Here is a 57,671-nt window from a genome sequence, read left to right as displayed (position 1 = left end):
CGAACGTTGTATTGATCGCCACAGCAAAAAAATAGTTTCAAAGTATATAGAACTATTGCTGGATTACTGTGTACGTTTCTACGAACGCCAATTTATTACACGTAACGAAGTGAATAAAACGATTATCAAACAATTTGATAAAATCATAAATAACCATTTCGAAACGAAGCTGGTGCCGGCTGTCGATGTGCTTTCAAATGAATATTGTGCTAACGTGCTTCATTTATCTCCTGAATATTTCAACGACTTGCTGAAGCACGAAACGGGTAAATCGTTCAAAGAATACATTGAGTTCAAACGCTTCGAGATTGCTAAAAATTGGTTGCTGAATACTGATAAAACAGTTAATCAGATAACACAAGAACTGGGTTTTCAGAATCCGCAATATTTCAGCCGGCTATTCAAGAAAGTTACCGGTTGCTCTCCGAATGATTTCAGAGTACCTAACTAGAAATGAAATCCAAAAGGATTGGAGGACGATAAAGCAACAAAAAAGTCTTAATAAAATTTGAATTGAAATATCCAATTCTTAATCTATGTTATGAAACATACTTTTTTGCTTGGATAATTTGCTAATTTCCCAATAGTCCGTATCTTTGCAATGTGTTTTTCATAGTATTAGATTTAAGGTTAACAAAGGTTGGAGCAAGGCGTTGCTCCTTTTTTTATGTCTATACGTAAGCTCTCCTCTTTAACTTCCTAAGATGCCATTTCCCAAACAGTTGTTCTTTCTTATGAATGACGGTATTGGAATTACGCTATTTTTCAGTAACTTTGCAAAGAGAGACGTATCAATTATGTCCCGGTAAAGCAAATCAAAAAGTTTTCTTTTTACGTTATGTATAAAAAGAAAATTTAATCCTTGTAGAATAATGGAAGCAATGCAACAATATTATCGTCTGATGAAATCAATCCTCTTCGTATTATTTCTTTCTTTCGGCATGATTTCGTGCGAGAAAGAAGATCCGGTTTCTACATCTCCCAACACAAGGCAGACGGACAACACTGATCCGACAAATCCTGATCCTACCGACCCGGTGGTTCGTTCGGATAATGAACAAACTGTATTTATGTATCTGCCTTGGTCGACTGACCTGACTTCCTTTTTCTATCAAAATATTGCTGATCTGAAAAGTATTATCGGACAGAATATATTAAAAAACGAGCGGGTTCTCGTATTTATGTGTACAACAGCCACTAAAGCCACTCTCTATGAGCTTTCCTACGAAAAAGGCGCAGCCGTACAGAAGGCTTTAAAAAACTACAATTATCCGGATCCCAGCTATACAACGGCCGAAGGTATCACTTCTATCCTGAATGATGTACAGACCTACTCTCCCGCCAAACGATATGCAATGATTATCGGATGCCACGGGATGGGATGGATCCCCGTATCAAAAACGCAATCACGCAGTAGTCTGCAAACAGTCAAAAAACATTGGGAATATGGGAATACACCTATGACACGTCTCTTCGGAGGCAGAGAATCCAAGTATCAGACGGATATTACTACACTTGCCGAAGGAATATCGAGCGCAGGATTGAAGATGGAGTATATCCTTTTCGACGACTGCTATATGTCGACAGTAGAGGTTGCTTATGACCTTAAAAACGTAACAAGTCACCTGATAGCATCCACTAGTGAAATTATGGCTTATGGTATGCCATACGACAAGATTGGCCAGTACTTAATCGGAAACATAGATTATGAAAAGATTTGTGATGGTTTCTATTCTTTTTATTCAAATTATGTCACTCCCTGCGGAACAATCAGTGTCACAGATTGCTCGGAAATAGATCATCTGGCGGCCATTATGAAAGAAATAAATCAGCGTTATACGTTTAACGAAGAATTAATTTCTTCTTTGCAAAGTTTAGACGGATATAAACCTTCCATATTCTTTGATTGTGGTGATTATGTTGCAAAGCTATGCTCCGATCCTGATTTATTGGAGCAATTCAACGAACAACTGAAACGCACAGTTCCATATAAAAGGAATACGGAGTATTATTTTACAGCAATATCCTCCTATTATGGAGAACGAAAAAAAATCAATACTTTCTCCGGTATCACTATTTCTGATCCAAGCACTAGTGCAGCTGCTTCGAAAAAGAACGAAACAGCGTGGTATGTTGCCACTCATTAAGGCTACCAAAGGAAATAATATGATAATAGAGGCTTTACTCTTGTCTGTGATCGGTCAAATCTCTTAATAAAAATAGATTCGAGAATACAAATTCTTAATCAATGTTATAAAACATACTTTTTTTCTTGGATAATTTGCTAATTTCGCAATAGTCCGTATCTTTGCAATGTGTTTTTCATAGTATTAGATTTAAGGTTAACAAAGGTTGGAGCAAGGCGTTGCTCCTTTTTTTATGCCTATACTCCAAATCGCCTTTGTTTTTTTCTTTCTGGTACATCTGTCAATCACCCTTTAATAACTGCCATTGGAGCAAGTTCCACCAATGGTTTCACCAAATCCCGCTCATTCGCTATCACTTGCGCAATATCTTTATAAGCTCCCGGTGCTTCATCCAGTTCGTCCTGCGAACGGAGTCCGTGAATGATTCCTTGCTGGTTCATTCGCTCTTTCTCTTCATCCAGTGACAAACGGCGACAAGCATCCTTTCTTCCCATCAATCGGCCGGCGCCATGCGAACAGCTTTTGAAGCTCTCCGGATTACCCAGTCCTTCAACGATATAGGATTTAGTACCCATAGATCCGGGGATAATACCAATCTCACCTTCATAGGCACGCGTAGCTCCTTTTCGGTGCACAATCACATCGTGATCGAAATGATTCTCCCAAGCTGCATAGTTGTGGGCAATATTAATCATAGGCTCAAAGTCCGTTTCAGGTTTCACTGCCTGGATGGCTTCACAGATACGGGTCATCATCAACTGACGGTTGGCAAAGGCAAAGGCCACACAGTAGTTCATTTCACGGAAATAATCCTTTGCCATCTGCGTCTCCATTGGCAAGTAAGCCAGTCCTGACACCATTTCAGAATACCATTTCTCATTCCAATATTGCGCAATCTTATTATAGTGATTGGCAACCTTCAAACCAATGTTACGGCTTCCGGAGTGAATCATCACCCACACATCAGACGTTTCGGTATCTTTCTGAATCTCAATAAAGTGGTTTCCTCCTCCCAAGGTTCCTATCTGCTTCAAACAGGCCTCGTACTGATTCTTCAATATAGGCATCTCCTCAAGGTCGAATCCTTGTGGAAGTAACTCCTGATCTTGCTTTTTAGTATGATGATCGAATCCCAAGGGAATGGCCGCACGAATCTTCGACATGATGGAAGTCAAATCCGTATAACTAAAATCTTCCGCTTTTCGATTGGTCTTAATCGCACACATTCCACAACCGATATCTACTCCCACAGCATTGGGAACAATCACACCCTTCGTAGCCAACACACCGCCAATTGGCATTCCTTTTCCCGCATGGGCATCAGGCATGATGGCGATATGTTTAAACGCAAAAGGAAGTGAAGTCAAATCCATAATCTGCGACATACAAGAGTCTTCTACTTCATTCAACCAAAGCTTAGCGGGCAAACGTGTTCCCATAATTACTTTTTCCATACTTCTTTTCTTTTATCCATTCATATAAATCTCGTTATCGAGAGCAAAGTAAGATGGGAAGTACGAAATCTATTTGCGCAATGGATATTATTGTCTATTTTTGTAGAAATATATGCAAAAAAGTCGTGTCTCCGCAATGATTGTATAACCAAAAAATCCGGATATGGCGCCTTGATATCTATAACACTATATTTGATAGCACATCCAACGAACGGTATCTTTCACATTTGTGGCGATGAGTGTATGAGCATTGCGGAGATTGCTTATCAAGTAGCAGATTATATGGGACTGGATCGTTCTCTTATCCATCTTGTCACGACAGAGGAAATGAATGAAACCACTCCCCGTCCCCGTTTTAGCGGAATGAGTATCGATAAAGCACGGACAATGCTTGGATACGAACCACAGAAGCTAAAAGAGGTTCTTGCGAACTGGGAACATTTATAAGGAAAAGAACAGATTACCAATTGAAAACAGTGGCAGAATTGGAGACAATACTACTTTTTACAACAATCTATTTCATTCCAAATAATTCTTTCTCTTTATTTATTGCATATTTATTTTGAAAATATGCAATAAGTTACTATCTTTGCACCAAAATTAAAAAAGACCAATGATGAATCAAACATTACAACTACATAACGCTAATCTTTTTCTTGCAGGAATACCGACTTTCTGTAAGTCTTGCTGCGTGCATGTACATTGGTTCAGTGGATTCATCTAAATTACCCTATTATTTCTTTACAGGAACTATCTGCTGACTTGTTTCACTATTCACAGCAGTATTCCTTTCCAATTTTCAAGCAGATGTATCATCTTCTTTGAAAATCCTCTTGTGTGTGTCAATAATCAGTTTAACCTAACCAAAAATATATACATTATGTTCTCTATTATATCTACTATGTTTTTAGGAATCGGCATCGGTTATGTATTGCGTAACTGGAGTATCTTGCAAAAGACAGAAAAGACAATTTCTCTTACAATATTCTTGTTGCTCTTCATTCTCGGTGTGTCTATCGGTTCTAATAGCCTGATTGTAAACAATCTCGGTAAATTCGGATGGCAGGCAATTGTTCTTGCCGTATCCGGTGTATTGGGAAGCCTGATTGCTGCCCGTCTGGTATTGCAATTGTTTTTTAGAAAAGGAGGCGAATAATAAAAAAGAAGGCTGATTTCTTTTGAGAGGAAAAAAGATACGTTTATTCAAGAAGGAGGTGAACAATGAAAGGAAGTTTGATCGTTATATTATTCTTTTGTGTAGGTTGTGTCATGGGAGCTTTCAACAAGTTCCAGTTTGATACACACACAGTTTCGATGTATATACTTTATGCGTTAATGCTGCAAGTGGGAATCAGTATCGGTTCTAATAAGAACCTGAAAGCGATTGTGTCGCATTTGCACCCTAAAATGCTATTGATTCCGTTGGGAACGATTATCGGTACGTTGCTGTTTTCTGCTTTAGCAAGCCTGCTATTGCGCCAATGGAGCGTGTTCGACTGTATGGCAGTGGGAAGCGGATTCGCATACTATTCGCTCTCTTCTATCCTTATCACCCAGTTCAAAGAGCCTTCTATCGGGCTGCAACTGGCTACGGAATTAGGAACTATTGCACTACTGACTAATATTTTCCGTGAGATGATGGCACTCCTCGGTACTCCAATCATCAAGAAGTATTTCGGGAAACTGGCTCCTATTTCAGCGGCAGGAGTCAATTCGATGGATGTACTCCTGCCCTCCATCAGCAGATATTCGGGAAAAGAAATGATCCCCATCGCTATCTTACACGGTATTCTGATTGATATCAGTGTTCCTGTTTTCGTTTCTTTTTTCTGTAATCTCTGATATTGCTTGCGATGGGGCTAGCCTATTCATTACCGAAACAGTCTGTTAATGCCCGGAAACAGCCAATACAAACTTTATATCAGCATAGGAGACATCGTCTCCTAATGCTGCCTTAATGGCAAATATTCCCATGTATTCATGTTCTTCCAAATGCTTACGAATCTTCGCCAGATTTTCAGCTTTCACTACTTTCTCCACTTTAATCTTTCCTAAACGGACATAATATTCCAAATGCCCGGCAATGGTTCCCGATACCAATTCACGAGCTTTGGCTATTTCATCTATGCTCATTCCCTGGCAGAACATTTCATAGCTGATTAATTTTGTATCTTTTTTCTTCTCCTTCTCCGCTTCTTTCTTCCGTTTTTCCTCCTCTTTCCGTTGCTTCAACTCTTCCCGCCGGCTTGCGGATTCCCTATTATCAGAGATGAGCATATCCATTATTTCCGGTCTTTCCAATTGATTCTCCACCATATACTTACGGACAATACCCAAGATTTCAAGTCCATACTTTTCCACCCCTTTTGCTCCAAAATAGGGTATCGCTTCCAAAGCCCTTGGATTATCCGGTAACAGATTCACAATTCCCATCAACGCTTTCTGTTGCATAATGACATAAGCAGGAAGATTCACCTCACGTGTTTTGGCTGTCCTCCATTCAGACAGGGCACGATAAAGCTCCGGATGCAAAATATCCGTAGGCACTTCCACTTTCACCTTTTCAGCACCGCTACGTGTACGCTCTTTCCGTTCCTTCCGCTCTTTCTTTTCTCTCAACGCTTTCGAAGCACCGGAAGATGAAGAATCATCCTCAAGACTCAACATTACTTTAGCCTTCAACTTCAAATAATCCGTAATAGCGAACGCCCCTCTCTCAGACACAGCCTCCAACAAAGACTCTTTAATCCACAATGCATCATCCAACGCCTGCATACGTTCTGCCAACAGCTTTCTCAACTCTTTATTGTCAAGAGGCATATTAGTCTTATTATACAAAGCCCGAACCGACGCCAACTCTTTATGAAAATATCCGGCCCCTGAACGAATCCGCTCCTGTAACTCCTGATTCGTCGCATAGTCTTCACTCTCATGTATCAACCGGGTATACTGGTTACGAAAACGCTGGGATACTTCCACTATCTTCTCTCTGACATGAAGTTCCAGTGCCTTATATTCTGCCAACTGCTTCGGAAAGAGCTTATACAAATCTTCATCTATCAAACGAAGCAATCGTTTATAAGCCTGATCGATCGAATAGAAATTAAACAAATCACTCAACAAATCAAAGAAATACGCCTTTTGCATATCGTTCAACTGTTGATTGCCCGGTTTATTCTGCTCTACCGCTTTGGTAAAATTATCCACCGTAGCATCACTAATAATGGCTTCCCTCCGCAAAGGAGACTCCAACACCATCCCTTCCAAAGTCTTGCAACGGCTCAATGCCACATAAGTCTGCCCGTGCGCAAAAGAGTTACGTGCATCAATAATGGCACGGTCAAACGTCAAACCCTGACTTTTATGTATCGTAATGGCCCATGCCAGACGGATAGGATATTGACGGAACGTTCCCTCTATCACTTCCGTGATTTCCTTTGTTTCCTCATTCAGCACGTACTTATAATTTCCCCACTCTTCCGGCAACAACTGAAATTCTGATTTGTTTCCCTTCCCTCGCACGATAATACCTGCATCATCAACAGTGACCACCTCACCAATCATACCGTTATAATATCGTTTCTCGGACGATGGATCATTCTTCAGGAACATAATTTGTGCTCCTTCCTTTATTGTCAGGAGTTCATCCGCAGGATACGAATATTCGGGAAAATTTCCTTCTATCTCGGCACGAAAATGATACGCCTTGCCGGGCAAAGATGCCAGTTCACGGTCATTTACTTTCTGTGCCTGATAATTATGTGTCGTCAGCCGAATATATCCTTCTTCTTTTTGTGGCTGGAAACCGGGCTGATAACGACGGTTCAGCTCATTCAGCACTTCATCATCAGCCCTATTTTCCCGGATTTTATTTAATAAAGACAGGAAGAACGTGTCACTCTGCCGATAGACTCTTTTAAGTTCAATAGTCATATATGCCGTCTCTTTCAACGCATGACTCGCAAAGAAATAAGGGGTCTCGTAATGCTTCCTCAACAGTTCCCATTCATTATCTTTCACGACGGGAGCTAATTGTTGCAAATCTCCAATCATCAACAGTTGCACCCCGCCAAACGGTTTCTCTCTATCACGATACCGCCGCAGAGTTGCATCCACCGCATCCAACAAATCGGCGCGCACCATACTAATCTCATCAATAACGAGTAAATCCATGCTACGAATTATGTTCCGTTTTTCTTTACTGTAACGGTAATGCGTTTGGGAAGAATTAAAGGTAGTTTCCGGCACAAAAGGAGCAAAAGACAACTGAAAGAAAGAATGAATCGTTACTCCTCCCGCATTGATGGCTGCGATCCCTGTCGGTGCTAATACAACCATGCGCTTAGGGGTGTGTTCTTTCAATCGTCTAAGAAATGTCGTTTTTCCAGTTCCGGCTTTTCCGGTAAGAAATAAATGTGTGCCTGTATTTTCAATGAACTGCCAAGCTAGCTGCAGTTCCGGGTTATTTTCCATGCTTTCTCTAATTTTGGGTAAAGGTACTGAATATTCTTTTTCTTTCGTCTTGATACGAAAGAAAAAGAACCAAAAAGAAAGAATCAAGGCTGCGTTTTTCCGGCTACTCCGGTGCTTCCTCCGGCTAAAGGGCAGAAACTCGCTACGCTCAAACAGTCTGCCCTTCTTAACGCCGAAGGAAACACCTGCGCTTGACGCCGGAAAAACGAGGCCGGGGAACCCGTGCGGCGTAGCGACCTTTGGTATACGGAATATTGCATTGTTTTAAAAGACGTATAACATGGAAAACTTTGCTATATAAAAGCCGCAGACGTTATACGACTAAATATAGCAAAGCAGAACAATATATAATAGAAATATAGAATACGATATAATAGAGATAGTAGAGATAGAAAGATACAGAGAGTTCCTTCCCAATACCCCTCACGAACATTATACAGCAAACCAGCCGCCGGACTCCCCCCCGGCCTACTTTTTTCTCCGTCAGGCGAGCGCCCGTAACGTAGCGTTAAGAAGGGCAGACTGTTTGAGCGTAGCGAGTTTCTGCCCTTTAGCGAAGTGAAGGAAGCGAGTAGGAGAAAAAAGTCAGCCTTGAATTTTTCTTTGCTTCTTTCTTTTGTTTCAAGACAAAAGAAAGATGATTACGAGACAAAAGAAAGATGATTAGAATTACTTCATAGATCCCCCCACAATATCCAGCAACTCATTTGTAATCGCCTGCTGACGACTCTTATTATACTGCTTCGTCAAATCCTGAATCAGTTCATTCGCATTATCCGTAGCCACTTGCATAGCCAGGGTACGTGCAGCATGTTCCGATGCATTAGAGTCGACGGCAGCAGTAAAAATCTTCTGGCTCAATACTGTTGGTATTAGGCTGGCGATCAATTCTTCCGCGTTCGGTTCGATGATATAATCATTGGCAATTTCATGCTCCTCTACCTCCTCTTTGTTCTTTCTCTCCTCTTCACTTACCACATTCGTCAGATTAATGGGGAGATACGTCTCCCGGAGAAGAATCTGTACCCCCATTGATTTGAAGTGATGATAGATTATCTCCACACGGTCCACTTCTCCTGCCACATACATATCCATCAATCGGTGAGCCAATTCGGCAGCCTCCTGATACGTCGGTTTGTCGGAGAGCGTCGGAGAAGCCTCCTGCGGTTTGAATCCCATTCGTTTGACCGCTTCATCCACCTTCTTGCCAATTGGGAATATCAAGATATTATCCTGTCCCAGAGTGCGGAACTCCCCGATCGTTTGCATCATCATTTTGATGACGTTGGCATTGAAAGCACCACAAAGAGAAGTGTTTGAAGAAAAGACGACGATTGCTACACGTTTCACTTCACGCTCCTGCACATAAGGAGATTTGACAGACAGGTCCGCGCTTAGGAAATTAGTCAGAATCTTGTTCAACTTCTTCTGATAAGGCAGCATATTCTCAATGGCTCCTTGTGCCTTGTGTAATTTGGCAGAAGCCACCATCTTCATTGCTGAAGTGATTTTTCGGGTACTTTTTACCGAATTTATTCTGGTTTTTACTTCTTTCAGTGAAGCCATAGCGATAATTAAAAATTAATAATTAAAAATTAAAGAGCCGATTAGAGATAAAGAGTCAATCAGAGATACTGTTTCGCCACCATAGCGGCAGTCTCTTCAATAGCCTTAATCACGTTATCGTCGATCACACCCGTTCTCAAAATGTCCAATACGTCCTCCTGGTGATTCAGTTGCAGAGATTCGATAAAACTGCGTTCAAAGTCCTGCACCTTATCCAATGGGACATCATGTAGAAGTCCGTGTGTACCACAATAGAGGATAGCAATCTGCTGCTCTACGGGCATCGGGCTGTATTGCGGTTGAATCAACAACTGACCGTTCTTACGTCCCTTATCAATAGTCAGGGCAGTAATCGGGTCCATGTCGCTGCTGAACTTGGAGAAGGCTTCCAACTCGCGATATTGCGCCTGGTCAATCTTCAATGTTCCGGCCACCTTCTTCATAGCCTTAATCTGTGCGTTACCACCTACACGGGACACTGAGATACCGACATTGATAGCCGGACGCGTACCCTGGTTGAACAAGTCAGTCTCAAGGAATATCTGTCCGTCGGTGATAGAAATCACGTTCGTCGGGATATAAGCCGATACGTCACCAGCCTGCGTTTCGATGATAGGCAATGCAGTGAGCGAGCCGCCACCTTTCACAATCCCCTTCAGACTTTCCGGGAGATCGTTCATTTCGCGTGCCACTTCCTCCTGACTGATAATCTTGGCAGCACGTTCCAACAGACGGGAATGCAGATAGAAGATATCACCCGGATAAGCCTCACGACCGGACGGACGGCGAAGAATCAGCGAAACCTCACGATAAGCCACCGCCTGTTTGGAAAGGTCATCATAAACCACCAACGCATGACGGCCGGTATCACGGAAATACTCGCCAATAGCAGCACCCGCAAATGGAGCATAATACTGCAACGCAGCCGGATCACCCGCCGTGGCAGCTACAACCACCGTGTAGTCCAGTGCTCCGTACTCACGAAGTGTATTAACGATAGAAGCAACGGTAGAACCCTTCTGACCGATAGCTACATAGATACAATATACAGGGTCGCCTGCCAGGAAGTTAGTGCGCTGGTTGATAATCGTATCAATCGCAATAGCAGTCTTTCCCGTCTGACGGTCGCCGATAATCAACTCACGCTGTCCGCGACCGATAGGAATCATAGCGTCCACAGCCTTCAATCCGGTCTGCAACGGCTGATTCACAGGCTGACGATAGATTACTCCCGGAGCTTTCCGTTCCAAAGGCATATCATACAGTTCGCCACCAATCAGCCCTTTGCCGTCGAGCGGTTCGCCCAGCGGATCAATCACACGTCCCAGCATGCTCTCTCCTACACGGATGGAGGCGATACGTTTGGTACGCTTCACGACGAAGCCTTCTTTGATTTTGTCCGTCGGACCCAACAGTACAGCACCCACGTTGTCCTCTTCGAGGTTCATCACGATTGCTTTGATACCATTGTCAAACTCCAGCAATTCATTGGCCTCGGCGTTCCGCAGTCCATAGATACGCACTACGCCGTCACTCACCTGGAGCACCGTACCGATTTCGTCAAGTTGCACATTGGCATTGATTCCTTCGAGCTGCTTGCGCAATATATCGGATACTTCGCTTACTCTTATATTTTCAGACATTATACAATTCTCCTATTCTTATCAATAAATTGTTGTTTCACTCGCTTCAACTGCGTGGCAACGCTTGCATCCAGCCGGTAGTCGTTGACGTCGAAGATAAAGCCACCCCCGATAGAGGGATCTATCACTGTTTCCAGTTCCATCTGGGCGTGCAAGACATGCTCTGCTGCAGACCGAATCCGGTCTTCCGTCTCTTTATTGACGGGAACGGCCGTAATCAATTTGCCGGTTCCCATATGCTTCAGCTTCCGGTAGAGATCCAGATACATCAGACTGATAAATTGCAGATAGCCTTCACGCCTGTTTCGCAGTACCAAAGTGATAAAACGGACAAACTCTCTGGTCGATTTACTGTCACCATCGGCAGCTGTACAGACTAACGCCAACTTTTCCTTGGTCATGATGACGGGATTATCAAGCGCTTCGCGCAGACCGGGCTGTTCACTAAAGCTGTGTGACAGGGTCAGAAACTCCTGATACAACCTGTCTTCCAGACCTCTTTCCTGTGCGTATTCAATGATAGCTTTTGCATAACGCATTGAGAGTATTCCGACTTCCATCTTCCTTAGTTCTTATTCGGGGTTAGTATTTCATCCAGCATGCGGTCGATCATGCCCATCTGTGCTTCCTTGTCCTCAAGACTCTTACGGAGCACTTTCTCGGCGATGTCAACAGAAAGCACGGCCACTTGGCGACGGATGTCGCGGATTGCTTCGTCTTTCTCCACCTGGATTTGTTGTTTCACCGCATCAAGTTCTTTTTGTGCGGCAATTTCGGCTTGTTTACGGGCCTCGTGAACAATCTTGTCACGTTCTTCCATTGCTTCCCTCAAGATGCGTCCTTGCTCTTTGTTGGCGGCTGCCACCAATGCGTCACCTTCTTGTTTCAGTTTAGACAACTGGGCATTAGCTTCCCTCGCCACCTCCAAAGACTGGTCGATATAGGTCTTACGGCCTTCCACCATCTTGATGATGACAGGGAAGCCGTATTTCGCCAATATCACGAACACAATCCCGAATGAGAGAAACATCCAGAACAGCAGGCCACTATCAGGTAATAGTAATGACATAATCTTTATTTACGATTTTACGATTTATAATTTACGATTTCGCAGCTGACCATTGTATCAGGGTCTCCCCCATTTAGAAACATGGTTTACGCCTGCGAAATTCGCTTGTTATATACCTGATTAAAGGAAGAACACCAACAGACAAACTACTACCGCCAACAAAGCCACACCTTCAATCAAGGCGGCGGCGATAATCATGTTCATACGAATGTCTCCTGATGCTTCCGGCTGGCGTGCGATAGCTTCCATTGCCGAACCACCAATCTTACCAATACCCAAACCAGCTCCGATTACTGCAAGACCTGCACCGATAGCTGCACCTAATTTACTAACTCCTACTGCTGCTGCAGTGGCTTGTAACAATACTGATAGTAACATAATTTTCAGTTTTAAAATGGTTTATATTTTCTCTTGTTTTATTATTTAATCACTCATTCCGCGCGTTTATTCCGTATTCATTCAATCACGTTTTCACCGCGTTTCATTGATTATTCTTCTGTTTTCACTTTGGCTCCTTCCTGTGCCAGTCCGATAAACACTGCCGACAACATCGTAAATACATAAGCCTGGATGAAAGCCACCAATAGCTCAAGCGCATTCATAAAGATGTTGAACAATACGGAAGCCACCGTGAGTGTACCGTTCAGCGCAGGCCCCATGCTTGCCGAGATAAATATCAGGCAAGTGAGCACCAGCATCGCCATGTGTCCGGCCAGCATATTGGCAAAAAGACGGATCATCAAAGCAAACGGTTTCGTGAAGATTCCGAAGAACTCGATGAACGGCATCATCGGCACAGGCACTTTCAGCCACCAGGGTACATCGGGCCAGAAAATATCTTTCCAGTAATGTTTCGTACCGAAGATATTGACCGCAAGGAACGTGCAGACTGCCAGCACCATCGTGATAGCGATATTTCCCGTCACATTCGCACCTCCGGGGAAAAACGGAATCAATCCCATCATGTTATTGATAAAGATGAAAAAGAACGCTGTCAGCAGATACGGTGCAAACTTCCGGTAATTGGGGCCTACACAACTCTTGATGATGTCGTCGTTCACCATCATGATGAACATCTCCATGAATCCGATAAATCCTCCCGGCGCTTTGGCTCCTTGCGGACGCTTCCTGTACCAGTGTGCCACGCACAACACGATAACGAGCAGCAATACGCTGTTGAACAGCAAAGCAAACGTCACCTTCGTAATAGAAATATCCCAGGGACGAACCTGTTCGCCTGACGCGTCATACTCTACCAATTTGCCTTCGTACTTGCTTCCTGCGGGAGCGATGGAAAGTCCTTCATACGTACCTCCATTCTCTTCGAGACGGGAAGAAAGGAACGTGTGCCAACCTGAAGTGCTACTATAAACAATAATAGGTAACGGTATAGTAATATGCGTGTTACCCCATGTTGTAATATGCCATTCGTAGGAGTCACCGATATGTCCGAACACAATTTCTTTCACATCAACCGTGTTCTCCTGTTCCTCCTTCGGAGTAATCTCGTCCTGCGTCTGCTGCGCCACCACTTCCCCCTCTTGCTCTTGCGCAAGAACCGGCAAACTGACCGCTGCCATCAGGCAGAACAGAATCAACGGAGCTACTATGTTATGCAACTGTTTCATGTTTCTTCTTATTTTTCTTTTTCCGTTTCTGATTCATCTCAAAAGAGAAGAAAAACCAGGTTTCGAATATGAGATATATCAAATAGAACGAGATAAATGTCAGTAAAAAAGCTCTGGCTTCTTCGCGTACAGCAAGACAATAAATCAAGACGAGAATCAGCGAAAGAATCATCTTTATCATTTTCATTGCCAAATACAACAGTAACATTCTCTGCGGAGCGTGCCGCCGGCAAGCGTCGAACATATAGATGCTGGCCAAACCGAAGAAATAAAAATAAACCGGTATAAACGGATACCCTCCGAAATAATGCCCCGGCAGAGCGAAGTGTAGGATAACAGCTCCAAGCAGCGCGCTAGTCACTGCAAATAAGGTATGCCAACAAATAAAGCTCCGTTTAGTTTTACTAATATTCATCATGTTACTGTGTTTTTCTGTAAGGTTATAATCTCGTTCTTTTCAATCTTTAGATGCTTAATCTTTGTGCCGGAAGGCTTCCGTCAGGAAACACAGGCAGAAACCGTACCGTCACTCATTTCGACAAAACCGCCCTGAATATCCATCGTATGCTCTTCTCCCTCCATCGTCGTATAACTCAATGTTCCTGCTTTCAGCGACGATACAATGGGCGCATGTCCCGGAAGAATAGAAAACGAACCGATCATGCCCGGCAATGTGACAATCTTCACATCTCCGTCGAATATGCTCTTTTCGGGCGATACTATACTCAAATGCAGTTCTTTCATCATTTTATATTTTTATTTTTTCGCTTGTTCCAGCAATTTCTTACCTTTCTCTATTGCTTCCTCAATCGTGCCGACATTCAGGAAAGCCTGTTCGGGAAGATAATCCACTTCTCCGTCCAGAATCATCTTGAATCCCTTGATGGTATCTTCAATACCCACCATCACGCCCGGAACGCCTGTAAACTGTTCGGCTACGGCAAACGGTTGCGAAAGGAAACGCTGCACACGGCGGGCGCGGTTCACTACCATCTTGTCTTCTTCCGAGAGTTCTTCCATACCGAGGATGGAGATAATATCCTGTAACTCCTTGTTACGCTGCAATATTTGTTTCACTCGCTGCGCAATGTCGTAATGTTCCTGGCCTACAATGTGCGGGTCGAGGATACGTGATGTAGATGCCAACGGATCGACAGCCGGATAGATACCCAACTCGGTGATCTTACGATCGAGCACGGTAGTCGCGTCCAAGTGGCTGAAAGTCGTTGCAGGAGCGGGATCGGTCAAGTCATCGGCAGGCACATACACCGCTTGTACGGAGGTGATAGAACCTTTGCGGGTAGACGTGATACGTTCCTGCATCGCACCCATTTCCGTGGCCAGCGTAGGCTGGTAACCAACGGCGGAGGGCATACGTCCCAAAAGGGCCGACACTTCCGAACCTGCTTGCGTGAAACGGAAGATATTATCGATAAAGAACAGGATATCGCGTTTCTCACCTTCTTTACCGGCGTCGCGGAAAGATTCCGCTACTGTCAGTCCGGACAGTGCCACAGAGGCACGTGCGCCCGGAGGTTCGTTCATCTGACCAAAAATCAGCGACACTTGCGATTTCTCCAGTTCGTTATAATCTACTTTCGAAAGATCCCAGTGACCTTTTTCCATGCTTTCCTTGAATGCTTCGCCATAACGGATAACGCCGGATTCGATCATTTCACGCAGCAAGTCATTACCTTCACGGGTACGTTCACCTACTCCGGCAAATACGGAGAATCCGTTATGTTTCTTGGCGATATTATTGATAAGCTCTTGGATCAATACGGTTTTTCCCACACCGGCACCACCGAACAAACCGATTTTACCACCTTTGGCATACGGCTCGAGCAGGTCGATTACTTTGATACCCGTGAAGAGGACCTCTTGCACAGTTGTCAAATCCTCAAATTTAGGGGGGTCGCGGTGAATAGAATACGCACCATCGCGGTTGAGTCCTTTCATACCGTCGATCGAATCACCGACTACGTTCATCAGTCGTCCTTTAATCTGTTCGCCTATCGGCATAGTGATTGGGCCTCCGGTGGGATACACTTTCATGCCTCTCTGAAGTCCGTCGGTACTATCCATCGCTACAGTACGCACTGTATTTTCGCCGATATGTTGCTGAACTTCTACAACCAGTATTTTGCCGTTTGGCCTCTTTATCTCCAGTGCGTCGTGGATGCTTGGCAGCACCAGTTCCGCATCCGTACCTTCAAAGTACACATCGACCACAGGGCCGATGACCTGCGAGATATGTCCGATAATCTGTGACATAAGCAATCTCTTTTATTTATATTATTCTTTTTCTCTCTTTTTTGACCTTAATAATATGCTAAGGAATGAACATTTTCCGCGTTTTACCTATTCAATATTATAATAAACAGTTGAGTTCTATTTTTGTTCAACTATTTTCTATATCCGATAAACTTCTGCCCTTAGATATAGTTAAAGAAACAACTGCACAAATGTAGAAACAATTCCGTGTCGTTGTTACTCCTTTTTCATAATTTGTCGTTCGCTAACACTTATTAGACCAACAAAGACTACAGATTGACCAATTCAGGCAAATTTCTGTTACAAATCAACAGCAAAATAAGTTTTGTGGTAATAATCTATCAATAAACTGGATTTTCGCCTCCAGTTTCCTTTCTCATTGTTTAAAATCAATGATTTAGCCACAACATAAAATAGTAGCACAAACAACTAGTTTTGTGCTCGAACACAGCAAACGCCGTTTTTTCACGCTTTCCTTAAGAAAGTTAAAGATACGTCCAACGAAAGAAAACATAAAAAGAGAAATATAATCAACGCCTATACAATTATTATCTCATTTTTTTGCTGTAATTTTGCACTACTAACATAAAACACTCAAAATGATGAAGAAAATACTGTTACTAGGTTCTGGAGAACTAGGAAAAGAATTTGTAATTTCAGCTCAACGTAAAGGTCAGCACATCATTGCCTGCGACTCATACGCGGGAGCACCTGCTATGCAAGTGGCTGATGAATTTGAAGTATTCGATATGCTGAACGGTGAAGAACTGGAGCGAGCCGTAAAAAAACACCAGCCGGACATTATCGTTCCGGAGATTGAAGCAATCCGCACGGAACGTTTGTATGACTTCGAAAAAGAAGGCATCCAGGTAGTTCCCAGCGCCCGCGCCGTGAACTTCACAATGAATCGTAAAGCTATCCGCGACCTTGCCGCTAAAGAGCTCGGACTAAAAACTGCCAAATACTTCTATGCCAAAACATTGGACGAGCTGAAAGAAGCTGCCGCTAAAATCGGCTTCCCTTGTGTCGTTAAACCGCTAATGTCATCCTCCGGCAAAGGACAGTCACTGGTGAAAAGCGCCGACGAACTCGAACATGCATGGGAATACGGATGCAGCGGAAGCCGTGGTGATATCCGCGAGCTTATCATTGAAGAATTTATCAAATTCGACAGCGAAATCACCCTGCTCACCGTTACTCAGAAGAACGGGCCTACCCTGTTCTGCCCTCCTATCGGACACGTGCAGAAAGGTGGCGATTATCGCGAAAGTTTCCAGCCTGCACACATCGATCCCGCACATTTGAAAGAAGCGGAAGAGATGGCAGAAAAAGTAACCCGTGCGCTGACAGGCGCAGGACTTTGGGGAGTTGAGTTCTTCCTAAGCCACGAAAACGGAGTCTATTTCTCCGAACTTTCTCCACGCCCCCACGATACCGGCATGGTGACTTTGGCAGGAACACAAAATCTGAATGAATTTGAATTGCATCTGCGTGCCGTGCTCGGTCTGCCTATTCCGTGCATCAAGCAAGAACGGATAGGCGCAAGTGCCGTCATTCTCTCTCCGATTGCCAGTCAGGAGCGCCCTCAATATCGTGGACTGGAAGAAGTGACCAAAGAAGAAGATACCTATCTCCGCATTTTCGGCAAACCGTTTACACGTGTCAACCGTCGTATGGGTGTGGTGCTTTGCTACGCTCCGCTCGATGCTGATTTGGATGCGTTGCGCGACAAGGCTAAGAGAATTGCAGAGAAAGTAGAAGTTTATTAATACAAGAAATTCAAAGATAAGATGAATAGAATCCGCCAGGTAAACCTGTCTGATATTCCAGCATTGCAAGAGCTATATCAGCATACAATTCTGACTGTGAACCGAAAAGATTATACAGACGAAGAAGTAGCAGATTGGGCTTCGTGCGGAGACGATACATCACATTGGGGTGAGCTTTTCGAAGAGCAACATTATGTGGTTGCAGAAAACGAAGAAGGCGTGATTATAGGCTTTGGCTCTGTCAACGATGACGGATATATGCACACACTGTTTGTTCATAAGGATTTTCAGCATCAAGGCGTTGCGACATCTTTGTATAAATATCTCGAAGCATACGCACGAGAAAGAGGTGCGAAAAAATTAACATCGGAGGTTAGCATCACGGCAAAACCATTTTTCGAGAAACAAGGTTTTCAAGTCGATAAAGAACAAAAGCGGAAAGCTAATCAAATGCGTCTGACCAATTATAAGATGAGTAAAAAGCTCTCCTTTTATTAATAAGAAAACTCCAACCAATGCGACTTTATCCGTCACTTGGTTGGAGTTTTTTCTTTCAGCCTTACTCCCATTCGGTTTCAGCATCAAAAAAAAGACAAGCCTTCACCCACTCTTCCGGTTCTATCCCACTATTCCCGTTCAGGTCGGGACTTAAATCCTATGCCCATGACTATAGCATCTGAATGCTATCATGATTCAAAATGATGTGCTCGACGTAGCTGAACTGGAAGGGCGATGGAAGGATGGGCAGAAAGAAAAGCGGAAGGCGAAAAGAACAGTCAAATCGAGATAGCTTGTAAAATGAAAGAAATGAGACTTACTACCGAAATGATTATGCAAGGCACCGGATTATCGGCAGAAGAGATCAACGCCTTATAATATATCCATAAAATAAATCCCTACGAAGAATCGGTACCGGATGATTACAACAAAACTACCGTTTCTTACTCAAGAAACGTTTAGCCAAATATTTACGGACCGGTTCATCATACAGTTTCAGACACAGATAAGCAAGCACGATACTTAAGACAAAGACGCACACGGCTACATGCCAAGTCTCTCCCAACGTATAGAGCTTATTCTCAATCAGCCATGCATAAAACAGGTACATCAACGGATAATGGATCACATAAACCGGATAGGATATATCCCCCAGAAATTTGCATATCTTTGTCGATTGCACGTCCGTAGTAGTGCCCGACGCTCCTATCCACAGAATGATAGGGAAAGCCACAATCACACAAAACGCTTCATAAACACCATTCATGCAAAGCGGCTCCATTCCTTCGAGATAAGGAACAGAGAACAGGGAAATTAATGTAATGGTACATATCCAAAATGCACCTTTCACCTTCATAGGCTTGAAGTTACGCGACATCAGCATACCCAACGAGAAAGGGAAAAGCATACGTAGGGAGCCGCCCAGGAAGTTAACCCCGTCCAGCGTCCAGCCCACTCCTATATTTCCATAAGTGGAGACATTGAAGACAGCGAACGACGCCAACGCTGCGCCCAGCAACACCACAAACACCGTCAGTGCCTTATTGGACAAGCGGCGGATGAACAGCGCATACAGGATATTACCGATATACTCGAAAAACAACGACCAGCAAGGACCGTTCAACGGAAACATCTCACCGTTACCACGAACCTCGTATCCTACACCCGGCATGGCAGGAATGAAGAATATCGTGCAAAGAAGAGACAGCATTATCATGGAGATGGCTACGTGTGTTCCGTCCCATTGTACACTGCCCTGAAGGCAAAACGCAACGACACCCAACACGGCACCCATAACGACCATCGGATGAAGACGAATCAAACGGCGTTTAAAGAAATCTTTCATGGTGAGACTCTTGCCCCAACGGTCATCATAAGCATAACCGATTACAAAACCCGAAAGGATAAAGAAGAAATCCACGGCAAGATAACCGTGATTGAGAGTCTCAATATTGCCACCACTGGCAAAAGCGTAGCCCTCGAATACATGATACCATATCACCATAAGAGCCGCTACACCGCGAAGTCCGTCAAGAAGATCATAATGTGCTTTGGTGTCTGCAAAGGCTGAAGAAGAAATATTCGACATCTGTTTTTCTATTAGTTATTATTTTCAGATGGCAAAGATACAGTTTGCAAAACGAAGTTCTTTTGCTTAAAAGCAAAAAAGCCCCGCCAAAAACTATTTTTTAGCACGTACCCGGCTAAGCGTGTAGATAGAAATACCCAAAAAGGCAGCCACATACTTCAGCTTCACCCGGTTTATCAGTCCGGGATAACGACGGTTGAACTGCTCGTACCGTTCTTTGGGCGAAAGCTGGAGCCGTTCCACAAACATGTGGCTAAGCTCTTTATTGACATTCTGGTGTAAGATGCGCCCCCAGTTGGCTATGTCGATATAGGTTTCGTAGAGCATATTCAGCTTGTCGATATGGATGACGTAGATTTTGCAATCAGAAAGCGTTTCAATGCTCTCCACCGACGGTTGCTGATAGTAGAGCGAATCCATGCCGAACGTAACGTCGCCTTCTAGCGTGAACCACGTAGTAGTATCCTGCCCATTGTGGTGGAATACGGAACGGGCAATGCCCTCTTCAATGAAATAGACCAAGCGGTCTGTCACCCCCGACTGGACGATATAGGTATCTTTAGGATAATATCGCAGTTCCATATTTGCTTGAAGCGCCTGAAGCGCTTCATCGGATACCGGATAGATTTCTCTGATTTTATGAATGATGTTTTCCATTTTGAGATTCCTTACTTGATTCGACAGATTACCAAACAGACCTCAATGACGCACTTTAGGATACTTATTATTGAAACGGAACCCTAAGCCGAGCATCAAATAATTAGGTGTCTGAAAGTTTTGGAGATTGTAACCGATGTGAAGGAAAGAGTTGCGCGTCACGTCTATCTTCAACGCAAAGACCTGATACAACCCCCGCAAATCGCCACGTCCCAGCACATTCGTTCCCAAACCGACACCGATGGTGAAAAACGGCATTACGTACTCCGCCCGTCCCGAAAGTCCGAGAGCAAGCTGATGCTGAATGCCCGGCACAAAAAACCTGCGTCTGGAAGTCCCGCTGCCTCCATCGTAATCGTACTCCACAATTCGGTCTTCGGTGTACACATTGGCACTACCGTCATAGACACCGTCCAGCGAGAGGCCGAATCGCAGCTTATAATTGAGGTTGTACATCGGAGCAAAGTTGAATCCCGCCACGGGGTAACTGCCCGGCGAGGCTATCTGCTTCCCGCTTTCTACGTACACGCCTTTCCGTCTCCACGAGCCGAACAACACAAGGTCGTAACTAATATGACGGGGAAAACGGGAAATATACGGCTTGACCAAAGACTTGGTCAGGTCGGATTCTTCACGGTTGAAGTTGTACACCAGACCGATTTTCGCTCCGGTAGTGTTCACTCCTGCGTTGGGGAATTTGGTGTTACCGTTGGAGAAGTGCGTAAAATCTCCGCCGATGATAAAATCGAAATAACGGGAAAGCGACCAATTGAGGTAGATACCTGCATTGAGAAATGCGTTCACCCGTGAACCTACCGCTCCATTGTAGGAGTTGTAATCGTTATCGTATGGTTTCCATCCGGCGGAAAGGCCGAAATTCCACTCGTAATTGAGCGAAAGACGGGGATTGAAACGGGCTATGCGTGCACCTTGAAAGACGTAGAACGTCACCGGATCACCGAGTTGCTTACGGTCGCCAAAGGTGGTGACGGCCAAGCCGAAGCCTTGGTAGGCTCCACCGTAGATACGGTCGGCACAGGTGTTGGGGCGAAACTTAAAGGAATATTTCAGATGAGCGGCAAAGGAACTTTGAATGGGCTTCCACCGTTCGTTCTCTCCTTGCAGGAAAGGATTGGTGGGGAACACGTATTGCGGCCGGGCTTCTATCCCCAACCGATGAATGAACCGATGGGGAACATAGGGAACTACCGTGTCCATGCCACATTGCGGGAAACTGTTGCGCCGGAATCCATGAAGTTCTTCCTGCAATCTACGCACTTCTTCACGAAGTTCGCGGACGTCTTGCCGGAGCTGCTCCACGTCTTGCCTGACCTCTTTCATCTCCTGCCCCACTTCTTGCGCGCACAACGAAGCAGCAGGGAAAAGCAAGGCGGAACAGAATAGGACGATTTCCCGTCTGGGTATCTTTACTCTCATATAATAGCTTGGTTAGTCTTTTTTCAGAACGAAGTTTACAAATGGAGCTTCTCAATAAACTGCGCTACATGATAGCCATCCATCAATCCATGATGGCAAGTGACGGAAACGGGCATCATCAGCCTTTCTCCTTCGCGGAAGTATTTACCGGTGGAGATTTTGGGAACGCTGTCGCCCGAACGCATATTGGTGGGATGCTTCATATCGGTGAAAGAGAGCCACGGCACAGCCGAATAATGAATGGCATTGGGATGAAACGTACCTCCTTTGTTGAGTCCCGTAGTGGCTTGCAGACGTTCCATCTCGGCTTTTGCCTGACGAATAAAGACGAGTTCGTCCGGATCGTATTCAAAGGCGGCAAAAGAAAAGGTGTGGTCGGCACGGCCCACAGTGGCTTCGGGCAGAAGACTATCATAGCACACCACTCGATCGCCTTCGATACGGTAGCGGAACTCTTCCACGGCAGCTGCGGCAGTCACAATGCGGTGAAGGACGAGCAGGGAAAAGGAAACACCTTTGTCTTTGGCTTCCTGATACGCGCACGTACAATCTACATTGACCGTCACTCCAAAAAACGGATCGTCAAAAGCACTGAAATGTTCGTAATGTTCTCTTCTGTTCCAAGTAGCAATATCAATGATCTTCTCTATCTGATTCATTCTAAACACTCTTTTTTAAGTTTCACCACAGAGGGCACAGGGGACACAGAGATTTTATAGAGTTTTTATAGAACTTTTTCACCGGATTAATGCTATTGATTCCATTGCTTCCGGTCTTACCTTACCGAAAAAACTCTGTGTCCTTTGTGTCCTCTGTGGTGAATAAATTACTGATGTTGCTCACGCAACAAGTCATTCACTGTCTTCACCGGGTTAAAGGTAGAAAGAGGAACTTCTACAAAGACGGTATTCCAGTCGCTCATCGCACCATTCCACAAGCCGGGAAGTTCGAGGGCTTTCAGGTCTTTACCGTTCTTCGATTTGTAGGAGATGAAGCCGGTGGCTTTATCTACATATTTCACCAGATCGAATTTATGTCCTTTATAATCACGCACAGCGCATACAAGATCTACCGGATTGAAGTGCGTACCCTTCTCGAACATTTCTTTCTTCTCCGGATCGTCCATGTCGATCTGCGAGCTTTCGAGAATTTGCAGGGAGATGGTTCCGTCGCTGTTGTAGGCAAGGAACGGACCACCGCCGGGTTCGCCTACGTTCTTCACCATTCCGCAGACACGCATCGGACGGTTGAACTTGTTTTTGAGGTAGATGGCCAGTACGGAGTCTTCGAGGTCTTTTGTTTCCGGGTTCTTGCAGAAGAGTTTCTTTTGCAGGAATTGAAGCATTTCCATCATCTGGTCGTGCGTATACTTACCGCTGTCGAGCAGCGTGAGGTATTCGAATACTTGTTTTTGCAGGGTCACGAGCACTCCGGCAATCAGTTTCTTATATGTAACGGTGTCGGCTTTCAAACGGTCGGGCACTACGTTGTCGATGTTCTTGATGAAGATGATGTCTGCGTCCAAGTCGTTCAGGTTCTCAATCAGCGCGCCATGACCACCGGGACGGAACAGCAGTTTGCCGTTGTCGCGGAACGGTTGGTTGTCCATATCGGCAGCAATGGTGTCGGTACTTGGCTTCTGCTCGGAGAAGGTGATGTAATAGTCTACGCCGTAACGTTTGGCGAAGTCATCCACTTTTTCCGTCACGAGCTTCTTGAAAAGTTCGCGGTGTTCGGTAGACACGGTGAAGTGCACGTTCACTTTGCCGCTCTTGCCGGCTGCATACAGAGCGCCTTCGGCAAGATGTTCCTCCATCGGAGTGCGGGAGCCTTCGGGATATTTATGGAATTTGAGCAGACCTTTCGGCAGTGCGCCATAGTTCAGTCCGGCAGTCTCCAGCAGGGCGGACACCACTGCTTTATAGTTGCCTTCTTCCATCAGTCCGGGAATGTCTTTTCCGGAGATACGCTGGCAGGCCACATTCAGGTCGTCATAGAAAGCAAAATTCTTGATTCCGTCAAAGAAGGCCTGCTCGAACTTGGTAGTCGGCTGGTCATAATCGGCGGACAGAAACTCGAATAGGTTCTTAAACATACGACTTGCAGCACCGGAGGCAGGCACAAACTTCACAACAGTCTTATCTGTGTTTGTATATGCGTCCCAGGCGGCCAGATAAGCCTTCTGTTCTTCTGCGTCGGGAGCTAATATGCCCTTTTCGATGGAAGCTGCCGCATCCAGTTTTAAAAAGGGAAATCCCGTCTGGAAGCATGCTAATTGTTCCGCAATTTGCTCTTCCGTGATGCCTTTCTTGGCAAGCAACTCTTTGTCCTGTGTCGTTATCATAATATCTAATTTTATTAATTGATGCCCAAAAATACAAAATGTTATTTACTTCTTGCCGAATAACCGGAAAAAAAACTACTTTTACATCGAATTAACAAGATTGAATATGGACGACTTTTTTACATTGGAGGAAAAAAAGGAGCTTTTTTCACTCTATCGACATTTATTGCAGTCTGCCGGAGACAGTATTTCCTGGAGAGATTGCCAAAAGTTAAAGAAACATCTTATCAAGGCGGCCCAATGTAACGGTCTGCAACGCAATAACTTCGGGATGAATCCCGTCATCAGAGATTTACAAACAGCAGTGATCGTTGCCGAGGAAATCGGTATGAAAGGTTCATGCCTGATCGGGATCATGTTGCACGAAATCGTGAAAGGTCATGTATTGTCTATCGACGAGGTGAACGCCGAATATGGTGAAGACGTGGCAAGCATCATCAAGGGATTGGTGAAAACGAACGAGCTGTATGCCAAAAGTCCTGCCATCGAGTCGGAGAATTTCCGTAATCTGCTACTGTCGTTCGCGGAGGATATGCGCGTAATCCTGATTATGATTGCCGACCGCGTGAACGTGATGCGCAAGATTAAGGATACGGGCAATGAGGAGGACCGGCTCAAGGTGGCAAACGAAGCGGCGTATCTGTATGCTCCGCTGGCACACAAGCTGGGATTGTATAAGCTGAAATCGGAACTGGAGGATTTGTCTCTCAAATATACGCAGAAAGAGACGTATTATTTCATCAAGGATAAGCTGAACGAAACGAAGGCTTCCCGCGACAAGTATATCGCCGCTTTTATCGAACCGATCCAAAGGAAGGTAGCGGAAGCTGGACTGAAGTTCGACATCAAGGGACGCACGAAGTCAATTCACTCGATATGGAACAAGATTCAAAAGCAAAAGACTCCTTTTGAGGGGATTTATGACTTGTTCGCCATCCGTATCATACTGGATTCGGAACCGGATCCGGCGAAAGAGAAGCAGGAGTGCTGGCAAGTGTATTCGATTGTGACGGATATGTACCAGCCGAACCCGAAGCGTCTGCGCGACTGGCTTTCGATACCGAAAAGTAACGGTTATGAATCGTTGCACATCACCGTGATGGGTCCGGAAGGGAAATGGGTGGAAGTACAGATACGTACCCGACGGATGGACGAGATCGCGGAACGCGGACTGGCTGCGCACTGGAGATATAAAGGTATCAAAGGGGAAACAGGCTTGGACGAATGGCTGACTTCCGTACGGGAGGCATTGGAGAACGCGGAAAACGACTCGATGAAGGTGATGGATCAGTTTAAGATGGATCTCTACGAGGATGAAGTGTTTGTCTTTACGCCCAAGGGGGATTTGTTCAAGTTGGCCAAAGGAGCTACGGTGCTCGATTTTGCTTTCCATATACATAGTAAGTTGGGATGCAAGTGTATCGGCGCGAAAGTGAACGGTAAGAACGTGCAGTTGAAGCAGAAGTTGAACAGCGGCGACCAGGTGGAAATCATGACTTCAAACACCCAGACTCCGAAACAGGACTGGCTGAGCATCGTGACGACTTCCAAAGCGCGCACCAAGATACGGCAAGCGCTCAAAGAGATGGTGGCACGCCAGCATGCGTTCGCCAAGGAGACGCTGGAACGGAAATTCAAGAACCGCAAACTGGAGTATGATGAAGCGACCATGATGCGCCTCATCAAGCGTTTGGGATTCAAGAACGTGACAGAGTTTTATCAACGGATTGCTGATGGCGGACTGGATGTGAACGAGATTCTGGATAAATATATCGAACAGCAGAAACGGGATAATGATACGCATGATGAAATTGTTTATCGCAGTGCCGAAGGGTATAATTTGCAGACCGCACAGGAGGAAACGACGGCTAAAGAGGATGTACTGGTGATTGACCAGAATCTGAAAGGACTGGAGTTTAAACTGGCTAAATGTTGTAACCCCATTTATGGCGATGATGTGTTCGGGTTCGTAACGGTGAGCGGTGGAATCAAGATACACCGGTCGGATTGTCCGAACGCGAATCAGATGCGCGAACGTTTCGGCTACCGGATTGTGAAGGCCCGTTGGGCGGGCAAGTCGGAAGGTACGCAATATCCAATCACGCTGCGCGTTGTAGGACATGATGATATTGGTATTGTGACAAATATTACTTCTATTATTTCGAAAGAGAATGGTATCACACTGCGTTCCATCGGCATTGATTCGCACGATGGTTTGTTCTCGGGTACACTGACGGTAATGGTGGGTGATACAGGGCGTTTGGAAGCTCTTATCAAGAAGTTACGGACAGTGAAGGGAGTCAAACAGGTGAGCAGGAATTAATAAGAGTTACGGCAAACACGCAAAAACAGTGAACGGTGAACATTTGCAGCAAGATGCGCAATTTGTTCACCGTTCGTCGTTTTATGGTTTGCAGAAGGTGATCTGCTATTTGTCTCTCTTCTTTCTGATAGGGTATTTATCCTGTATCTCCGTTGATGATTATCTTACTTTCTTCTTTTTATAATAAGGATAAGTGGCCAATACAAAGAACAACAAAGCGATGGAAGCTACCATCTGTCCAATATGGAGCATCTTGTCTGTATCCAATTCTAAGTAGCACGCAGTAGCAATACCCAGGGAGATGCCGACTTCGCTTGCCAGCAAATGGGTAGTGTTGGCTGTCCCGCGTTGGCAATGATGGGATAGTTTCACGAACATCACCAGAAATTCCGGCATGGTTAAACCTAAACCCAATCCCAAGAGTACGGAAGAGATGCCTATCGAAAGGTCGGTATTCAATAAGGACATGGCTACCATTTCCACCCCGATTCCTATAATGACCAGGCGCAGCGTTTTCTCTTTGAAGAAAAACAGGCGCGCGAAAAACAGGGAGACAATGTATCCGAGGGTTGTGCCTACAAAGAACGGTACGGGGATTCCCATGTTTCCGAGTACGAAATCGTTTAGAAAAGGGTGTACCAATGGAATCAGTAAGCCCGGAACGAATGTTATCAGAATCAGGTTGATGGCGGGAACCCATCCACGAAGCAGCAAGAAGCGGTCGAAGGAATAGAGTTTAGTGACAATCGGCGCACGGAAAGGTACATATACCCCTGATAATACGAGGATTCCCACAAGTCCGGTTATGACAGATACGGTAAGCAGGTTTTGGAATGTGTAGCTTTGGTAGAGCCATACTCCGAGGATGACACCCAAGAGCATTCCCAGGCGTGCCGTCCACGAGAAGCTGACATTTCCCGCGCTCCGCAATGTGGAGTTGGTGATGTCGATAGCCAAGGTGATACCGGCAGTAGTGCCTATGCCAAAGGCTAGTCCTTGCACGGTGCTCAACAAGATTAGTTCTGTGAGGTTCGTCACAAAGGCGTATCCAATCGTCGCCAGTACCATCAAGGCAGCGGCAAACATACATACGTATTTACGTTTGTAGGCATCTACCAGGTAGGCATGGAAAGGACCGATGAGGAACATCCCCAAGGTGAAAAAAAGAAAGATTGCTCCTGTCTGTGCGACCGGCACTCCGAGACGGTCGGCCATCTCTACGGAAAGCACCGGAAATAACACATACAAGGATATAAACAACAGCAAATTAGCTACACATATCCGCATAAAATGAACTGTCCACAATTTAACTGCCATATACTATCTTAATATTGTTCCTTCTCGTTGGGGAAGTAGCAATTCTTCACATCGGAAACGTAACGGCTGATGGCGTCGGTCATCACCGTGTACAAATCAGCATAACGACGCAAAAAACGCGGACGGAATCCGTTGTTCATGCCAAGCATATCCTGAATAACCAATACCTGACCGTCTACATGGCCACCGGCACCGATTCCGATGATAGGAATAGTAAGCTCGGAAGCTACACGCTCTGCAAGGGTAGCAGGGATTTTTTCGAGTACAATGGCAAAACAGCCTGCTTCTTCCAATAAATGAGCGTCGCGAATCAGTTTGTCGGCTTCGGCTTCATCTTTGGCGCGTACGGTATAGGTTCCGTATTTGTTAATGGATTGAGGCATGAGTCCCAAATGTCCCATCACAGGAATACCAGCGCATACGATACGTTTCACCGTGTCGATGATTTCTTCACCGCCTTCGAGCTTCAATGCGTCAGCGTGGCTTTCTTTCATGATGCGGATAGCGGAAGCAAGCCCCTCCATCTCATTGCCCTGGTAAGATCCGAAAGGCATATCAACTACCACCATCGCACGCTTTACACCACGTACTACGGATTTGGCATGATAAATCATTTGGTCGAGTGTGATAGGTAATGTAGTCACGTTACCTGCCATTACGTTAGAAGCGGAGTCGCCTACGAGGATTACGTCCATTCCCGCACCGTCTACAATCTGTGCCATTGTGTAATCATACGCAGTCAGCATAGATATTTTTTCGCCTCTCTGTTTCATTTCGACCAAGCGATGAGTAGTCACCTTTCTTGTGTCATCTGATATATAACCAGCCATGTCTTTTTTAATTAAAAATTAATGATTAAAAATTAATATGGCGCTGAACGCCTTTCAAAAATCGCGGCAAAGTTATAACATTTAATTCATAACAGAGAAGGAAAAGCAAAAAATCCTTTCAAACGCCTCGCTTAGATAGCTGGGAGGCTATCTAAAAATAAAATCGTTATTTATGAAGAGAAATCATTTTTTCGTAAGTCATGCCGGTAAAGTCATCTATAATAGAATGGGCTTTTCCGGTGATAGCTTCGCGTGAGTTGGTGGTGGCAAGTCCGATCACGGTTGCCCCGGAAGTCATGCCGGCTTGCAGGCCGTGGAAAGAATCTTCAAAGACGTAGGAGTTTTCGGGAGTGGCTTCAAAGATTTCCATTCCCAGCAGGAAGCAGTCGGGAGCGGGCTTTGAACGGGCAAACATTTCTCCTGTCAGAATACGGTCTACCATTCCTTTAAATTCGGGATGAGCATTGTAGACGTTTGCCATCTTCTCTTCGTTGGAGCTGGTGACTACGGCAATCTTTGCACCGTTCCGGCGAAGATCAGCTATGAAGGCTTCTACTCCGGGGATGTATTCGTAAGACATCTTTTTCTCGTAAATATTGAGTTCAGCGGTTATTTCGAGCTGCGCTTCGGGTTTGTCCGCGAAATGCTTTTCATAGATTTGCGATAGTGTCTGTCCCTTGATACAGCGTCCGAAATCTTCTTCATTCAGATATTTCCGTCCTTGCTCGTCCCAAAAAACAGTGTACTGCGTTTCTGTATCCATGATAACACCGTCAAAGTCGAAGAGTGCTGCAATTGTTTTCGTTGTATTCATATTAAACTGTCTTTTTACCTAAAACGTTAAACCTTGTGTATCTATCACCGCAAAGTTCCGAATAATCATCGAATCAGGCAAATAATTCGTACCTTTGCAAAACTAAAAAAAACGTAACATACGTTTTTATCCAACAAAATCGACTGGCGCATGAGCAAGAACGACCCACATATTTTAGGCAAAGAACGTATTGGCAAGTTGCTGTTACAATATTCCATTCCTGCGATTATAGGAATGACGATTACTTCTATCTACAACATCATTGATAGTATCTTTATCGGACATGGCGTAGGACCGATGGCCATTGCCGGACTGGCTATCAGCTTCCCACTGATGAATCTTGTTGTCGCTTTCTGTACATTGGTTTCGGCAGGAGGTTCCACCCTCGCTTCTATTCGACTGGGACAGAAGGACATGAAAGGGGCTACGGAAATTTTGTCACATACGTTGATGCTTTGTATCACAAATTCTCTTTTCTTCGGTATTCTGTCTTTTATCTTCCTAGATGATATACTGACTTTCTTCGGAGCCAGCCAGGAAACGCTTCCGTATGCACGTAGCTTTATGCAGGTGATTTTACTGGGAACTCCCATCACTTACACTATGATCGGGCTGAACAACGTGATGCGCGCTACCGGATATCCGAAAAAGGCTATGCTTACTTCGATGGTGACAGTGGTGGCTAACATCATCCTCGCTCCTATTTTTATCTTCCACTTCGAATGGGGAATGAGGGGGGCGGCTACGGCGACAGTCATCTCGCAGTTGATCGGTATGGTGTGGGTGGTGAGCCACTTCACCAAGAAAGACAGTACGGTGCATTTTGAGGGGAATATCTGGAAGATGAAACGAAGAATTATAAAAAGTATCTTCGCCATCGGTATGTCTCCATTCCTGATGAATGTGTGTGCGTGTGCCATCGTTATTATCATCAATAACAGTCTGCAAAACTACGGGGGCGATATGGCTATCGGCGCGTATGGTATCATCAATCGGTTGCTGACACTTTATGTAATGATTGTGTTGGGGCTGACTATGGGTATGCAACCAATCGTGGGCTACAACTTCGGAGCACAAAAAATAGACCGGGTGAAACAAACATTGCGACTGGGAATTATCTCCGGAGTAGTGATTACGAGCAGCGGGTTCGTGATTTGTGAGTTCTTCCCTCATGCAGTATCGGCACTCTTCACCGATAGCGATGAATTGATTGATTTGGCGGTAGGCGGTATCCGGCTGACTGTGTTGATGTTCCCGTTTGTAGGGGCACAGATTGTAATCGGTAACTTCTTCCAGAGTATCGGCAAAGCTAAAATCAGTATTTTCCTTTCGCTGACGCGTCAGCTGCTTTATCTTTTGCCTTGCTTATTACTTTTCCCTAACTGGTGGGGATTGAAAGGTATCTGGATCAGTATGCCGGTATCGGATGCGCTGGCATTTATTACGGCTGTTGTCAGCCTGATGATTTACATCAAGAAGGTTTCCAAACAGCATCCGGCAATAGCAGAATAAGGCGACGTCTGCCCTATTCTGCCATTTAGTTTATTCTGCCTTAATGCTATTGACCGGATTCTCGTTCGCGATGTGCCATGCTTTCAGAACGACACAGATAACAACCAGTAATTGGACGAACAAGGCAGCAGCTGCAAAAAGCAATGGATTCAAATCAATCTGCTCGGCAAACTGGTCGAGCCATGCCTGCCCTGCAAAATAAGAAACAGTAGTGCCTGCCAGGATAGAAATCACTGAAACATATAAAATATCACGTGTCAGTAATCCGAGGATATGAGATGCTTCGGCTCCATTCACTTTCCGGATAGCTATCTCTTTGCTCCGGCGTTGGGTTTCATCGTTCACATAGCCAATCAATCCCATGATGACAATCAGCAGAATAAAGGCGGAAGTAATCCAGACGGAATTGCGGAAGCGATATACGCCTTTATAGATGTCCTTCACCATATAATCCACCAGGATAAAACGCAAGGATATATTCGGATAGGTATTTTCTACAAACTCGTTCAGACGTTTCAGATTCTCGTTATATGGTTCTTTCAAGCGGACATCAAATGCGTGGTTCGCATTTTCATCTCCGATCAGGACAATAGGAGATTGCGACCCATAAAAGCTATTATTGCGAATGTCACGGAATACACCTACAATCGTTCCCTGAATATCATTCAAGTTTTTCCCCACCGCTCCGTCGGTCCATTTCATCAGACGCACCAGCTCTTCGTTTACCAGCAAGTCGTTCTGCTTTTTCAACGTAGTGCCTTCTATAATCTTGATGCCCATTACTTCAGGATAGTTGTAATGGCAGGAGTTGAAATTAAGGGTGGCAATCCGCTTACCGTCATTTCCCATCAATCCGCGTGTCCAGTACTCGCCCAACACTCCATTTACGGCAACGGTCACTCCTTCTACCATCGGTTGGCGGCTCAAATCGTCTTTGATATGCTCCACCGATTCTTTAGGAAGCCATGTCTGCGCTTGAGCTAACCCGGGTACGACGATACCCATATCACGGCTCATCAGATGACTATACTGCAACAGAGTGACCAGCAACAATCCCAAGACGAAAGAAACTCCCGTAAACTGCACAAACAACAACGAACGTTTCCATCCTTTCTTCCCATCTGTATACCGGCGGAATACTTGCGTGACAGGGATACGGGAGAATAATCGTCCCGGTATGCCACCTGCCAGTATGAAGAGAACAAGGATAGTGAGCAATGGTACCCACAACGTTTCCCAAGTGAAAAGTGAGGAAAGACGGACGGAAAGTAAATCTTCAATCAGACCACGCGCATTGATTATCAGCAAGAAACTTAGCAATACGGAAAGGATGACAAGGATTCCTGTCTCTGCCATAAACATTCTGAAAATATGGGTGGAACTGGCTCCATTGCACTTATGCACTCCCACTCCTTTCGCACGACGGCTCAAAGTGGCAATGGATATCAGCATATAGTTCATGATAGCCACAAAAAAGATAGCAAAGCCCAAAAATCCGTAAATGACCAAACGTTTTTGTACATCGGAAGAAGCCAGATGACGCTTCACCAATGGAATGGTGCTAAATTCAATTTTCCAGCCATCAAACTCTAATGCGGTATATTTCCCGATCACCCGCTGAATGTCAGCATTCACTTTGTCGATGTCCGAAGCATGGCGCAAACGAAGGAAAGCATAAAAGACATCATTTCCTCCCCAACCGGCTCCTGCATGATACCCTCCATTTTGATGAACAGATATCACGAAATCATGAGTGAGCATCGTATTTTCCGGTACATCTTTGTAGATTCCACGTATGGTCAGTGTGTTTTGTTTTTCAACAGAAAGCACTTTCCCGACAGGATTTTCATCCCCGAACGTCTCACGGGCAAAATGCTCCGAAACAAAAACGCTTCCGGGCATAATCATATCTTTGGGATTACCTTGCAACACCGGTATGCCGAAGGTTTGAAAAAAACAAGTATCTGCAAAGATGTAATCTGCATCGGGCAACAGTTTATCTTCATAATAGATATTAGCGCCACCCATCGAAAGGACACAACTGGCTACTTCTATTTCCTTCGGCATCTCTTCTGCCAAAGTAGGTGCCACCACATCGAAAACAGTATAGTCATAACCGATCTCTCCATCATCACCTGCGGTTTTGCCTGTGCTAAGATTAGTCATCTGACAACGTACGAGTGCCAGGCGTTCCGCCTCCGGATAGCATTGCTCATAGTTTAGTTCAAAGGCTATCTGCGAGAAAAGCAGAATACCGATAGTAAGCCCTAAGGAAAGGGAAATGATTCGTATGATATTCGATCCGCGTTCACGCAATAAGGTACGTATGGTATAATAGATTTGTCTCATGGTTGGTTCTCTGTTTATGCCTTTACACTTGCTACAATACTTCCATCGAATAAATGTACGGTACGATGTGCGAAACTGGCATCGTGCTGTGAGTGGGTTACCATGATAATGGTTGTCCCCTCTCTATTCAGTTCCGTCAACAGGTTCATCACTTCCGCTCCGTTCTTTGAGTCAAGGTTACCCGTAGGCTCATCGGCAAGGATTAGCTGAGGATTGGTAACAACCGCGCGGGCTATCGCCACCCGTTGTTGCTGTCCGCCGGAAAGCTGTTGAGGAAAATGTTTTGCACGGTGGTTGATATTCATTCTTTTTAGAATGTCTTCTACCATTCGACGGCGTTCGGAAGATTTAAGGCCTAAGTAAGTGAGCGGAAGTTCCACGTTCTCATAAACGTTCAATTCATCTATCAGATTAAAACTCTGGAATACAAAGCCCAGTTTACCTTTACGGACACGGGTACGTTCCTTTTCTTTCAGGCCGGCTACTTCTTCCCCCATCAGCTGGTAAGAGCCTTCAGTGGGGTTATCTAACAGGCCGAGGATGTTTAATAAGGTGGATTTTCCACAGCCAGACGGTCCCATGATAGCAACAAATTCTCCTTCTTTTACTTCAAGGTTCACATGATTTAACGCAACCGTCTCCACTTCGGTAGTACGGAATACTTTACTAATATTTTCAATCTGTATCATCTTCTTTATTTATGATGTTGTTCTACATAGATTTATTTCCGGTTTTACTATTGACGTTTTTAGTCATGCAGAAAGTATGCCAAACAAGAATAGCTATTCATTTTCAACCATTTACCTTTTCTTAGCTTCCCAAACATCGTCTAATAATTAGACAGGACCGTCTAATTATTAGACAAATCGGATACTGTTCCATATCTCCCATTTATTGTTCAAAGAGTCCTATTTGCCTGTTAGGCGATTGTTCATCCAAATAGAAAACTTTATCTTTGCATTTAGTTTTCTAGACTATAAACAAAATAATTATGATAAGAAAGAATGTATATGTATTCATGTCGTGCTTTTTACTTTCCGGATGCGGCATGATAGATTACCACCCATACGATGTCCGTATCAGCGGCGAAACAGAGGTCAATGCACATAATATCGAAAGAATAGAGGCAAACTGCCAAGGCAAAACCACCATACGCTTTGTGACTATGGGCGACTCGCAACGATGGTATGACGAAACGGAAGATTTCGTGAAAGAAATTAATAAACGGAATGATATCGACTTCGTTATTCACGGAGGGGATATGAGCGACTTCGGACTAACCAAAGAGTTTCTCTGGCAAAGGGATATCATGAACGGACTTAACGTGCCTTATGTAGCCCTTATCGGCAACCATGATTGTTTGGGAACGGGAGAAGAAACATACAAGGCAGTATTCGGGCCCACTAACTTCTCTTTCATCGCAGGCAACGTGAAATTTGTCTGCCTGAACACCAATGCGCTGGAGTATGACTACTCTGAGCCTGTGCCGAACTTCACCTTTATGGAACAAGAGATAACGAGCAGGCCGGACGAGTTTGAAAAAACTGTCATTTGTATGCACGCACGCCCTTACACGGATGTATTCAACGATAATGTAGCTAAATTATTTCAACATTATATCAAACAATACCCGGGAATACAAGTTTGCACAGCTGCCCACACCCACCATTATCAGGACGATGTGATCTTTGATGATGGAATACATTATGTTACCAGTGATTGTATGGATTACCGTACTTATCTGGTTTTTACAATAACCCCGGAAAAATATGAATATGAACTGGTTAAATACTAACAATATCTTGCGAGCAGGAGCATTATCCGTACTTCTGTTACTTCCCGGTCTGACTTCAGCTACTTGCAAAACAGATACAATCATAAACTCATACAAGGCTGATTCACTCCGTTTCATTATCAAAGATGATTCAATTATCACTTTTCGCACAGGAGATTCCATATTTACGATTATTAAAGCGGACTCTGTATTACCGGTTGCACCGAAACAGGTGAAACGCAGTCGCTACGATAACCGGATTCACCGTTTCCGCAGCCACTGGGAACGGATTATCCCGACGCACTCCAAAATACAGTATGCCGGAAACATGGGATTGATTTCTTTTGGTACGGGATGGGATTACGGGAAACATAATCAGTGGGAAACGGATATATTGCTCGGATTTATCCCGAAATATTCGTCAAAGAAGGCTAAAGTAACCATGACGCTCAAGCAGAACTATATGCCCTGGAGTATCAACATCGGAAAGGGTTTCTCTACGGAACCTCTTACCTGCGGGCTTTATATGAACACTGTGTTTGGCAACCAGTTTTGGGTGAATGAACCGGAACGTTATCCGAAAGGTTACTATGGTTTCTCCAGCAAAGTACGTTTTCATGTTTTCATGGGACAACGGTTGACATACGATATTGATCCGCAACGTAGATTTTTGGCCAAGTCGGTGACTTTTTTCTATGAAATAAGTACGTGCGACCTGTATGTCATCAGTGCGGTAAACAATAGCTATCTCCGTCCCCGTGATTACCTTAGTTTATCATTCGGATTGAAGTTCCAGTGGTTATAGATTGAGAAACCAATGGTCATAAAATCAATTTTGAATTTTGAATTACGAATCTTGAATTATAACATCCTTTTTTCGTAAGTTTGCGCTTTACAAACTTGAACGAAAATGAGTAAATCAGGAACAATCATCATTGTAGACGATAATAAAGGAGTGCTGACCGCCATACAACTCCTTTTGAAAAATTATTTTTCCAAGGTCGTCACACTCTCCTCTCCTGTCACCCTGTCCAGTGTCATAAGGGAGGAAACACCGGAAGTAATTCTCCTGGATATGAATTTCACATCAGGCATCAACACCGGTAATGAGGGTTTATTCTGGTTGCATGAAATAAAAAAAGTACGTCCGGAACTTCCGGTCGTACTTTTTACGGCTTATGCCGACATCGAACTGGCTATCCGGGGGATTAAAGAAGGAGCAACCGACTTTATTGTCAAGCCTTGGGATAACCAAAAACTGGTGGAAACCCTGCAAGCCGCAGCAGCTTCTACGCACAACGACAAGAAAACGGACAGCAAGGAAGAAACGACTCACTCACCTATGTATTGGGGAAAAAGCAAAGTGATGCAGCAACTCCGCGCACTGATTGAAAAGGTAGCCATCACCGATGCCAATATCCTGATAACAGGCGAAAACGGAACAGGGAAAGAAATGCTGGCACGAGAGATTCATGTCCTGTCCAACCGCAAATACAAAGAAATGATTGCAGTGGATATGGGGACTATCACAGAGTCTTTATTTGAAAGTGAGCTTTTCGGACACGTAAAGGGTTCTTTCACCGACGCACACACCGACCGAACCGGCAAATTTGAAGCTGCCGATAACAGTACGCTGTTTCTTGATGAAATAGGCAACCTGCCTTATCACCTGCAAGCAAAGCTACTGACTGCCATCCAACGGCGAAGCATTGTGAAAGTGGGAAGCAACACTCCGATTCCCATTCATATCCGACTGATATGCGCAACCAACCGGAATCTGCAAGAGATGGTAGTGAAAGGTGAATTCCGGGAAGATTTGCTCTATCGTATCAATACCATTCATGTAGAAATCCCTCCTTTGCGGGAGCGGAAAGAAGATATTATTCCACTTGCCGAAAGGTTCATGGTACGCTTTTGCAAGCAATATGACAAGGTATTGATGAAGTTCACTCCCGACGCTAAAGATAAATTGAAAGCACACCTTTGGTATGGTAATATCCGTGAATTGGAACACGTGATTGAAAAAACTGTTATCATCAATGATAGTCCGCTCGTTCCCGCCGAATTGTTCCAATTATCAATTCCACGGACGGAGAGTCAGGAGAAAAGCATTTCTACACTCGAAGAAATGGAAATGCAGATGATACGGAAAGCACTCGACGCTTGCGCAGGAAACTTATCCGCAGTAGCCGTCCAACTGGGAATAACCAGGCAAACTCTTTATAACAAGATGAAAAAATTCGGATTATGACAGTGCAGCTTCAACAAGCAGGCGTTCAGTATTGGTTCAGAGTCTTGCTGACTGTACTCTTCTGTGCGTCGTCTGTGTGGTTCGGTATACATCAATCATACGGTTGGTTAGGAGTCAGTCTTTGTTTATTGGTTCTTAGCGTACTTTGGCAAATCCGCCTTTATCGCCTCCACACCAAACAAGTGCTCTTTATGATTGATGCGCTTGAGAATAATGATAATACGTTTCATTTTACCGAAGAAAACGGTACTCCCGAAAGCAAAGAAATAAACCGGGCGCTCAACCGCGTGGGACATATCTTACATAGCGTGAAAGCAGAAACAGCCCAGCAAGAGAAATACTACGAACTGATTCTCGACTTTCTCAGTACAGGATTAGTAGTGCTCAATGATAATGGAGCCGTCTATCAAAAGAACAAAGAAGCACTCCGTCTTCTGGGACTGAATGTGTTTACACATATCCACCAGTTGAGTCAGGTGGATGCGCAGCTTATGGAGAAAATAGAAAACTGTCGTCCGGGAGACAAACTACAAGTCATATTTCACAATGAACGGGGAACGATTAACTTATCCATCCGTGTGTCGGAAATCAATGTACGTAATGAGCACCTGCGCATCCTTGCTTTGAATGATATCAATACGGAACTGGATGAAAAGGAAATAGATTCATGGATTCGGCTGACACGGGTGCTGACACACGAGATTATGAACTCTGTGACTCCCATCACTTCCCTCTGCGATACGCTTCTTTCGATATCAGCGAATAAAGACGAAGAGGTAAATCACGGATTGCAGACAATCAGTACGACAGGAAAAGGGCTGCTTGCCTTTGTAGAATCGTACCGGCAATTCACACGTATACCGACACCGGAGCCCTCCTTGTTCTATGTGAAAGCATTCATAGAAAGAATGGTTGAGCTTGCCTGTCATCAGCATCCATGCGAGCATATCCGATTCCACACAGAGATTACCCCTGCAGACTTAATCGTATATGCGGACGAGAATCTTATTTCACAAGTAGTTATCAATCTTTTGAAAAACGCAATTCAGGCAATCGGCAATCAGCCGGATGGGAGAATTGAGCTGAAGGCGTCCTGCAATGACATGGAAGAAATATGGATTGAGATAAAAAATAATGGTCCCGAAATCCCGTCGGAAATAGCAGAACATATCTTCATTCCTTTCTTTACTACCAAAGAAGGCGGTAGCGGGATCGGACTTAGCATCTCCCGCCAAATCATGCGCCTCTCGGGAGGAAGCCTTACATTACTACGGGAGAAAGAGACAACGTTTATTTTAAAATTCAAATAACTATTGATATATGATACCTACACTAGTCAACAATCCGCTATTCCGGGGAATCACTCCGGAAAGACTTCTTGCCGATCTGGAAGAGATCAGTTTTCATACACGTTCTTATAAGAAAGGAGAAATCCTGGCGCAACAGGGAGATGTGTGCAACCGTCTTGTCATCCTGACCAAAGGGAGTGTGCGTGGGGAAATGATTGACTATTCGGGACGTCTTATCAAGGTGGAGGATATAACTGCTCCCAGAGCGATTGCCCCTCTGTTCCTGTTTGGTGAACAGAACCGCTATCCGGTGGAGGTAACTGCCAATGAACCGACAGAAGTTATTGAGCTTCCTAAATCAAGTGTTTTGAGTTTGTTCCGCAAGAATGAGCAGTTCTTGGAAAACTATATGAACCTCTCCGCCAATTATGCACGGACTTTATCGGATAAACTTTTCTTCATGTCATTCAAGACCATTCGTCAGAAACTTGCCTCCTACCTGCTCCGCCTATACAAACAGCAGCAACAGGCACATATCACCCTCGACCGTTCGCAACAGGAGTTGAGTGATTACTTCGGAGTGTCCCGCCCCTCCCTCGCCCGCGAACTGGCACACATGCAAGAAGACGGACTATTGATAGCGGACCGTAAACATATCACTATTTTACAGAAAGAAAAACTGGTCCGACTCATCCAATAATACCCCGGTTTAAGAATCATTTATCAGATTGTGAGTATTTGAGATAAAAATATTCATTGTTGTAACATTGGTTACAGAATCACCTGAAACCTTTCTTCTACTTTTGCGTTCAATAAACAAACTGTTAGACTAATTAAAAACGTAAAAGTTATGAGTATGTTCTGTTATCAATGTCAAGAAACCGCTATGGGTACGGGTTGTATCTTAAAAGGTGTATGCGGTAAAACTTCTGAAGTGGCTAACCTGCAAGACCTGCTACTCTTTGTAGTACGTGGAATTGCTGTCTACAACAAACATCTGCGTAAAGAGGGACAGTCTTCTGAACAAGCAGACAAATTTATCTACGATGCTTTGTTCATCACCATCACCAATGCCAATTTTGATAAAGTGGCGATCACCGAAAAAATCAAAGAAGGACTGAAACTGAAAAAGGAACTTGCCGGTAAGGTAAAGATAGAAAATGCTCCTGACGAATGTCTTTGGGATGGAAACGAAGATGAGTTTGAAGAAAAATCAAAAACGGTCGGTGTGCTTCGCACGCCTAACGAGGATATACGCTCACTGAAAGAACTCGTACACTATGGCCTGAAAGGAATGGCTGCCTACGTAGAGCACGCCCATAACCTGGGTTATCAGTCACCGGAGATATTTGCTTTCATGCAGCACGCATTGTCCGAATTGACCCGCAATGATATTACAGTGGAAGAATTGGTCCAATTAACACTGGAAACAGGAAAGCATGGAGTATCGGCAATGGCACAGCTGGACAAGGCAAATACGAGCAGTTATGGCAATCCGGAAATCTCACAAGTGAATCTCGGTGTCCGCAATCGTCCGGGTATATTGATAAGCGGACATGATTTAAAGGATCTCGAAGAGTTGCTGGAACAAACGGAAGGTACAGGGGTGGATGTATATACGCACAGTGAAATGCTGCCTGCGCACTATTATCCTCAACTAAAGAAGTATAAGCATCTGGCAGGAAACTACGGAAATGCCTGGTGGAAACAGAAAGAGGAATTTGAAAGTTTCAACGGTCCGATCCTGTTCACAAGTAACTGTATTGTTCCGCCACGTGCGAATGCCAGCTACAAGGACCGCATTTACATCACAGGAGCTTGCGGTCTGGAAGGCGCACATTATATCCCCGAACGCAAAGACGGGAAACCGAAAGATTTTTCTGCCCTGATTGCTCATGCCAAACAATGCCAGCCACCCGTAGCCATCGAAAACGGAACACTCATCGGTGGATTCGCTCATGCACAGGTGACAGCTTTAGCGGATAAAGTGGTGGATGCCGTGAAAAGTGGAGCCATACGTAAGTTCTTTGTAATGGCAGGATGCGACGGACGTATGAAAAGTCGTGAATATTACACGGAATTTGCTCAAAAGCTACCTGGCGACACAGTGATTCTTACGGCAGGTTGCGCCAAGTACAGATATAATAAATTAGCTTTAGGTGATATCAACGGGATTCCAAGAGTGTTGGATGCGGGACAATGTAACGACAGTTACTCACTGGCCGTAATTGCTCTAAAACTGAAAGAAATCTTCGGGCTGGACGATGTGAACCAACTACCTATCGTATACAACATTGCATGGTATGAACAAAAGGCAGTCATTGTTTTATTGGCATTGCTGGCTTTAGGAGTGAAACATATTCATTTAGGACCTACTCTTCCCGCTTTCCTTTCACCGAATGTAAAGAACGTATTGATCGAGCAATTCGGAATCGGAGGTATCAGTACAGTGGATGAAGATATTGTGAAGTTTCTATCATAAATGATAAGGAAACAGAAGGGTATTTTACAGGCAGATTTCCTTCTATAAAATAGTGACGGCATTTGATAAGGATAGTGACGGTATCATTGCCGTATACCGTCACTATCCTTATCAAATACCGTCACTATCTTTTTTATACATAATCGGGAATCCTGCGTTTATTCTTTATTCTCGAATACCGGCTTCCTTTTATAGTGGTTTCCTTTTTAGTAGAGCATCAATCTTCTCTGGGCAATATCAAATTGAGAAGTACTCCTACCAAAGCTGCCAGTCCGATGCCGGACAATGAAAAACCGCCCCAACTAAAAGCTGCGCCACCAATCCCGACAGTCAGTGTCAAAGACACAATAACGATATTTCTTGTACGGCTCAAATCAATGCAGTTATTCACAAGATTAGCAATACCTGCACAGGCAATCGTTCCGAAAAGCAGCAGCATGATACCACCTAGCACCGCACTGGGTATGGATCTTAGCAATGCGCTGATTTTACCGATAACGGAGAATAAGATAGCGGAAATGGCAGCTATTCGGATCACTTGCGGATTAGTAATCTTTGTCAATGACATGGCTCCTGTCACTTCCGAATAGGTAGTCACAGGAGGACCACCCAGCAATCCGGCACAGAAACAGGCCAGACCATCACCCAATAAGGTACGGTGCAATCCCGGGTCTTTCACGAAATCTTTTCCCGTAACCGTATTCACCACATAAATATCACCAATATGTTCGATCACCGGAGCAATAGCTACCGGAATCATAAACAACACCGGTTCCCATGAGAATTTTGGAAAGACGAACTGCGGCAATCCAATCCAGGCGGCATCTCTGACGCCGGACAAATCCAAACCATAGAAGATCCATGCAGCCAGATACCCCACTGCAATCCCACAAAAAATAGGAATCAGCTTCAAAAGTCCTTTAGCTTTCATCGAAACAACAACCGCAGTCACCAGTGAAAGGAGCGCCAGCACCCAGTTCTCTTTTGCCATATTCACTCCTGTTCCCGCCAATGACAAACCTATCAGAATAATGACAGGTCCTATGACAACAGGAGGAAACAACTGTTCAATCACCCGCACTCCCTGCCATTTGACAAGCGCACTCATCAAAAAGTAAACTAATGCAACTCCAACCATGCCAGATAAAGTACCGGGCAACCCATAAAGTTCTGTCGCTTTAATGATAGGCGCAATAAACGCGAAACTACTCCCCAAAAAGATAGGAACCTTTCCACGCGTAACAGCATGAAAAATGAGCGTTCCAATACCTGCTGTAAACAGAGCTGTCGAAGGATCGAGCCCCACCAATAACGGCACGAGTACCGTAGCTCCGAAAGCCACAAACAAGAATTGTACCCCCACCACCCCTTTCCTTAAAGGTGTAAGATTATTTGAATCCATAAGTATAATGTAGATTAATCTCTGCAAAATTAGTCTTTTTAGACAATTTAACTCCCTTTTTTCACAAAAATACATCTAAAAAGAGGTTTTATTTGTTGTTAATAATGTGTAACTTCGCACAGTGAGAATTAAAACGACAATTTTATAACTTTATAATATATTGCCTATGATATTTACAGCAGAAAACACCCTACTTATCGGTTCTATCTTACTTTTCGTCAGCATTGTTGTTGGAAAAACCGGATATCGCTTTGGAGTACCTACTTTATTATTGTTCCTCGTAGTAGGAATGTTGTTTGGAAGTGACGGACTCGGCCTGCAATTCCACGACGCGAAAGACGCGCAGTTTATCGGTATGGTCGCCCTTAGCATTATCCTTTTCTCGGGAGGTATGGATACGAAATTCAGAGAAATCAAACCTATTTTAGGTCCCGGTATCGTGCTTTCCACTGTCGGAGTACTGCTCACAGCTCTTTTCACCGGGCTCTTTATCTGGTGGATATCAGGTATGAGCTGGTCTAACATTTATTTACCTATCACTACTTCCCTGCTTCTAGCCTCTACCATGTCGTCTACGGACTCAGCTTCGGTGTTCGCCATTCTCCGTTCACAGAAGATGAATTTAAAACACAACCTTCGTCCCATGCTGGAACTGGAGAGCGGAAGTAATGACCCGATGGCCTATATGCTTACCATTGTACTGATACAGTTCATTCAGTCGTCGGGTATGGGAATCGGAGCTATCGTGGGGTCTTTCGTCATCCAGTTTATCGTCGGTGCGGCTGCCGGATATGTACTCGGAAAGCTCGCTATCCGAATGTTGAATAAGCTCAATATTGACAATCAGGCCTTGTATCCTATCTTATTACTGGCATTTGTGTTTTTCACGTTCTCCATCACCGACTTACTGAAAGGTAACGGATACCTTGCCGTATATATTGCCGGTATCATGGTAGGAAACAATAAAATCATGCATCGTAAGGATATCTACACCTTTATGAACGGACTAACCTGGTTGTTTCAAATCATCATGTTCCTTTGCCTGGGACTGCTTGTTAATCCACACGAGATGTTGGAAGTAGCTGCCGTGGCATTGTTGATTGGTGTCTTTATGATTATTATCGGCCGGCCGTTAAGCGTATTCCTCTGTCTGCTTCCATTCCGGAAAATTACGATGAAATCACGTATTTTCGTGTCCTGGGTAGGATTGCGCGGCGCAGTTCCTATTATCTTCGCCACCTATCCGGTAGTGGCAGGCGTAGAGGGTTCAAACCTCATCTTCAACATTGTATTCTTTATTACCATCGTGTCATTGGTGGTACAGGGAACAACGATTTCTTTCATAGCCCGGATCTTGAATCTTTCCAAACCGCTGGAAAAAACAGGAAATGATTTCGGAGTCGAACTCCCGGAAGAAATAGACTCTGATCTTAGTGATATGACCATCACCAAAAACATGCTGGAAAAAGCGGATACATTGAAAGATATGAATCTCCCGAAAGGCACACTGGTAATGATTGTGAAGCGTGGAGATGAATTCCTGATTCCCAACGGAACGCTGAAACTGCATGAAGGAGATAAACTGCTGCTCATCTCCGAAAAATCAAAAGAAGAAGAAACAGATTCTGACTAACATCCGAAAAGATTTATTCTATACACTATAACTGATTCGTCTCCACGCATGAAACCTCTTGTCTTTACAAGACATTCGTTTCTTCTTCATGCGTGGAGACGAAATGTTTTAAATAGGCCCAATAGGCTAGCTTTAAGGAAGAAACACAGAAGCGCCTTAGCAAACCGTAAAAATTGTTCATTTCCCCTCCGTTAATTAACCGTAAAACTTGAATTTAAAATTCGGTTTACATCAGCGAAGTATTAATTTTGCGCAGTTTTAAACTAAATGTGCAAAAATCGAATGGAACAAGAACATCAGTTCATTGATTATATTGAGCAAAGCATCATCAAAAACTGGGACAAGGATGCCTTAACTGACTATAAAGGAATTACCCTTCAATATAAGGATGTAGCGCGTAAAATCGCTAAATTTCACATTGTTTTGGAAAGTGCCGGCATCCAGCCGGGAGATAAAATTGCTGTTTGCGGACGTAACAGTGCTCATTGGGCAGTTACTTTCCTGGCAACGATTACTTACGGAGCCGTTATTGTTCCTATTTTGCATGAATTCAAGGCAGATAATATTCATAACATCGTCAACCATTCCGAAGCCAAATTACTTTTCGTCGGCGACCAGGCTTGGGAGAATCTGAATGAGGATGCCATGCCTTTATTAGAGGGGATTGCTTCGCTGGCAGATTTCTCGGCATTAGTTTCCCGCAATGAAAAACTCACTTATGCTTTTGAACACCGGAATGCGATTTACGGTCAACAGTATCCCAAGAACTTCCGCCCGGAACATATTTGCTACCGGAAGGATCGTCCGGAAGAACTGGCTATTATCAATTATACTTCCGGCACCACAGGTTACTCTAAAGGAGTGATGCTCCCCTATCGCAGTCTTTGGTCGAATGTGGCTTACTGCTTCGAGATGCTTCCTGTTAAGCCGGGCGATCATATCGTTTCTATGTTACCTATGGGGCATGTGTTCGGTATGGTCTATGATTTCCTATACGGATTTTCTGCAGGTGCGCACATCTATTTCCTGACGCGTATGCCGTCTCCGAAAATCATTTCTCAATCTTTCTCTGAAATCAAACCAAGAGTGATTTCCTGCGTGCCATTGATTGTGGAAAAGATCATTAAGAAAGATATTCTTCCTAAAGTAGACAGCAAAATCGGCAAATTATTGCTTAAAGTGCCTATTGTGAATGATAAAATCAAATCACTGGCACGGCAGGCCGCCATGGAAATCTTCGGCGGAAACTTTGATGAGATTATTATCGGAGGTGCCCCTTTCAATGCTGAAGTTGAGGCCTTCCTTAAAAAGATAGGGTTCCCCTACACAATCGCTTACGGTATGACCGAATGTGGTCCGATTATATGCTCCAGCCGTTGGGAAACACTGAAAATTGCTTCTTGCGGAAAGGCAACCAGTCGGATGGAGGTCCGTATTGACTCGCCGGATCCGAACACGCATGCCGGAGAAATCGTATGTAGAGGAATGAACATGATGCTGGGATATTACAAAAATCCGGAAGCTACCGCGCAAATTATTGATGCTAACGGCTGGCTGCATACCGGTGACCTCGGCACGTTGGATGAAGAAGGTTATGTAACAGTTCGCGGACGTAGCAAAAACCTGCTTCTCACCTCTAGCGGGCAGAACATCTATCCGGAAGAAATTGAAAGCAAGCTGAACAATATGCCATATGTTGCGGAATCATTGATTGTCTTACAGCATGAGAAGTTGGTAGCACTGATTTATCCGGATTTTGATGACGCTTTCGCTCATGGATTGCAGCAGACGGATATTCAGAAAGTGATGGAACAAAACCGTATCGAGTTGAATCAGCTGCTTCCCAACTATTCTCAAATAAGCAAAATAAAGATCCATTTCGAGGAATTTGAAAAGACTGCGAAAAAATCAATCAAACGCTTTATGTATCAGGAAGCAAAGGGATAATTATTCCGGATAACACAATAAGTATCCTTGCAATTTCAGAAAAACAGTACAACTCAAAAAGAAGAAACACTTAAATGCAAGGCAAATTTCTTTCTTCAGATGCCAGGAAAAAAGTATCTTTGCGCATAAACAATCTGAATTATGGCAAAGATATTATTAGTTGAAGATGAAATAAACATCGCCTCTTTCATCGAACGGGGTTTAAAAGAGTTCGGACATACGGTAACTGTCTGTCATGACGGAAACACCGGTTGGAAACTCCTTCAGGACGAACCTTTCGACCTTTTGATACTGGACATTATCATGCCGAAAATAAACGGTTTGGAACTTTGCCGGCTTTATCGTCAGATGTTTGGATACCAGTCTCCTGTTATCATGCTGACAGCCTTGGGTACAACGGAAGATATCGTCAAAGGACTGGATGCAGGAGCAGATGATTATCTCGTCAAGCCTTTCAGTTTCCAAGAACTGGAAGCACGCATCAAGGCTCTGTTAAGACGCAATAAAGAAGTAACCTCCAATCTGCTGACTTGTGATAATCTGATATTGGATTGTAATACCCGAAGAGCTAAAAGAGGCAATATAGATATTGATCTCACCGTCAAAGAATATCGTCTGCTCGAATATTTCATGACTCATCAAGGGGTTGCGCTCTCACGTATCACCCTGCTCAAAGATGTATGGGACAAAAATTTTGATACCAACACCAATATCGTAGATGTTTATGTAAACTATCTCCGGGTAAAGATAGACCGTGACTTTGATAAAAAGCTGATTCACACAGTCGTAGGATTAGGATATATTATGAATACTTAAACTCACCAACTATCCCGGCTATGAAAATAGGTTCCAAAATAGCTCTTTTCTATACGTTAATCAGTGTGTTGACCACTGTCATTATCATTGCGGTATTTTATATTTTCAGCACACAGTATATCAATAAACTCTATGCTTCCTACCTGCGTGAAAAAGCCTACCTGACTGCACAGAAGCACTGGGAAAAGGATGAAGTGGACGAACAAAGTTACCAGATTATCCAACGCAAATATGATGAACTTCTGCCCGAAGCTCATGAGATCCTTCTAAACATGGATAGTCTTTCTGAAGTGCATGATACGTTGAATAAGTATCTCACGCAACACCAGCAAACACTTCTATTGGCAGGGAAAGACAGTATTCCTTTCTCTTTTAAATATAAGGATCAGTTGGGAGCCGCCCTTTATTATCCGGATAATGAAGGGAATTTCATCGTACTTGTCATGTCCCGGAATGCCTACGGAACAGAAATCAAGGAACATCTGTTGTTACTTTCCATTTTCCTCGTTTTAGCCAGTTCCATCCTGATCTTTTTCATCGGGAAAGTATATTCCGGTCGTATTTTGGTTCCGCTGCAACACATACTAAAGGAGTTGAAAAGAATACGGGCCAACAGTCTGAATCGCCGGCTAAAGACCACTGGAAATAATGACGAACTGGAGGACATGATAAAAACATTAAATAGTATGCTCGATCGCCTGGATAGTGCTTTCAAGGCAGAGAAATCCTTTGTAAGCCATGCTTCGCACGAGTTGAACAATCCGATTACTGCTATTCAGGGAGAATGTGAAATCAGTCTGCTCAAAGAAAGAAGTATCGGAGAATACATTGAATCCTTGCAACGAATTTCTTCGGAAAGCAAACGGTTGTCCAGTCTGATCCGCCACCTCCTTTTTCTTTCGCGGCAGGAAGAAGAACTCCTGAAAAATAATGTGGAAGAGATCATTCTATCTGATATGCTGAAAGAGTTGACCGGTTCTAATGAAAGAATCCGTCTCCACTTGGAAACAACAGAACAGCAAGCTGTTGTTAAGGCTAATCCTTATCTGTTAAAGATAGCATTAAAGAATATCATTGATAACGCATGTAAATACTCCGATAAGGAAGTAAATGTGGCTCTCTATCGGGAACAGCAGCAAGTCATTCTTGAGGTGGAAGATCAGGGAATCGGTATTCCGCAAGAAGAAATAGAGCATATTTTCCAGTCTTTCTATCGGGGTAGTAACACCCGGGATTATGCCGGACAAGGTATCGGACTTAGTCTGACTTTGAAAATCATTTCTGCTTATCATGCAAAGCTGGATATATCTTCAGAAATAGAAAAAGGAACAAAAGTACGGGTAATTTTTTAATCACCCTTCTTTTATCCCTTTCTCATTCTACCTACTGAAAACTACAAATTTAATCTATGAACGTTTTTTCCACAGAATAGAAATGAACTAAATACGTCTTTGCAATAACTTTCCGTTTTTATCATATAACATTCGTTCATATACCACTTCTACGATGAGAGGAAAGACAAACAGGGCAAAGAAAGTCGCTCCTATCAGTCCGCCGATAATAACAATCGCCAGCGGACGCTGTGATTCCGAACCAATTCCATGACTCATGGCAGCAGGCAACAAACCGATAGCCGCCATTGCCGCTGTCATAATCACAGGACGGATGCGTGAGCGTACTCCTTTTTTTGTAGCTTCCTCCAAAGGAGAACCTAGTTTCAGATTCGCCTTGATGTCGGAAATCATAATCACACCGTTCTGAATACAAATACCGAATAAGGCAATAAAACCGATACCCGCAGAAATGGAGAAGTTGAATCGGGTGATCAGAAGGGCTACAATACCACCCACGGCGGCAAATGGTACATTCAGCAATACCAGTCCCGCATCCCGCGCATTAGAGAACAGAATAAACAGGATGATAAAGATGATAGCAATACTGATAGGAACAACCTGTGCCAAACGTTTCGTTGCACGTTGCTGGTTCTCGAAATCACCTGTCCATTTCAGTGAATACCCTGCCGGCAGATGTACGGATGCATTTACCTTTTTCTGTGCTTCGGCAACTGCCGTACCCATGTCACGGCCTCTCACCGAGAACTTCACTGCACAGAAGCGTGCATGATTATCACGGAAAATAAGTAATGGTCCCGTAATGGTCGTTATATCTGCCAGTTCCTTGATAGGCACCATTGTGCCATCCATTGCCGGCACCAGTATCTTACCTATTTCTTCCTCATTCTGGCGGAATTGTTCGCTATACCTTACCATGATATTGAATTTCCGTTCGTCCTCATACAACAGTGAAGCCGATTTTCCGCCAATCGCCATCTCGATAATCGATTGAACATCTTCCTTAGCAACGCCATAACGCGCCAACTGACCTTCATTCAACTCTATACGAAGTTCCGGCTGACCGATATTCCGAATCACACCCAGGTCTTCAATCCCTTGAACCGTATCCAGGATTTTCTCAATCTGCACCGCATATTTCTCCGACTCATACAAGTCTTTACCAAACACCTTCACCGCAATAGATCCTTTCACACCGGAAGCGGCTTCCTCCACATTATCCGTAATCGGCTGTGAGAAATTGAAGTCAATGCCGGGGTAAATGGATAAATCCTCCTGCATCTTATCAATCAATTCCATTTTTGTCAATTTGCTCTCCCATTCCTTTTCAGGGTATATATCAACGTGGAACTCGATATTATAGAATCCGGTAGCATCTGTACCGTCATTCGGTCGCCCGGTCTGCGACAGTACTTGCCGTACTTCCGGAAACATCAATAGCTTCCTTCTCATTTTATTGGCAAGCGTCACCGATTCATCCAGCGAAATGCTTTGTGGCAAGGTGGCACGAATATAGATAGAACCCTCATTCAACTGTGGAAGAAACTCCGTACCCAAAAAAGAGAAAAGCCATAATCCGATACCTGCTATGACCGTTGCCAGTCCGATAGTCAGTTTCCTGTGCGCATAGAATAAATCAAAAAGAACTGTACACTTTGTGTTGACAAAACGAACAAAACGATTATTCTTCTCACGGACATTCTTCTTCAACAGCATGGAAGACATTACCGGCACCAGGGTCAGCGTAAAGATCAAAGCTCCCAACAGTGCAAAACCCAGCGTATAGGCTAAAGGAGAGAACATCTTTCCTTCTACCTTCTGGAAAGAGAAGATAGGAATCAATGCGGTTATGATAATCAATTTGGAGAAGAAAACTGCCTTCGCCTTGTCTTTTGCGGTGTTACGGATCAATCCCATCTTGGACATGACATTAAATGCCGGCATTCCTACTTGCCTTGCCTTCTTATCCAAAGCCACAAATACTCCTTCCACCATTACCACTGCCCCATCAATAATGATACCGAAGTCAATGGCTCCCATAGAAAGCAGATTGGCGGACATTCCCATCACCCGTAAACAGATAAAAGCGAATAGAAGGGCTAATGGGATAACGACAGCAACAATCACGGTAGTCCGCCAATCTGCCATAAAGATCAATACAATAAACGTAACCAATAAAATTCCTTCGATCAGATTATGCGTCACCGTCTTTACCGCCAGATTCACTAAATCCTCCCGGTCATAGAATGACACGATTTTCACATCTTTCGGAAGTATATTCTGATTCAGGTCTTCTATTTTATCTTTCAGGTTTGCAATCACCTCGCCCGGATTCTCCCCTTTCCGCATGACTACAATGCCTTGTACGACATCATCTTCATCCATTCGTCCTACCTGGCCGAGACGGGGCAAACAGGATTCGTGTACATCGGCAAGATTCTTCACCAAAATCGGAGTGCCGTTGATGTTTTTCACGACGATGTTTCTCAATTCTTCCAAGTCGTTAATCAGACCAATTCCACGAACAACATAAGCTTGCGAACTCTTGGTGATGACATCTCCTCCTACATTGATGTTACTCTTAGCGATCGCGTCATAAAGCTCCAAAGAAGTAATTCCATAGTTAATCAACTGGTGAGGATTCACGCTTACCTCAAATGTTTTCACCTCTCCGCCGAAGCTCACAATATCCGCTACACCGGACACCGAACGGAGATTACGCTCAATCACCCAATCCTGAATTGTTTTCAGCTCCCGCACACTACGTTTATCACTACGGAGTGTATAACGGAATATTTCTCCCGTCGGGCCATATAACGGTTGCACTTCCGGAGTTACCCCGTCAGGAAGATCGGCGTCATTCAATAAATTATATACCTGTTGGCGGGCGGTGAAATCATCCACACGATCTTCGAACATCACATTGATTACAGAAAGTCCGAAAAGAGTGGTAGAACGAATATCTGTTTTCTTCTGAACAGGATTCATGGCAATTTCCACAGGGATGGTGATAAACTTCTCTACCTCTTCCGCACTACGTCCCGGCCATTGCGTGATAATCGTCACTTTCGTATTCGTCACATCCGGGAAAGCATCTATCGGAGTATGTTTAAAAGAAACAGCTCCGGCTATAACGGCAATCGCTGTACAAAAGAAAATAAAAAATTTATTCTTCAGCGAGAAAGCCACTATATTATCTATGAATTTGTGCATACTATTTTCTGTTTTTAATCTGCATTCAACGCATTATATACCAACAATACATTATTATTCAGCACTCTGTCCCCCTCGGAAAGCCCGGAACGGATATAGCACTCCTTGCTCAACTGTTTGTATACATCTACTTCTTTCACCTGCAAACGCTGATTCGACTCTACTACAACAACATAATTTTTCCCTCCTTCAAACACCAGCGCATGAGAATCGATACGAGGCATGGAAGTTCCATCTGCTTTGCACTTCACACTTACATTCGTAAACATCCCCGGCTTCAACAGATACTCTTCATTCTTTAATTTGATACGGATATTCATTGTTTTACTTTCACTATTCAGCAAATGATATACCTTATCAATAGTGCCGGCAAACATCTTATCCGGATAGGCCAAAGTAGAAATGCGTACAGAAGCACCTTCAGAAACCTTACTGATATCGCTTTCATACACATCTGCCATCACCCATACGTCCGACAACCCCGAAATCGTGAACAACTCTTCACTCTGATCAGGACGCAACTGCATATCCCTGCTGATTTGTTTCTCCACAATAAAGCCCGAAACAGGAGATTTCAACTGATAATAAGCATTTCCGGAGAAATTATAAATAGAAAAGACTTCCTTTATCCTTTTTTCTTCGGCTTCGGCACTCGTCAACTCCTGTTTTGCCTGAAGCACATCTTTATCCGAAGCCATGCCGGAATTATACATATCCAGCGTAGCGTCCATGTTTCTGCGGGCGAGCAATAATTGTTGTTCCGCTTCTTTCAATTGTTTCTCATAGTCCGCCACTTCTCCACTGCGAATGACTGCCAGTACATCTCCCTTACGAACATAATCTCCTATTTCTGCTTTCAGTTCCGTCACTGTACCTCCAAACATCGGATATACATGTGCTACCTGATTTTCATTAAAAGTGACCCGTCCGTTCAATGTCAGTTCATCAATCACTTCTTGAACGTGAACCGTATCGACAGATACAATTCTCAACAAGCTATCTGTCAGGCATAAGGCAGCCGGTTCAACATTCGGTTGTTCTCCTTTACCGGAGCATGCTCCCAATACGGTAGTAAGCAATATGCAAGGAAGGAATTTATTCCAGTTCATAGTCTTTGATAATTTATGAATATTAGTAGTTCAATATATTTTGTCCGATAGTAGTATTCAGGTTTTCCATCGCGAGGAAAACATCTTTCTTTATTTCATGCAACTGAATACAGGTTTCCTTATAACTGTTATAGTAATCGATAAACTCCAGCAAGCTGATATTTCGCTTGGTAAAGTTTTCATTCACTCCTGTTATCAATTTCTCAAAATTACGTTCCAAATCCATATTGGTGGATTGGTAAAGCTGAACTGCTTTTTCCAGTGAAGCATAAGCGGTATAAAGTTCCATGTCCGCACGATTAGCAGCATTTTCTTGTTCCGCTCCCGCCTGTTGAATACTGAAACGGGCTGCCTTTATATTTCCCTGATTGCGATTGAAAATAGGCACTGACAAGCTCACTCCTACCGCAAAATAGTTATTGATAAAGTTTCCGGCACGATCATAATTCCCTTTCACCGAGAACTCCGGAAATGCCATTGATTTCTGCAATTTCAGATTGGCACGGGAAGCACTTACCGTACTTCTGGCAATCTTCAGATCCGGACGTTCATTCACCATCGCTTTCAAATCAGCAAACGATAATTGAGACAAATCCAATTGCTTCAACACCTCTTCGTCCAATGATAACTTAACCGCAGCATCTCCCGGAAGATTTAACAAGACATTCAGTTCTCCTCTAAGAGTCAGCAACTCGTTTTCTCGTTCGTTCTTCTCTTTCTTCAGCGAAAATAGCATAGATTCCAAACGAGACATTTCCATCAATGAGACATTTCCCTTCTCTTGTTGCAGTTTCATCCCGACAAGCAACGCTTGCAGAGAGTTTACTTCTTTCTCGTAGATGGATATGGATTTGGAAAGAAAATAGACTTGCACAAACTTCTCATTCAACTCCTGGCGGAGTGTCCTCATCACCTCTTCAAACTGATATTCCGCTATTTCCTTATTGATTTTTTCCAGCTTTATCTGCTTGTTTCGCTGTCCGGCAAGACGAATGACCTGCTCAACCTCCACAACCGTTTCCCCCTCCTTACCAAAATCAAAATACTTTCCGTTCAGGCGGTTATAGACATTCTGTTCCAGCGAGATGACCGGATTCTCAAATAATTTGGCTTGCAGCACTTGTGTTTGTGCCATATCAATGTTATACCGTTCGGCTATCAGAGATAAGTTACGTTCCAAGAAACGTTGTTCCGCCTCTTTCAGCGTTAATGTTCCTGTGGTAGCCTGTTGTGCACATATTCCTCCTGTCAGCAGAAGAAAAAAAGAAATTAAAAATACTCTGTTCATTACTATATTTATCTTTATTACCTTATCGTAGTTGTCGCGACAAAATTACAATTCTACAACCGGAGAGACGGGAAAAAACGATTATAAGCCTCTCATATCAGATTAGAATTTGATTAGAAAAGAGTTATAAAGGAAGAATTGTAAACACAACAGGAAAAATGGCTAGCCTTCTTTCATTCCAACTCCCTTATCTTTGCAGGAAAGAAAATAAAGCGAATCATTTAAAAATAGGATATATGAAAATAATAGATTTAACCAAAGATAGTTTTGTAGAGAAAGTAGCAGATTATCAATCTTATCCTGACAGCTGGAACTTCAAAGGGAATAAACCTTGCCTGGTCGATTTTCATGCACCCTGGTGTGTATATTGCAAAGCACTATCGCCTATATTAGACCAATTGGCAAAAGAATACGAAGGGAAATTAGATATTTATAAAGTGGACGTCGATCAGGAACCGGAACTGGAAAGCGCGTTTAAGATTCGTACCATTCCCAATCTGTTACTTTGCCCGTTGAACGGCAAACCGACAATGAAATTAGGCACTATGAATAAAGCCCAATTGAAAGAATTAATAGAAACCAGTTTACTTTCAAAATAGAAATACATCGAAAGTCCGGGTTCAGGAAGTAGTATATTCTACTTCTGAACCCGGACTTCCCTTTCAAAGGTTATTCCAATGGTTATTTATGCAACAGAATATCAGTTCCCGGAACGATCTTTCCCATTGACCATACACAACGTACATTCAGTTCTTTGTCAAGAATCACAATATCGGCATCCTTACCCTTTGCCAACGCTCCCTTCCGGTCACTCACTCCAATTAAACGGGCAGGAGTTTCAGAAGCCATACGCACAGCATCTTCCAAAGGAATATTCGCTTTCTTGACCATGGTGCGAACCAACACATCCATCGTAGCCAAACTACCGGCCAACGCAGAATGATCCGCCATCTTGCATACACCATCCTCTATGATATAGCGAGGATCAATCGGTTCATTCCCTTCATAAGCGGCATACGCCAAAGCATCGGTAACAAGGCAGGTATTCTCCACGCCTTTCAACTTATAAACCAGTTTCAGGATAGTGGCAGGCAAGTGAATACCGTCCGCAATCACTTCCACAGTCATTCCATCCGTCAGATACACACTTTCCACTGTACCCTCATATTTATATTCACGACGTTTATGGAAACCCGGCATCGCATTATAAAAATGAGCAGCATGAGAAAATCCTATTGCAAATGCAGCTTTAATTTCATCATATTCGGCTTCCGTATGTGTAACAGCAGTCATAATTCCTTTCGAACGGGTATACTTTGCAAAATCATGTGCACCGGGCAGTTCGGGACTAATATCCCAACGTCTGATACAAGACGTACGCTCCAACAAAGGAATATATTCATTTTCATCCGGAGTTTTCAGAAAACCGTCATACTGTGTTCCCGCCATCTTCGGATTCAGATATGGGCCTTCGATATGCAAACCGAGAATCGGAGAATCCTTCTCTTTCATCAAATGCTCACATACATCGACCGCCTGGTAGATTCTTTCGAATGAAGTAGAGGACAAAGTAGGAAATATACCGGTAGCACCATGTTTCAAATGTGCATTGGTTGCGGTACGGAAAGCCTCTTCCGTTGCTTCCGTATAATCATGCCCACCACCTCCATGTGCATGCATACTTACGAATCCGGGCACTATCGTCATCCCTCTGGCATCAATAACCGTTGCACCGATAACCGCTAAATCACTATTAGTTACCTCTAATATTTTTCCATCACAAATCAATACGGAACCATCTTTCAACCAGCCTTGCGGGGTAAGTATTCTTCCGTTTATTATTTGAGTCAACATAGTCTTTGTTCTTTATTAGATTTAAAACAGTTTGTTGGTGCCTTCCACCAGTTCTCCCATTGCCCATACGGCTCTCACGTTCAAGTCTCTGTCCAAAGCGATCATATCGGCATCCTTGCCACGCTCCAGTGTTCCTTTACGGTCGAGCACTCCCATAATCCGGGCAGGAGTTTCGGAAGCCATTCTTACGGCATCTTCCAAAGGAATTTCCGCCTTTTGCACCATGGTACGAATCAGGCGATCCATCGTTGCAATACTTCCGGCCAAGGCTGAATGGTCTGCCAATTTACAGACTCCATCCTCAATAATCACACGCGGGTCAAAGGCAACCTGGCTATCACTGGCGGCACAAGCCAACGCATCCGTTATCAGGCAAGTGCGTTCCACTCCTTTTATCTTATAGACAAGACGCAAGATCGTCGGAGGTACATGAATACCATCAGCCACCACTTCCACTGTCATATCATCAATCAGATAAATACTTTCTACCGTACCTTCATACTTGTACTCTTTCCGTTTATGAAACCCGGGCATCGCATTATAAAAATGAGTGGCATGCGTATATCCTGCCTCATAGGCCGTCTGTATATCCTCAAATTCTGCCTGGGTATGTCCTACCGAAGCCAATACACCTTTTGCTGTGATATATTTACCGAATTGCATAGCTCCGGGAAGTTCCGGCGCGGCATCCCAACGTTTGATACAGTGTGTTTCTTCCAATAACGGAATATATTCTTCGGGATCGGGATCTTTGATATTTTCCGGAATCTGTCCGCCTGCCATATCCATATTGAAATAATGTCCTTCCAGATGAAGTCCGAGTACAGGGCTATTGGGCTCCGCCATCATTTTTTCAGTCGTTGCCGCAGCTGCGCGGATCATTGGAATGGTAGAAGAAGAAAGGGTAGGAAAAATACTGGTGGTACCATGCTGCATGTGAGCCTTGACTGCTGTACGGAAAGCCTCTTCGGTGCCTTCCATAAAATCTCTTCCACCGCCACCGTGAACATGGATTTCTACACCGCCCGGAACAATATACATTCCTTTGGCATCAATCAGTTTGGCTCCGATAATGGCAAGGTCACAATTGGTTACTTCCAGAATTTTGTTATCGCGAATAAGAACTGACCCATCCTTCAGCCAACCTTGAGGCGTCAGGATGCGTGCATTAATGATCTGTGTTAACATATCACAAATAGTTAAATTAATTAAAGGTCTGTGTGAATCAATGACGCTCTTTTTTGGGGGGAGTACATTGATTTTTTCGTTTGCAAAATTACGTTTTTCTATTCAATCTATCGATAAAATCGTCCGGTAAACTTCCGATATTATACAAAAAAAGGTTGCCAATCTTATCGACTGACAACCTTATGTCTATATGGAGCGGAAAACGAGACTCGAACTCGCGACCCTAACCTTGGCAAGGTTATGCTCTACCAACTGAGCTATTTCCGCAAACTAAATTTCGTCATTCAGAATTCTGAAAGATTGGTGCCCAGAACAGGACTCGAACCTGCATGCCTCTCGACACACGCACCTGAAACGTGCGCGTCTACCAATTCCGCCACC

Annotated in this window: 47 protein-coding genes, 2 tRNA genes and 2 pseudogenes (1 of these 51 running past the window's edge); 21 read left to right on the top strand and 30 right to left on the bottom strand. The window is 44.0% G+C overall.

Annotated elements, in window-relative coordinates; translation table 11 throughout:
• Both I2I04_RS16015 and I2I04_RS16010 read left to right on the top strand, forming a co-directional pair.
• On the top strand, positions 1-451 hold the 3' portion of the coding sequence (locus tag I2I04_RS16015; RefSeq protein ID WP_195471959.1) for a helix-turn-helix domain-containing protein. Its footprint begins 449 nt before the window's first position; the window shows 451 of its 900 coding nt (coding positions 450-900); the start codon falls outside the window, past its left edge; its stop codon occupies positions 449-451.
• 421 nt (positions 452-872) lie between these two features.
• Positions 873-2,147: a clostripain-related cysteine peptidase gene (locus tag I2I04_RS16010; RefSeq protein ID WP_195471961.1), complete on the top strand. Its 1,275-nt coding sequence runs from the start codon at positions 873-875 to the stop codon at positions 2,145-2,147.
• A gap of 284 nt (positions 2,148-2,431) precedes the next feature.
• Here I2I04_RS16010 and I2I04_RS16005 read toward each other — a convergent pair whose 3' ends face one another.
• A complete protein-coding gene (locus tag I2I04_RS16005) occupies positions 2,432-3,601 on the bottom strand; it encodes an RtcB family protein (RefSeq protein WP_195471964.1) in 1,170 nt (389 codons plus the stop codon).
• 192 nt (positions 3,602-3,793) lie between these two features.
• Between I2I04_RS16005 and I2I04_RS16000 the strand changes: the two are divergent.
• The 3 genes and pseudogenes from I2I04_RS16000 to I2I04_RS15990 form a co-directional block, all read left to right on the top strand.
• Positions 3,794-4,048 (top strand): annotated as a pseudogene (locus I2I04_RS16000) (sugar nucleotide-binding protein); the annotation flags it as partial.
• A gap of 433 nt (positions 4,049-4,481) precedes the next feature.
• Positions 4,482-4,757 carry a LysO family transporter gene (locus tag I2I04_RS15995; protein ID WP_004315294.1) on the top strand — a complete coding sequence of 92 codons (276 nt, stop codon included), beginning with the start codon at positions 4,482-4,484 and terminating at the stop codon, positions 4,755-4,757.
• Positions 4,758-4,822: 65 nt separating this feature from the next.
• Positions 4,823-5,443 (top strand): lysine exporter LysO family protein, encoded by a 621-nt coding sequence (locus I2I04_RS15990; protein WP_004315295.1) that lies wholly within the window; start codon positions 4,823-4,825, stop codon positions 5,441-5,443.
• A gap of 45 nt (positions 5,444-5,488) precedes the next feature.
• Here the strand turns inward: I2I04_RS15990 and I2I04_RS15985 are convergent, their stop codons facing one another.
• The 10 genes from I2I04_RS15985 to atpD form a co-directional block, all read right to left on the bottom strand.
• On the bottom strand, positions 5,489-8,074 hold the full coding sequence (locus I2I04_RS15985; RefSeq protein WP_195655427.1) for a helix-turn-helix domain-containing protein: 2,586 nt from the start codon (positions 8,072-8,074) through the stop codon (positions 5,489-5,491).
• Positions 8,075-8,743: 669 nt separating this feature from the next.
• Positions 8,744-9,640, bottom strand: a complete 897-nt coding sequence (locus I2I04_RS15980) for a F0F1 ATP synthase subunit gamma (RefSeq protein ID WP_143258651.1) — start codon at positions 9,638-9,640, stop codon at positions 8,744-8,746.
• Between the two features lie 59 nt (positions 9,641-9,699).
• The gene (gene atpA / locus I2I04_RS15975) at positions 9,700-11,283 is read right to left on the bottom strand and encodes a F0F1 ATP synthase subunit alpha (protein WP_143258652.1); all 1,584 of its coding nucleotides are present in this window, start codon (positions 11,281-11,283) and stop codon (positions 9,700-9,702) included.
• Positions 11,283-11,843: a F0F1 ATP synthase subunit delta gene (locus I2I04_RS15970; RefSeq protein WP_195471971.1), complete on the bottom strand. Its 561-nt coding sequence runs from the start codon at positions 11,841-11,843 to the stop codon at positions 11,283-11,285. The genes atpA and I2I04_RS15970 overlap by 1 nt, the downstream gene beginning before the upstream one ends.
• A 5-nt stretch (positions 11,844-11,848) precedes the next feature.
• Positions 11,849-12,352 (bottom strand): F0F1 ATP synthase subunit B, encoded by a 504-nt coding sequence (atpF, locus tag I2I04_RS15965; protein ID WP_143258654.1) that lies wholly within the window; start codon positions 12,350-12,352, stop codon positions 11,849-11,851.
• A gap of 120 nt (positions 12,353-12,472) precedes the next feature.
• Positions 12,473-12,730, bottom strand: a complete 258-nt coding sequence (atpE, locus tag I2I04_RS15960) for an ATP synthase F0 subunit C (protein WP_004295758.1) — start codon at positions 12,728-12,730, stop codon at positions 12,473-12,475.
• Between the two features lie 110 nt (positions 12,731-12,840).
• Complete coding sequence (gene atpB, locus I2I04_RS15955; RefSeq protein ID WP_143258655.1) at positions 12,841-13,980, bottom strand: F0F1 ATP synthase subunit A; 1,140 nt, start codon at positions 13,978-13,980, stop codon at positions 12,841-12,843.
• Positions 13,964-14,398 (bottom strand): hypothetical protein, encoded by a 435-nt coding sequence (locus tag I2I04_RS15950; RefSeq protein ID WP_143258656.1) that lies wholly within the window; start codon positions 14,396-14,398, stop codon positions 13,964-13,966. The genes atpB and I2I04_RS15950 overlap by 17 nt, the downstream gene beginning before the upstream one ends.
• An 80-nt stretch (positions 14,399-14,478) precedes the next feature.
• Positions 14,479-14,724, bottom strand: coding sequence for an ATP synthase F1 subunit epsilon (gene atpC / locus I2I04_RS15945; protein WP_004315304.1), 246 nt, complete (start codon positions 14,722-14,724; stop codon positions 14,479-14,481).
• A gap of 12 nt (positions 14,725-14,736) precedes the next feature.
• Complete coding sequence (gene atpD, locus I2I04_RS15940) at positions 14,737-16,254, bottom strand: F0F1 ATP synthase subunit beta (protein ID WP_004315305.1); 1,518 nt, start codon at positions 16,252-16,254, stop codon at positions 14,737-14,739.
• 602 nt (positions 16,255-16,856) lie between these two features.
• Between atpD and purT the strand changes: the two genes are divergently transcribed.
• Both purT and I2I04_RS15930 read left to right on the top strand, forming a co-directional pair.
• Positions 16,857-18,023 (top strand): formate-dependent phosphoribosylglycinamide formyltransferase, encoded by a 1,167-nt coding sequence (purT, locus tag I2I04_RS15935; RefSeq protein WP_143258765.1) that lies wholly within the window; start codon positions 16,857-16,859, stop codon positions 18,021-18,023.
• A gap of 21 nt (positions 18,024-18,044) precedes the next feature.
• Entirely contained in the window at positions 18,045-18,521 is a 477-nt protein-coding gene (locus I2I04_RS15930) for a GNAT family N-acetyltransferase (RefSeq protein ID WP_143258657.1), read from the top strand.
• A 61-nt stretch (positions 18,522-18,582) separates the two neighbouring features.
• Here I2I04_RS15930 and I2I04_RS23295 read toward each other — a convergent pair.
• Positions 18,583-18,678 (bottom strand): annotated as a pseudogene (locus tag I2I04_RS23295) (N-acetylmuramoyl-L-alanine amidase); the annotation flags it as partial.
• A 77-nt stretch (positions 18,679-18,755) separates the two neighbouring features.
• Between I2I04_RS23295 and I2I04_RS15925 the strand changes: the two are divergent.
• On the top strand, positions 18,756-18,899 hold the full coding sequence (locus I2I04_RS15925; protein WP_153260290.1) for a hypothetical protein: 144 nt from the start codon (positions 18,756-18,758) through the stop codon (positions 18,897-18,899).
• Positions 18,900-18,954: 55 nt separating this feature from the next.
• Here the strand turns inward: I2I04_RS15925 and I2I04_RS15920 are convergent, their stop codons facing one another.
• The 5 genes from I2I04_RS15920 to I2I04_RS15900 all read right to left on the bottom strand — a co-directional run bounded on the left by I2I04_RS15920 (position 18,955) and on the right by I2I04_RS15900 (position 24,547).
• A complete protein-coding gene (locus tag I2I04_RS15920; protein WP_143258658.1) occupies positions 18,955-20,109 on the bottom strand; it encodes an acyltransferase family protein in 1,155 nt (384 codons plus the stop codon).
• A 93-nt stretch (positions 20,110-20,202) separates the two neighbouring features.
• Complete coding sequence (locus I2I04_RS15915) at positions 20,203-20,766, bottom strand: Crp/Fnr family transcriptional regulator (RefSeq protein ID WP_143258659.1); 564 nt, start codon at positions 20,764-20,766, stop codon at positions 20,203-20,205.
• Between the two features lie 42 nt (positions 20,767-20,808).
• Positions 20,809-22,203 carry an acyloxyacyl hydrolase gene (locus tag I2I04_RS15910; RefSeq protein WP_143258660.1) on the bottom strand — a complete coding sequence of 465 codons (1,395 nt, stop codon included), beginning with the start codon at positions 22,201-22,203 and terminating at the stop codon, positions 20,809-20,811.
• A gap of 35 nt (positions 22,204-22,238) precedes the next feature.
• Positions 22,239-22,862 (bottom strand): chloramphenicol acetyltransferase, encoded by a 624-nt coding sequence (locus tag I2I04_RS15905; protein WP_195655426.1) that lies wholly within the window; start codon positions 22,860-22,862, stop codon positions 22,239-22,241.
• Between the two features lie 167 nt (positions 22,863-23,029).
• Positions 23,030-24,547, bottom strand: coding sequence for a DUF4301 family protein (locus I2I04_RS15900; RefSeq protein ID WP_015531024.1), 1,518 nt, complete (start codon positions 24,545-24,547; stop codon positions 23,030-23,032).
• 106 nt (positions 24,548-24,653) lie between these two features.
• Here I2I04_RS15900 and I2I04_RS15895 point away from each other — a divergent pair, with 106 nt between their 5' ends.
• Positions 24,654-26,870 (top strand): RelA/SpoT family protein, encoded by a 2,217-nt coding sequence (locus I2I04_RS15895; RefSeq protein WP_143258662.1) that lies wholly within the window; start codon positions 24,654-24,656, stop codon positions 26,868-26,870.
• 159 nt (positions 26,871-27,029) lie between these two features.
• Here the strand turns inward: I2I04_RS15895 and I2I04_RS15890 are convergent, their stop codons facing one another.
• The 3 genes from I2I04_RS15890 to I2I04_RS15880 form a co-directional block, all read right to left on the bottom strand.
• On the bottom strand, positions 27,030-28,187 hold the full coding sequence (locus tag I2I04_RS15890) for an MFS transporter (RefSeq protein WP_195471982.1): 1,158 nt from the start codon (positions 28,185-28,187) through the stop codon (positions 27,030-27,032).
• Positions 28,188-28,195: 8 nt separating this feature from the next.
• Positions 28,196-29,017, bottom strand: coding sequence for a 3-methyl-2-oxobutanoate hydroxymethyltransferase (gene panB / locus I2I04_RS15885; protein WP_004316964.1), 822 nt, complete (start codon positions 29,015-29,017; stop codon positions 28,196-28,198).
• A gap of 166 nt (positions 29,018-29,183) precedes the next feature.
• The gene (locus tag I2I04_RS15880; RefSeq protein WP_195655425.1) at positions 29,184-29,831 is read right to left on the bottom strand and encodes an HAD family hydrolase; all 648 of its coding nucleotides are present in this window, start codon (positions 29,829-29,831) and stop codon (positions 29,184-29,186) included.
• A 150-nt stretch (positions 29,832-29,981) separates the two neighbouring features.
• Between I2I04_RS15880 and I2I04_RS15875 the strand changes: the two genes are divergently transcribed.
• Positions 29,982-31,343, top strand: a complete 1,362-nt coding sequence (locus I2I04_RS15875; protein ID WP_143258665.1) for an MATE family efflux transporter — start codon at positions 29,982-29,984, stop codon at positions 31,341-31,343.
• A 30-nt stretch (positions 31,344-31,373) separates the two neighbouring features.
• Here the strand turns inward: I2I04_RS15875 and I2I04_RS15870 are convergent, their stop codons facing one another.
• Together I2I04_RS15870 and I2I04_RS15865 are read right to left on the bottom strand one after the other, a co-directional pair.
• Positions 31,374-33,692, bottom strand: a complete 2,319-nt coding sequence (locus I2I04_RS15870) for an ABC transporter permease (RefSeq protein WP_195655424.1) — start codon at positions 33,690-33,692, stop codon at positions 31,374-31,376.
• A 14-nt stretch (positions 33,693-33,706) separates the two neighbouring features.
• On the bottom strand, positions 33,707-34,381 hold the full coding sequence (locus I2I04_RS15865) for an ABC transporter ATP-binding protein (RefSeq protein WP_195655423.1): 675 nt from the start codon (positions 34,379-34,381) through the stop codon (positions 33,707-33,709).
• 302 nt (positions 34,382-34,683) lie between these two features.
• Between I2I04_RS15865 and I2I04_RS15860 the strand changes: the two genes are divergently transcribed.
• The 6 genes from I2I04_RS15860 (at position 34,684) to hcp (ending at position 41,488) form a co-directional block, all read left to right on the top strand.
• Positions 34,684-35,487 (top strand): metallophosphoesterase, encoded by an 804-nt coding sequence (locus I2I04_RS15860; RefSeq protein WP_143258667.1) that lies wholly within the window; start codon positions 34,684-34,686, stop codon positions 35,485-35,487.
• Positions 35,468-36,271: a hypothetical protein gene (locus I2I04_RS15855; RefSeq protein WP_195655422.1), complete on the top strand. Its 804-nt coding sequence runs from the start codon at positions 35,468-35,470 to the stop codon at positions 36,269-36,271. The genes I2I04_RS15860 and I2I04_RS15855 overlap by 20 nt, the downstream gene beginning before the upstream one ends.
• Positions 36,272-36,376: 105 nt before the next feature.
• Positions 36,377-37,717, top strand: coding sequence for a sigma-54-dependent transcriptional regulator (locus I2I04_RS15850; protein ID WP_195655421.1), 1,341 nt, complete (start codon positions 36,377-36,379; stop codon positions 37,715-37,717).
• Positions 37,714-39,027 carry a sensor histidine kinase gene (locus tag I2I04_RS15845; protein ID WP_195655420.1) on the top strand — a complete coding sequence of 438 codons (1,314 nt, stop codon included), beginning with the start codon at positions 37,714-37,716 and terminating at the stop codon, positions 39,025-39,027. Before I2I04_RS15850 ends, I2I04_RS15845 begins: the two co-directional genes overlap by 4 nt.
• A gap of 10 nt (positions 39,028-39,037) precedes the next feature.
• Positions 39,038-39,706, top strand: coding sequence for a Crp/Fnr family transcriptional regulator (locus I2I04_RS15840; protein WP_195471995.1), 669 nt, complete (start codon positions 39,038-39,040; stop codon positions 39,704-39,706).
• A 150-nt stretch (positions 39,707-39,856) separates the two neighbouring features.
• Positions 39,857-41,488: a hydroxylamine reductase gene (hcp, locus tag I2I04_RS15835; protein ID WP_195655419.1), complete on the top strand. Its 1,632-nt coding sequence runs from the start codon at positions 39,857-39,859 to the stop codon at positions 41,486-41,488.
• Positions 41,489-41,705: 217 nt separating this feature from the next.
• On the opposite strand, the gene I2I04_RS15830 is transcribed toward hcp, so the two are convergent.
• Positions 41,706-42,890 carry a uracil-xanthine permease family protein gene (locus I2I04_RS15830; protein ID WP_143258672.1) on the bottom strand — a complete coding sequence of 395 codons (1,185 nt, stop codon included), beginning with the start codon at positions 42,888-42,890 and terminating at the stop codon, positions 41,706-41,708.
• A 166-nt stretch (positions 42,891-43,056) separates the two neighbouring features.
• On the opposite strand from I2I04_RS15830, the gene I2I04_RS15825 reads away from it, so the two are divergent.
• The 4 genes from I2I04_RS15825 (at position 43,057) to I2I04_RS15810 (ending at position 48,638) form a co-directional block, all read left to right on the top strand.
• The gene (locus I2I04_RS15825; RefSeq protein ID WP_143258673.1) at positions 43,057-44,523 is read left to right on the top strand and encodes a potassium/proton antiporter; all 1,467 of its coding nucleotides are present in this window, start codon (positions 43,057-43,059) and stop codon (positions 44,521-44,523) included.
• Positions 44,524-44,805: 282 nt separating this feature from the next.
• A complete protein-coding gene (locus tag I2I04_RS15820) occupies positions 44,806-46,470 on the top strand; it encodes a long-chain fatty acid--CoA ligase (protein WP_143258674.1) in 1,665 nt (554 codons plus the stop codon).
• Positions 46,471-46,611: 141 nt separating this feature from the next.
• Positions 46,612-47,286: a response regulator transcription factor gene (locus I2I04_RS15815; RefSeq protein ID WP_195655418.1), complete on the top strand. Its 675-nt coding sequence runs from the start codon at positions 46,612-46,614 to the stop codon at positions 47,284-47,286.
• Between the two features lie 20 nt (positions 47,287-47,306).
• Complete coding sequence (locus tag I2I04_RS15810) at positions 47,307-48,638, top strand: sensor histidine kinase (protein ID WP_195655417.1); 1,332 nt, start codon at positions 47,307-47,309, stop codon at positions 48,636-48,638.
• Between the two features lie 87 nt (positions 48,639-48,725).
• On the opposite strand, the gene I2I04_RS15805 is transcribed toward I2I04_RS15810, so the two are convergent.
• The 3 genes from I2I04_RS15805 to I2I04_RS15795 are packed head-to-tail and all read right to left on the bottom strand — an operon-like array spanning position 48,726 to position 54,248.
• Entirely contained in the window at positions 48,726-51,851 is a 3,126-nt protein-coding gene (locus tag I2I04_RS15805) for an efflux RND transporter permease subunit (protein ID WP_195655416.1), read from the bottom strand.
• A gap of 14 nt (positions 51,852-51,865) precedes the next feature.
• A complete protein-coding gene (locus I2I04_RS15800) occupies positions 51,866-52,960 on the bottom strand; it encodes an efflux RND transporter periplasmic adaptor subunit (protein WP_195655415.1) in 1,095 nt (364 codons plus the stop codon).
• 22 nt (positions 52,961-52,982) lie between these two features.
• Positions 52,983-54,248: a TolC family protein gene (locus tag I2I04_RS15795; RefSeq protein ID WP_195655414.1), complete on the bottom strand. Its 1,266-nt coding sequence runs from the start codon at positions 54,246-54,248 to the stop codon at positions 52,983-52,985.
• 236 nt (positions 54,249-54,484) lie between these two features.
• Between I2I04_RS15795 and I2I04_RS15790 the strand changes: the two genes are divergently transcribed.
• Entirely contained in the window at positions 54,485-54,847 is a 363-nt protein-coding gene (locus I2I04_RS15790) for a thioredoxin family protein (protein ID WP_143258680.1), read from the top strand.
• Positions 54,848-54,929: 82 nt separating this feature from the next.
• Here I2I04_RS15790 and nagA (I2I04_RS15785) read toward each other — a convergent pair whose 3' ends face one another.
• From nagA (I2I04_RS15785) to I2I04_RS15770, 4 genes are all read right to left on the bottom strand, one after another.
• Positions 54,930-56,102 (bottom strand): N-acetylglucosamine-6-phosphate deacetylase, encoded by a 1,173-nt coding sequence (gene nagA, locus I2I04_RS15785; RefSeq protein ID WP_143258681.1) that lies wholly within the window; start codon positions 56,100-56,102, stop codon positions 54,930-54,932.
• A 21-nt stretch (positions 56,103-56,123) separates the two neighbouring features.
• A complete protein-coding gene (gene nagA / locus I2I04_RS15780) occupies positions 56,124-57,290 on the bottom strand; it encodes an N-acetylglucosamine-6-phosphate deacetylase (protein WP_143258682.1) in 1,167 nt (388 codons plus the stop codon).
• A 191-nt stretch (positions 57,291-57,481) separates the two neighbouring features.
• Positions 57,482-57,557, bottom strand: a tRNA-Gly gene (locus tag I2I04_RS15775).
• A 34-nt stretch (positions 57,558-57,591) separates the two neighbouring features.
• Positions 57,592-57,670, bottom strand: a tRNA-Leu gene (locus I2I04_RS15770).
• Position 57,671 lies beyond the last annotated feature (1 nt).

Source organism: Bacteroides sp. 1001136B_160425_E2 (genome assembly GCF_015559655.1).
Classification (GTDB): domain Bacteria; phylum Bacteroidota; class Bacteroidia; order Bacteroidales; family Bacteroidaceae; genus Bacteroides; species Bacteroides luhongzhouii.
This window is presented reverse-complemented; position numbering and strand designations above follow the sequence as displayed.

Coding starts and splice junctions, on each gene's coding strand:
- I2I04_RS16010 (WP_195471961.1), top strand. CDS start 873: ATGGAAGCAATGCAACAATATTATCGTCTGATGAAATCAATCCTCTTC.
- I2I04_RS16005 (WP_195471964.1), bottom strand. CDS start 3,601: ATGGAAAAAGTAATTATGGGAACACGTTTGCCCGCTAAGCTTTGGTTG.
- I2I04_RS15995 (WP_004315294.1), top strand. CDS start 4,482: ATGTTCTCTATTATATCTACTATGTTTTTAGGAATCGGCATCGGTTAT.
- I2I04_RS15990 (WP_004315295.1), top strand. CDS start 4,823: ATGAAAGGAAGTTTGATCGTTATATTATTCTTTTGTGTAGGTTGTGTC.
- I2I04_RS15985 (WP_195655427.1), bottom strand. CDS start 8,074: ATGGAAAATAACCCGGAACTGCAGCTAGCTTGGCAGTTCATTGAAAAT.
- I2I04_RS15980 (WP_143258651.1), bottom strand. CDS start 9,640: ATGGCTTCACTGAAAGAAGTAAAAACCAGAATAAATTCGGTAAAAAGT.
- atpA (WP_143258652.1), bottom strand. CDS start 11,283: ATGTCTGAAAATATAAGAGTAAGCGAAGTATCCGATATATTGCGCAAG.
- I2I04_RS15970 (WP_195471971.1), bottom strand. CDS start 11,843: ATGGAAGTCGGAATACTCTCAATGCGTTATGCAAAAGCTATCATTGAA.
- atpF (WP_143258654.1), bottom strand. CDS start 12,352: ATGTCATTACTATTACCTGATAGTGGCCTGCTGTTCTGGATGTTTCTC.
- atpE (WP_004295758.1), bottom strand. CDS start 12,730: ATGTTACTATCAGTATTGTTACAAGCCACTGCAGCAGCAGTAGGAGTT.
- atpB (WP_143258655.1), bottom strand. CDS start 13,980: ATGAAACAGTTGCATAACATAGTAGCTCCGTTGATTCTGTTCTGCCTG.
- I2I04_RS15950 (WP_143258656.1), bottom strand. CDS start 14,398: ATGATGAATATTAGTAAAACTAAACGGAGCTTTATTTGTTGGCATACC.
- atpC (WP_004315304.1), bottom strand. CDS start 14,724: ATGAAAGAACTGCATTTGAGTATAGTATCGCCCGAAAAGAGCATATTC.
- atpD (WP_004315305.1), bottom strand. CDS start 16,254: ATGTCACAGATTATCGGACATATCTCGCAGGTCATCGGCCCTGTGGTC.
- purT (WP_143258765.1), top strand. CDS start 16,857: ATGAAGAAAATACTGTTACTAGGTTCTGGAGAACTAGGAAAAGAATTT.
- I2I04_RS15930 (WP_143258657.1), top strand. CDS start 18,045: ATGAATAGAATCCGCCAGGTAAACCTGTCTGATATTCCAGCATTGCAA.
- I2I04_RS15925 (WP_153260290.1), top strand. CDS start 18,756: ATGGAAGGATGGGCAGAAAGAAAAGCGGAAGGCGAAAAGAACAGTCAA.
- I2I04_RS15920 (WP_143258658.1), bottom strand. CDS start 20,109: ATGTCGAATATTTCTTCTTCAGCCTTTGCAGACACCAAAGCACATTAT.
- I2I04_RS15915 (WP_143258659.1), bottom strand. CDS start 20,766: ATGGAAAACATCATTCATAAAATCAGAGAAATCTATCCGGTATCCGAT.
- I2I04_RS15910 (WP_143258660.1), bottom strand. CDS start 22,203: ATGAGAGTAAAGATACCCAGACGGGAAATCGTCCTATTCTGTTCCGCC.
- I2I04_RS15905 (WP_195655426.1), bottom strand. CDS start 22,862: ATGAATCAGATAGAGAAGATCATTGATATTGCTACTTGGAACAGAAGA.
- I2I04_RS15900 (WP_015531024.1), bottom strand. CDS start 24,547: ATGATAACGACACAGGACAAAGAGTTGCTTGCCAAGAAAGGCATCACG.
- I2I04_RS15895 (WP_143258662.1), top strand. CDS start 24,654: ATGGACGACTTTTTTACATTGGAGGAAAAAAAGGAGCTTTTTTCACTC.
- I2I04_RS15890 (WP_195471982.1), bottom strand. CDS start 28,187: ATGGCAGTTAAATTGTGGACAGTTCATTTTATGCGGATATGTGTAGCT.
- panB (WP_004316964.1), bottom strand. CDS start 29,017: ATGGCTGGTTATATATCAGATGACACAAGAAAGGTGACTACTCATCGC.
- I2I04_RS15880 (WP_195655425.1), bottom strand. CDS start 29,831: ATGAATACAACGAAAACAATTGCAGCACTCTTCGACTTTGACGGTGTT.
- I2I04_RS15875 (WP_143258665.1), top strand. CDS start 29,982: ATGAGCAAGAACGACCCACATATTTTAGGCAAAGAACGTATTGGCAAG.
- I2I04_RS15870 (WP_195655424.1), bottom strand. CDS start 33,692: ATGAGACAAATCTATTATACCATACGTACCTTATTGCGTGAACGCGGA.
- I2I04_RS15865 (WP_195655423.1), bottom strand. CDS start 34,381: ATGATACAGATTGAAAATATTAGTAAAGTATTCCGTACTACCGAAGTG.
- I2I04_RS15860 (WP_143258667.1), top strand. CDS start 34,684: ATGATAAGAAAGAATGTATATGTATTCATGTCGTGCTTTTTACTTTCC.
- I2I04_RS15855 (WP_195655422.1), top strand. CDS start 35,468: ATGAACTGGTTAAATACTAACAATATCTTGCGAGCAGGAGCATTATCC.
- I2I04_RS15850 (WP_195655421.1), top strand. CDS start 36,377: ATGAGTAAATCAGGAACAATCATCATTGTAGACGATAATAAAGGAGTG.
- I2I04_RS15845 (WP_195655420.1), top strand. CDS start 37,714: ATGACAGTGCAGCTTCAACAAGCAGGCGTTCAGTATTGGTTCAGAGTC.
- I2I04_RS15840 (WP_195471995.1), top strand. CDS start 39,038: ATGATACCTACACTAGTCAACAATCCGCTATTCCGGGGAATCACTCCG.
- hcp (WP_195655419.1), top strand. CDS start 39,857: ATGAGTATGTTCTGTTATCAATGTCAAGAAACCGCTATGGGTACGGGT.
- I2I04_RS15830 (WP_143258672.1), bottom strand. CDS start 42,890: ATGGATTCAAATAATCTTACACCTTTAAGGAAAGGGGTGGTGGGGGTA.
- I2I04_RS15825 (WP_143258673.1), top strand. CDS start 43,057: ATGATATTTACAGCAGAAAACACCCTACTTATCGGTTCTATCTTACTT.
- I2I04_RS15820 (WP_143258674.1), top strand. CDS start 44,806: ATGGAACAAGAACATCAGTTCATTGATTATATTGAGCAAAGCATCATC.
- I2I04_RS15815 (WP_195655418.1), top strand. CDS start 46,612: ATGGCAAAGATATTATTAGTTGAAGATGAAATAAACATCGCCTCTTTC.
- I2I04_RS15810 (WP_195655417.1), top strand. CDS start 47,307: ATGAAAATAGGTTCCAAAATAGCTCTTTTCTATACGTTAATCAGTGTG.
- I2I04_RS15805 (WP_195655416.1), bottom strand. CDS start 51,851: ATGCACAAATTCATAGATAATATAGTGGCTTTCTCGCTGAAGAATAAA.
- I2I04_RS15800 (WP_195655415.1), bottom strand. CDS start 52,960: ATGAACTGGAATAAATTCCTTCCTTGCATATTGCTTACTACCGTATTG.
- I2I04_RS15795 (WP_195655414.1), bottom strand. CDS start 54,248: ATGAACAGAGTATTTTTAATTTCTTTTTTTCTTCTGCTGACAGGAGGA.
- I2I04_RS15790 (WP_143258680.1), top strand. CDS start 54,485: ATGAAAATAATAGATTTAACCAAAGATAGTTTTGTAGAGAAAGTAGCA.
- nagA (WP_143258681.1), bottom strand. CDS start 56,102: ATGTTGACTCAAATAATAAACGGAAGAATACTTACCCCGCAAGGCTGG.
- nagA (WP_143258682.1), bottom strand. CDS start 57,290: ATGTTAACACAGATCATTAATGCACGCATCCTGACGCCTCAAGGTTGG.